Source organism: uncultured Jannaschia sp. (genome assembly GCF_947494025.1).
GTDB lineage: Bacteria > Pseudomonadota > Alphaproteobacteria > Rhodobacterales > Rhodobacteraceae > Jannaschia.
Genome location: NZ_CANLTQ010000001.1, coordinates 1 through 54274, shown reverse-complemented (window position 1 = coordinate 54274; position 54274 = coordinate 1). Strand labels below are relative to the sequence as shown.

Below are 54274 nucleotides of genomic sequence, written 5' to 3'. Positions count from 1 at the left end.
GTATTCCCCGCGCCGCCAGAGCTCGCCCAGATCGTCGTAATGCGGCGAAAGCGGATGGCCCGACTGGCCGGTCGAGGTGACGAACACGCTGCTTTCGGGATCGGCGAAGTCGTAGACGCCGCGATAGGTCGCCGCGTGGACGTTGAGGAACGGCTCCGGCAGGACGCCCGCGACGCTTCCGCGTCGAAGCGTGTTGTCGCCGCCGGAGGTGGATTGCCGGATATTGACGATCATGCCGAGCCCGGGCACGCCGCCCAAGGCCGGGTGGTCGTGGCGCGCCTCGTGCGCGTCGCCCCAGCGCCAGCTCTCCACGCCCCCGCCGTATTCCTCCTCGAGGGATTGCAGCGCGTCGTCGAGCGCCAGCCGCGCGATCCCGGTGCAGGTCTCCGTTTCCCGCGAGCGGATCACGTCGCACCAGACGGCGGCGCCGTCCGTGTCGCGGAACACGCGCTCGAGGAAGAGCGGCTCCATTCGGGTGTATTCGTCCGCGAGCGGGCCCAGCTCGTCGCGGATCAGCCGGTCCTGCAGCGCGCGCATCCAGGCCGTGTAGATCAGCGGTTCGGGCAGATGCTCCGACATCTCGCCGTTCCACGCGGCCAGAAGCTCCAGCGCGACCTCGCGCCGCCGCTCCGGCGTGCCGGGGGAGGCGGCCCCCCCGGTGAACCACAGGTCGCGCCCGATCAGCGGCAGCAGCGCGCGGGCGGTGCCGGAGACGATGTCGAGCTGCGCCTCGATCATGCTTTCGCGCGTATGGACGTCGCGTTGCCGCATCAGGCGCTGCATCCGCTGCACCCGCTGGGTGTCGCCCCAGACAAAGGTGAGGTGGTCGGGAAAGGGCGCGTCGGTCGTCTTGTTGTTGGTGTTGCCCAGCATGCCGCCCTCGGGGTCCTTCCAGACCGGGTTGTCCTCCGCCGGCTTCAGGCCGCGCCAGCGGTTCGCCTCGATCCAGCCGGGGGCGGGGATGCGGCCCTGGCTCTGGTGATCGGGGTCGCGGTCGGGCTGGCGGCCCATCAGCGTCATCGCGACCCGCGCCCCGTCGGTCAGCGTCAGGTTCTGCGCCGGCGCGACGAAGTGGCGGGCGGCGGCGATGCCGTCCTCGAGCGTGCGTGCGCGCATGAGTTCGAGCCCGGTGCGCATCGACGTGTCCTCGGTCGAGAGCGCGGTCCAGTTCAGCGCGGCGACATGCCCGGGCGGGGTGACGGTGCCGAGGTCGAACTGCCGCCCCGTCAGCACCGGGCCGTTCTCCGTCCGCCGGAGGGTGAGCGTCACCGGATCGGCGTCCTTGATGCGCAGGATGCTCCGCGCGGTCTCGAACCCGGCCCAGCCGTCGGGCGTGCGGTAGCGGGACGGGTCATCGGGGTCGAGTTCCTCGATCACCACGTCCTGGTCGTCGAGATAGCTTGAGGTCAGCCCCCAGGCCAGATTCGGGGTCCGGCCCAGGAGGACGATGGGGACGCCCGGGATCGTGGCGCCGATCGCGCCCCCGGTCTCCAGCTCGAGCCGGGCAAGGTACCACAGCGTCGGCGCCTGCAATCCCAGGTGGGGATCGTTCGCGAGCAAGGCCCCGCCCGCCGCCGCGCGGTCCGGCGCGACGGCGAAGGCGTTCGACGCGCCCGCGAAATCGGGATGCGGCACGGGCCACAGGAACGGGTCGGGTTCGGCCGCGGCGAATCGCGTGGGCGCGAGCGCGGGGAACAGCTCGGCAAGCTCGACCGTGCCGTTGCCGGGAACGTCGGGATGCAGGTCGCGCAGCCGCTCCTCCGGCAGGACGAGCGAGGCGCGGGCGCGACGCACCTCGAACCCGATATGGCCCGACAGCTGCAACGCCATCAGCTTCACGAGCGCGATGCTGTCGGCGGGCTGCCACGGCGCGATCTCGGGCGGGAACAGGAAGAATTCCGGCGCCCCCCGTCCGGACGCATCCTCGTTGATGACGTCGATCCGCGCGTTCACCCCGGCGGCGTAGCTGCGCAGCATCATGCGCGTTTCGGCGTCCTGCGCGTCGACGCTCCGGATCGCGGCGTCGTAGAGCCCCACCCGCCGCATGAGCTCGTCGGTCCTGAGCGTGCGCGTGCCGAAGATCTCCGAAAGCTTGCCCTGCGCCGTGCGCCGCATCAGCGTCATCTGCCACAGCCGGTCCTGCGCATGCGCGTAGCCCAGCCCGAAGAACACGTCCGCGTCGCTCGCGCCGAAGACATGCGGCACGTCGTGGGTGTTGCGCACGATCTCGACGGGCGCCGAAAGGCCGGCGACCCGCTCTGTCGCGTCGTATTCGGGCAGGGATCGCGAGGCGAGCCAGAACGCGCCCGCCACCAGCAGCCCCGCGAGGAGCAACAGGCCGGAGACGATCCGGAACGTCCAGCGGAACACGCGCTCCATGCGACCTCCTGTTGACCCCCTTGGTCGCGGGGGGTCTAACCAGCGGGAACGGCGGATGCAAAGGGAGGTCGGGATGGCACGGATCGCGTTTCTGGGAATGGGTGTGATGGGCGCGCCGATGGCGGGGCACCTCGCATCCGCCGGCCACGAGGTCCGGGTCTACAACCGCACGGCCGCCAAGGCGGAAGCCTGGACGGAGACGCATGGCGGCAGCCACGCACCGACCCCGCGCAGGGCGGCGGAGGGGTGCGGGATCGTGATGGCCTGCGTGGGCAACGACGACGACCTGCGCGGCATCTGCCTGGGCGAGGACGGGGCCTTCGCGGGCATGGGCGAGGGCACGCTCTTCGTCGATCACACCACCGTCTCCGCCGGCGTCACGCGCGAACTGGCGAAGACGGCCGGGGACGGGGGCATCGCCTATGTCGACGCGCCGGTTTCCGGCGGCCAGGCCGGGGCGGAGAACGGCCAGCTCGTCATCATGTGCGGCGGGGCACAGGCCGATTACGACCGGGCCGAGCCGGTGATGGACGCCTATGCCAAGCTCTCGCGCCGGATGGGCGAGGTCGGCGCCGGTCAGCTCACCAAGATGGTCAACCAGATCTGCATCGCCGGCCTGATGCAGGGCCTGAGCGAGGGGATGCGCTTCGCGCAGATGGCCGGCCTCGATGGCGAGGCGGTGGTGGACGTCATCCAGGGCGGCGCGGCCGGTTCCTGGCAGATGGTGAACCGGCACAGGACGATGCTTCAGGGCGAGTACGATCACGGCTTCGCGGTGAACTGGATGCGCAAGGATCTGGGCATCTGCCTCGCCGAGGCCGAGGCGATGGGCGCCCCCCTCCCTGCCACCGCGCTGATCGACCAGTTCTACAAGGACGTGCAGGCCATGGGTGGCGGCCGCTGGGACACCTCGGCGCTGATGGCGCGGCTGGAGAAGCTTTCGAAGGGCTGAGCCGCAATCGGCCCGAACCGGAACGGGGCGCCCGGCTGGACGCCTTTCTGGGAGGTTTCGACGGTCGCGGCACGGCCGGGGCCGCAATCGCCGTCGGGAGGTTCCTCGGCGTCGCGCCCGAAGCGGGCGGTCGCGGCTGTGCTTCCTGCTCCACGAAGTCAGGCCTCAGCAGGCGTGATGACGAGAAACCGGAAGATCGTGCAAAACCTTGCGTCGCCCGGTTCCGATCGGGTCGTGCTTCAGCAACGGGCGGGCAGGGCGCATGGGGAGACCCGCCGCGTACGCGGTCACCTCGTTCGCCCCGAGCGTCAGGGACAGTTTGCAGAGCGTGAAGGGGGTGAGCAGCATCGTCTCCGCCGCGCATCCGTTCGCGATGATGATCTCGTGCCGATCGAACAGCAGGTTGACGAAATCGGCACGATCCCGGGCCGCCATGCGCCGCACGCCGCGCCGTCCAAGCAGCTTGACCGCGGGGACCAGCACTTCGCCGCCCCCCCGGTCCCGGACCAGAATCCGGTGCTGCGGCGACACCACCAGATCCCGCGCCGGTTGCCCGGGCGCGATGGCGCTCACCCGGATCAGGATCGGCTTGGCCTTGTCTTCGCGCTGTCCGAAGCGCAATCGCTGATACGGCACCGCGCGCACGGGCTGCGCCCCGTGGTCGCGTGTCGATACCAGATCCCCGGGCGCCAGCGACTCGACCGGGCGGGGCCCTGTGGGCGTGTCGATCATCGTGCCGCGATGAAAGCAGATCGGCCCGGCATCGAAGGTGAAATGCTGCGCCCCGAGATCATTGGACGAGACACCCCGCAAGCGGAGGACGGCGCCGTTGTCTAAGGTGATCAACGTGTCGCCACCCGCGTCCGACATCCGATCGCGCACGTCCTGAAACCCACGCAACTCGCCTACTTCGAACGCAATCGTGTCCAGATACTTATTAAAGTCTTCGATCAGATCGCTACCGCCCCCATCGCGATAGATGTATGTGTTATAGCCGGAGCCGCCCCGGAGTGTGTCATCGCCGGCCCCCCCGGTAATGGTGTCATCGCCCGATCCGCCGCTGATGGTGTCATTGCCCGCGCCGCCGCCGATTTTGTCGTGACCTGATCCACCATCCAGCGAATCGTTGTCTGCTCCCCCGGTAATGACATCATGCCCCGACCCGGCATAAATCGTGTCGCGTCCATCGCCCCCGTGGATCTTGTGATGGCCGCTGCCACTGTAGATCGTATCGTTGCCGTTGGTCCCGTTGATATCAGCCATGCCCGCCACTTCATCCAGCCGTGTCCGGCAGATGCTATGAGCGGCATTTTTTGCCGAACCATGAACAACGGTGGTGGCCGTCGACTCACATCCTCTTCAAAATAATCACGATAAGTCGGAAAGTCCGCTTCAACCCGCGAAGGCGACATACCGGACGATGCCGCCCTTGCAGGTTTCCGCGAGGGTATTCTTCCGTGAAGCGCCACGACGTCCCGGGCGCCCTCATATCCGCTCGACACGTCCGGCGTGGCCCACGCGGCCCGGCTGTGTCCGCCGGGCCGTGCCTCTGACGCTCAGTTCAGCGCTTCGTCCGTGATGTCGTGCGTCCAGGCGCCCTCGGGTTCCTGCGAGATCACCGGATCGGAGCCGCCGGCGAGCAGCGTGTCCACCGTGCGCCGGTAGTCCGCCTCGTCGAGCGCGCCCTCCGTGCCTTCGGTCAGCTTGGCGATCTCCTGCATCATCGCGATCTGGTGTTGCTCGGTCTGGGCGCCGGTCTCGTCGTTGTCGAGCACGATCATCGCGGCCTCCTCCGGGTTCTCCCCGGCCCAGTTCCAGCCCTGCATCGAGGCGCGCACGAAGCGGACCATCCTGTCGCGGAAGGCCGGATCCTCGAGGTTCTCCTCCAGCACGTAGAGCCCGTCCTCGAGCGTGGCGACACCCTGATCCTCGTACTTGAAGGTCACGAGCTCGTCCTCGGACACGCCGGCCTCGAGCACCTGGTTGTACTCGTTGTAGGTCATGGTGGAGATGCAGTCCGCCTGCCGCTGCAGCAGCGGGTCGACGTTGAAGCCCTGCTTCAGCACCGTGATCCCGTCCTCGCCGCCCCCGGTCGGGATGCCCGCCTGGCTCATCCAGCTCAGGAACGGATATTCGTTGCCCTGGAACCAGACGCCGATCGTGCGGCCGCGGAAATCCTCCGGTCCCGCGATCCCGGTATCCTTCCAGCAGGTCAGCATCAGGCCCGAGCTGTTGAACGGCTGCGCGATGTTGACGATCGGCAGGCCCTTCTCGCGCGCCGAAAGCGCGGAGGGCAGCCAGTCCACCATCACGTCCGCGCCGCCGCCGGCAAGCACCTGGGAGGGCGCGATGTCGGGGCCGCCGGGCAGGATGGTCACGTCGAGGCCCTCGTCGGCGTAGAAGCCCTCTTCCTGCGCGACGTAGTAGCCGGCGAACTGCGCCTGCGTGACCCATTTGAGCTGCAGCGTGACGGAGTCCTCCTGCGCGGCCGCCGCGCCTGCGAACCCTCCGGCCAGCACGGCCGCTGCGAACATCGTTCTCATGATCGTATCCCTGTCGGTTTGAGTCCGGCCCGCTTCCGGGGCCGCTTCGGGAAGCATGGCACCGCGGGAATCGTTGCGCCAGCCCGTCGCTGCGTCCGGCGGGCGGTCGCGGGCTTTTCGGCCCGTGTCCGGATGCGCGTCCCACACCTGTGCCACAGCCGTAACACAGCCGTAACACGCGGGTGACACGCCGCCTCAGTGCCGTTGCGAGGGGTGCCAGAAGGTCAGCCGGCGCTCGAGCAGCGCGACCCCTCCGTAGCTGAGGCTCCCGGCGAGGGCCGCGACGACGATCGTGGCCCAGACCATCGGCAGGTTCAGCCGCCCGACCTCGGTCGAGATGCGGAACCCCATGCCCTGCGTGGGCGAGCCGAAGAACTCCGCCACGATGGCGCCGATCAGGGCGAGCGTCGTGGCGATCTTCAAGCCGTTGAAAACGAAAGGCAACGCGGAGGGAATGCGCAGGTAGCGCAGCTCCTGCCGGGGGGCCGCGCCGTAGGTCCGCATGAGGTCGCGCTGCATCGCGCCCGTGTCGGCAAGCCCCGCCACCGTGTTCACGAGCACCGGAAAGAACACCATCACCACCACGACCGCCGCCTTCGATTCCCACCCGAATCCGAACCACATCACGAGGATCGGCGCGGTCCCGACGATGGGCAGGGCGGCCACGAAGTTGCCGACCGGCAGCAGACCGCGGCGCAGGAAATCCGACCGCGCCACCAGCAGCGCTGCGAGAACGCCCGCCGCGCAACCGATCAACCAGCCGGTGAGCGCGCCCTTCAGGACCGTCTGCACGAAGTCGGCCCAAAGGACGGGCGGGTTGGCCGCAATCGCCCCGGCGATCTGGCTCGGCGCGGGCAGGATGACGGTGGGGATGTCGAACAGGCGGACGACGCCCTCCCACAGGACGAGGAGCGTGAGGCCGAATAGCGCCGGCGCGAGCCATGCGCCCGTCCGCATCCGCGCGATCCGCGCGTTCGCGCCCCAGAGCGCCGCCCAGACGAGGAGGAGCGCGACCGCCTTCACGGCGCGAGCCCCATCCGGCGCAACGTCAGCCGCTCGATCCCCGCGATCAGCGCCACCAGCGCCGCCGCGACGATGGCGGCGGCGAAGAGCGCCGACCAGATCTGGATCGTCTGCCCGTAATAGCTCCCTGCCAGCAGCCGCGCGCCGAGACCGCGGACGGCGCCGGTGGGCAGCTCGCCGATGATCGCGCCGACCAGCGCGGCGGCCACGGCGATCTTGAGCGAGGCGAAGAGGTAGGGCAGCGAGGTCGGCAGGCGGAGCGAGACGAGCGTGCGCAAGGTCGAGGCGTTCCACGTCCGCATCAGGTCGAGGTCGGAGGCGGCCGGCGCGCGCAGGCCCTTCACCATTCCCACGAGGACCGGAAAGAAGGACAGGTAGGCCGAGATGATCGCCTTCGGCAGCAATCCCTGAAGGCCCACCGAGTTCAGCACCACGATGATCATCGGCGCGATGGCGAGGATCGGGATGGTCTGGGAGGCGATGGCCCAGGGCATGACCGACAGGTCCATGACCCGGCTGTGGACGATGCCCACGGCGAGGAGGATGCCCGCGAGGCTGCCGATGGCGAAGCCGAGCAACGTGGGGCCGAGGGTGATGCCCGCGTGGAAAACGAGGCTGCGCTTCGACGTGATCATCAGACCGACCGTGCTGTCGACGAGTTCGACCACGACTTGATGCGGGGCCGGCAGGCGCGGCCGCTCCTGCGCGAAGGCGCCCGCGGCGGCGACGCTCGGGTTGGCAAGGGCGAGCGCAAGCCCGCCCATGTCGCGCCGTTCGGCGGCGGTCGCGGGGACGACGGCGATTTCCGCCCGTTCCGCCTCGAGCAGGCTCCCCTGCGCGTTCATCGGGATGCAGGCCGCGTACCAGAGCGCGACGAGGCCCGCGACCACCACCAGCACGGGCCAGAGCCCCGCGCCGAGCCGGCGCAGCGCGACGCGGCCGGACCGTCCGACGCCGGCGCCGGGTGCGGACAGGGGCGCGTCGGTCACGTGCCGCGCTCGAACAGGATGTCGGGCAGACCTTCCTCGTTGTCGCCCTCGGTCCGCCGAATCTCGCGGAAGCCCTCGCGGCGATAGAATCGCTGCGCGCCCGCGTTGGCCTGGAACGTCCAGAGCCGCTGCGCCCCCTCCCGCACCGCTTCGAGGAGGGTCGGGCCGATCCCTCGTCCGCGCGCCTCCGGGGCAAGGTAGAGCGCGCTCACCGTCTCGCCGTCTGCGGCGACCGCGACGAAGCCCTCGATCCGGCTGTCGTGCTCGGCGACGAAGACACGCTGCTCCGGCAGGACGCTCTCTCGGTAATGGCGCGCCACGTCGTCGGGCGGGTGGACGCGCGGCATCCACGGCGTTGCGTCGATCCAGTCGTTCCGGATTGCCGCGCAAGCCGGCGCGTCCTCGGATCGGGCGGGCCGGATCATGCCGCCGCCATGCCCTCGCGCAGACCCTCCCGTACGCGGTGGGCGACGGCGAGGAACTCGGGCGTGTCGCGGATGTCGAGCGGGCGCTCGCGGGGCAGGGGGCTTTCGATGACGTCGGTGATGCGACCCGGGCGCGGAGACATGACGACGATGCGGGTCGAAAGGTAGACCGCCTCGGGGATCGAATGGGTCACGAAGAGAATGGTCTTGTTGGTGCGCGTCCAGAGCGACAGCAGTTCCTCGTTCAGCCGGTCGCGCACGATTTCGTCCAAGGCGCCGAAGGGTTCGTCCATCAGGAGGATCGGCGCGTCGAAGGCCAGCGCCCGGGCGATGGAGGCGCGCTGCTGCATGCCACCCGAAAGCTGCCAGGGATATTTGCCGGCGAACTGGTCGAGCTCCACGAGCTTCAGCACGCGCTCCATCCGCTCCCGGCGCTCGGTCTTGGGGTAGCCCATGATCTCGAGCGGCAGCGTCACGTTCCGCCCGATGGTCCGCCACGGGTAGAGCCCCGCCGCCTGGAACACGTAGCCGTAGGCGCGAGCCTGCCGGGCCGCATCGGGGGACATGCCGTTGACGGTGAGGCTGCCGCCCGTCGGCTGCTCGAGGGCCGCGACGCAGCGCAGGAACGTCGTCTTGCCACAGCCAGACGGACCGATGAAGGAGACGAACTCGCCCTCGGCGATGTCGAGACTGATGTCGGAGAGCGCGTGGACCGCGCCGTCGCCGGTCTGGAAGGTGAGGTCGAGAGAGCGGGCGGAGATGACGGTCATTCCGCGATCTCCCACAACCTCGGTTCCGCGAACTCGACGCTATTGCCTGCCGGGTCCCGCACGTAGACCGACCGCGCCCCGTTCGGCCAGGCGAAGTCCGCTTCGATCCCGAACCCCGCATCCTCCAGCCGTTCGCGCCAGGCATCGAGCATCGCGCCGTCCGCGGTGAAACAGATATGTCCCTGTCCCTGGGCGCCGTGGGGCGGAACCGGCAGTGGCCCGTCGGTTGTCTGAGCTTGGGTAATCTCCGGACGAAAGGCGAGGACGATCGTGTTGCCGGCCCTGAAGAAGACATGGGCGCCATCCCGACGCAGGACGACCGGAAGGCCGAGAACGCCGTTATAGAACCGCTCGGCTGCATTCAGATCGTCGACATAGATAGCGGCTTCGAGAAGGCCCGAAAGAGAAGGTGCCGCATGGTCCTCCATGCGGGGTCAAACTCCCGCCGGAATATTCCGCGGATCGCGCTCGATCTTGCGCGGCGTGTTCAGCGACTTCCACTTCGACAGCGCCGTATGCGCGCTCGCGAAGGCGGGCCGGCGCACGAACTTGCCGCGACCCGGTCGCGGCTGCGAGTTCTGGCCGTGCGCCCAGATGACCTCGCCGCGCGAGAGCGTGTAGCGGGGGGCGGCGCGCAGCTCCATGCCTTCGAACACGTTGTAGTCGATGATCGACTTCTGGTTGGCGACCGAAACCGTGCGGTGGATCGACGGGTCCCAGACCACGATGTCGGCCTCCCCGCCCACATTGATCCCCCCCTTTGTCGGATAGATGTTCAGGATCTTGGCGATGTTGGTGGAGGTGACGGCGACGAACTCCTCCGGCGTCAGGCGCCCGGTTTCGACCCCGCGCGTCCAGAGCATCCCCATCCGCTCCTCGAGCCCGCCGGTGCCGTTCGGAATCTTCGTGAAGTCGTCGCGCCCCATCCGCTTCTGCTCGTCGGAGAAGGCGGCGTGGTCGGTCGCCACGACCTGCAGCGAGCCGGCGGCGAGCCCGGCCCAGAGCCCGTCCTGATGCACCTTCGAGCGGAAGGGCGGGGACATGACGCGGCGGGCGGCGTATTGCCAGTCGTGGTTGAAATACTCGCTCTCGTCGAGCGTCAGGTGCTGGATCAGCGGCTCGCCGTAGACGCGCATCCCCTTCTGGCGCGCGCGCCGGATCGCCTCGTGCGCCTGCTCGCAGGAGACGTGGACGATGTAGAGCGGCGTGCCGGCGGCGTCGGCGATCATGATGGCGCGGTTCGCCGCCTCGCCCTCGACCTCGGGGGGCCGGGAATAGGCGTGGGCCTCGGGGCCGGTATTGCCCTCGGCCAGGAACTTCTGCTGCAGCGCCGCCACGACGTCGCCGTTCTCGGCATGGACGAGCGGCAGGGCGCCCAGTTCGGCGCAGCGCTGGAAGGAGGCGAACATCTCGTCGTCCTCCACCATCAGCGCGCCCTTGTAGGCCATGAAGTGCTTGAAGCTGTTGATTCCCCGTTCCTTCACGACCGTCTCCATCTCGTCGAAGATGGTCTCGTTCCAGCCGACGATGGCCATGTGGTAGGAGATGTCGGTGCAGATCTGGTCGCGGGACTTCCGGTCCCATTCGTCGATGGCGGGCAGCAGGCGCTTGTCCTCGCCCGGCAGGCAGAAGTCCACGAGCATCGTGGTTCCGCCCGCGGCCGCCGCGAATGTGCCCGACTCGAAGGTCTCGGTCGCGGTGGTGCCCATGAAGGGCATCTCCAGATGGGTGTGCGGGTCGATGCCGCCGGGGATGACGTAGGCATCCGTTGCGTCGATGGTCTCGTCGCCCGAAAGGTTCTCGCCCACGGCCGCGATGCGTTCTCCCTCGATCAGGACGTCCGCCTTCCACTGGCGGTCGGCGGTGACGACGGTGCCGTTCTTGATGACCTTCGACATGTAACCCTCTCGAATATCAGATGCAGTATTGCGTGCCGCGCGGGTTCAGGACCGGATAGACCCGGCCCTGGAAGACATAGCCGTAGCAATTGTCAGCCACCCGCACGTCCCGGTCCACCACGCCGCGCGGCAGGAGCTGGCGCACGGCGAAGGGCACGGGCGCCTCGGTTATCGCGTAGTCCTGCGGGTCTGGGACCGGTCCGCTAGGCGAGGGGGCGCAGGCGGCGAGCGCGACCAGCGACAGCACCGCGACGAGGCGCGGATTCACGATACGACCTCCGCCGTCTCCAGAACCGCGTGCAGCAGCACGTCGGCGCCGGCGCGGGCCCAGTCCTTGGTGATTTCCTCGGCCTCGTTGTGGCTCAATCCGTCGACGCAGGGACACATGATCATCGCCGTGGGCGCGACGCGGTTGATCCAGCAGGCGTCGTGGCCGGCGCCGGAAATGATGTTCATGTGGGAGTGGCCCAGACGCTCGGCCGCGCTCCGCACGGCGGCGACGCAGCCCTCGTCGAAGGCGACCGGATCGAAGCCGCCGACCTTTTCGAGCGCGATCTCCATGCCCGTCTCGGCGGCGATGCGCTCCGCCGCCGCGGCGAGCTTCGCCTCCATGTCCTCGATCACGGCGAGGTCCGGAGAGCGGAAGTCGACGGTGAAGACCGCACGGCCGGGGATCACGTTGCGCGAGTTCGGATGGACCTCGATATGGCCCGCCGCGCCGACCGCATGGGGCGCGTGCGACAGGGCGATCTCCTCCACCTCGATCAGGAGCCGCGCCATCGCAAGCCCCGCGTTCTTTCGCATCGGCATGGGAGTGGAGCCGGTATGGCTGTCCTTGCCGGTCACCGTCACCTGCGTCCAGGACAGGCCCTGCCCGTGGGTGACCACGCCGATCTCCTTGCCTTCGACCTCCAGGATCGGGCCCTGCTCGATATGCAGCTCGAAGTAGGCGCGCATCCGGTCGCGGCGGGCACCGACCTCTTCCTCGCCACGCCAGCCGATGCGGTCGAGCTCCTCTCCGAACCGCGCGCCGTTGACGTCGGTCCTGGCCTCGACCCAGTCCTGCGTATGGATGCCCGCGAAGACCCCGGACGCGAGCATCGCGGGTGCGAAGCGGGTGCCTTCCTCATTCGTCCAGTTCGTGACGACGATGGGATGCTTGGTGCGGATGCCGAGGTCGTTCAGCGTGCGCACGAGTTCAAGCCCGCCCAGAACGCCCAGAACGCCGTCGTACTTGCCGCCCGTGGGCTGCGTGTCGAGGTGGGAGCCGACATAGACCGGATCGGCCGCAGGATCCTCGCCCGCGCGGGTGGCGAACATGTTGCCGAGCTTGTCCACCCCGGTTTCGAGCCCGGCCGCGTCGCACCAGGACTTGAAGAGCGCGCGCCCCTCGGCATCCGCGTCGGTCAGGGTCTGCCGGTTGCTACCACCAGCCACGCCGGGCCCGATCTCGGCCATCTCCATCAGGCTGTCCCAGAGACGGTCGGGGTCGATCCGGAGGTTCTGTCCTGCGGCTGTCATCGGGGCTCCTGCGGTTCGGTATATAAGTCGACGAAACGCTACCACGGGGTCGAAGGAGGTCAATGGCGCGTGTCGGGTCGCGGCACATTCCGTCCGGGCAGTCCTCGTCGATGTCCGCAGATCGACCGATACCGGCGGTCCGGGGTTCGTTCTCGACCCAAAGCGGTCCGCCCGACGAAAGGCGCATCACGCCGAGCGCCTGGAGCCCGCCCGGTACGGCGGCAACCGCGACCGTCGCCGGCACGATCCCCATCATCCGGCTGATGACGCTCGCCCCGGTCGTTCCGACGAGCTTCGTCAGCCGCGTTCCCACGAGCAGGACGACGAGCGTGATCAACAGCACCGCGAGGAGCAGCGTCGCCGTGACGATCTGGTCGGGGACGGAGTTGCGATGGGTGTCGGTCAGCACCATGATCGCTAGCATCGCGCCGGGCGACGCAATCGACGGCACGGCCAGCGGAAAGACCGTCTCTCCGTGTGTCGCGGCCCGTCTCCTCGATCCCGCGGGAGGGTTTCGACTCGCCGAAGATCGTCGTCGGCGCGAACAGGAAGAGGACGATCCCGCCCGCGATCCGGAACGAGCCGAACCGGTGGCCCAAAGCCTGGAGCAGGATCTGACCGGCCACGAGGAACAGCAGGAGCACCGCGCCGGCGACGGCCACGTCACGCATCGCGAAGCGGCGGTGGAAATGCGACGGCACGCCGGTCGTCGCGAAATAGAAGACGGGCAGGGTGCCGATCCGGTCGGTCACCACGAAGAGCGTGATGAAATTCCGCATGCGGGGCGGATACGTCCATGTCGAGCCCCGGGTCGAGGCGGGCCAGGGCGGGATTATCGTCCGCCTCCCGGCCCGCCCCCGCCGGCTCCAGCCTATTCGGCGGCCATCGCACCCGGATTGTTGGGATGCGTGGTCCAGTCGGCAGGCTCCGCCTTTACGACCTTGCCGGTCCGTGGATCGGTCTCGCCCGGGGCGAGCCGGACCATGTCGATGCAATCCTCGACCGGGCAGACGTCGATGCAAAGGTTGCAGGCCACGCATTCCGCGTCGATCACGGTGAAAGTCCGGTCCGGGGACATGCCGATCGCCTGATGCGAGGTGTCCTCGCAGGCGGCATAGCAGCGCCCGCACTTGATGCAGAGATCCTGGTCGATCCGCGCCTTGGTCACGTAGTTCAGGTTCAGGTGCTTCCAGTCGGTGACGTTGGGCACCGCGCGGCCGACGACCTCGTCCAGCGTGGCGTAGCCCTTTTCGTCCATCCAGCGCGACAGGCCCGCCTTCATCTCCTCCACCACGCGGAAGCCGTAGGTCATCGCCGCCGTGCAGACCTGCACCGAGCCGCAGCCTAGGGCCATGAACTCCGCCGCGTCGCGCCAGGTCGTGATGCCGCCGATGCCGGAGATCGGCAGGCCGTACGTCGCCGGGTCGCGCGCGATCTCGGAGACCATGGAGAGCGCTATGGGCTTCACCGCCGGGCCGCAATAGCCGCCGTGGCTGCCCTTGCCGTCGATCGTGGGCTCGGGGGCCATCAGGTCGAGATCGACCGAGGTGATCGAGTTGATCGTGTTGATCAGGCTGACCGCGTCGGCACCGCCGTTCCTCGCCGCCCTGGCGGGCTTGCGGATGTCGGCGATGTTGGGCGTGAGCTTCACGATCACCGGACGGTCGTAGTACTGCTTGCACCAGCGGGTGACCATCTCGATGTATTCGGGCACCTGTCCCACGGCGGACCCCATGCCGCGCTCGCTCATCCCGTGGGGGCAACCGAAGTTCAGCTCGATCCCGTCGGCGCCGGTCTCGGCCACGCGCGGCAGGATCGCCTTCCACGCCGCCTCCTCGCAGGGGACCATGATGGAGGCGATCAGCGCGCGGTCGGGATAGTCCGCCTTCACCCGTGCCATCTCCTCGAGATTGGTCTCGAGCGGACGGTCGGTGATGAGCTCGATATTGTTGAGCCCGAGCACCCGCCGGTCCGCGCCGTAGATCGCGCCGTAACGGGGGCCGTTGACGTTGACCACGGGCGGGCCTTCGGCGCCGAGCGTCTTCCAGACGACACCGCCCCAACCGGCCTCGAAGGCGCGGCGGACGTTGTATTCCTTGTCCGTCGGCGGCGCGGAGGCGAGCCAGAACGGGTTCGGGCTGTGGATGCCCACGAAGTCGGTCGTCAGGTCGGCCATGGCGTCACCTTTCTTGTGGGTCAGGACACGCGGTCCTGATGGTCGGCGCAGAAGAAGGACGTGCGGCCGCCGACCTTCCTGCTTGCGATGGTTCCCTCGCAGCGGCCGCATTCGTGGCCTGCCTTCCGCCGGTGGATGAGCCAGGGATCGGGCAGGTCGGCGTAATGCGCGTCGACGTCGCTGACACTCTTGAGAATGCGGCCGAAGGCGCGGTGCAGGTCGGCGCGCTGCGCTTCGGACAGGTCTCCGGCGCGCGTGTCGGGATGGATGCCGGTCTGATACAGGGTCTCGTCGGCCCAGAGATTGCCGATCCCGCAGACCTTCGCCTGATCGAGCAGCGCGGACTTGATCGCGCCGCGTCCCTCCATCCGGTCGGCGAAGCCCGCTGCGTCGATCTCGAGCGCGTCGGGCCCAAGGCCGAGCCGCGCGATCTCCGCGTCCGGATCCTCCACCACCCTGATCCAGCCGAACTTGCGCGGGTCGCGAAAGGCCATTCGGCGGTCCCCCTCGAAGCTCACGACGAGCCGCGCGTAGTCCGGATCGCCCTCGGCGACGTCGTAGACCCGGACCGAGCCGGACATGCCCATATGCAGGTTGAGCCACGGACCCGAGGCGGATCCCACGAAGATGTACTTCCCGTGACGCCGGGTCTGCGTGAACTGGTGCCCCTCGAACTGTGTCAGCGCCGCCGCGTCCGGCAGCTCGACATGGCAGGTGTCGTTGCCCGGCCGGATCCCCGCGATGGTGCGGTTCAGCGCGCCGGCCTCGATGCGCCGTCGGAAGGTCTCGACCTCGGGCAGTTCCGGCATCGGCCCGCCTCAGGCGCCGAGCGTCGCGACATCCACCCCCGCGCCCTCGAGGCGGGCGGTCGCGGCGTCACGGGTCGCGGCATCGAAATCGTCGGGATGACGCAGGATGATGGCCTCGCCGGTCAACTCAGGCATGTGCCGCGCCATAAGCAACTCGAAGCCCTGCGTTTCCTTCGTGGCCTCGGCGAAATCCGCGAGCGTCTTGCGTTCGCCCACGCGCGCGATCTTCTGGCGGGTGCGGGACAGGCGAACCGTCTTGCCGCGCTCGTCCTTCAAAAGCTCTTCGAAGGCGTGGATCGTCTGCCAGAAATCATGCTCGACGCTTCCGGGTTCGCCCTCGGCGAGAACGGTTGCCAGGCGTCGGAAGGCTGCATCGCGAACGTTGCCGACCCCCATCCGATCGGCATTGGCTATCAGGTTCCGGATCTTGCCGGGATCGTCCATCGCCCCGACACGGGCAAGCGCCGCATCGTTGCGTGCCGCGAGCTCCTTCTCGGTCAGGGCTGCGGGTTTGGGCGGAGCGGCTGCTTTGGATTTTTTCATACGCGACCATCGGTCAGCGAGGCATGAATGTCCATCGCCGCGTCACGACCCTCGGCAACGGCGGTGACCGTGAGATCCTGTCCACCCGCCGCGCAGTCACCGCCGGCCCAGACGCCCTCGACCGAGGTGCGGCCCGCTCCGGTCACCGCGATCTTGCCGCCTTCGAGCGCGATCCCCTCGACGGCGACGAGCTTCTGACCGATGGCACGGAAGAGCTGATCGGCGGGCAAGCGGAACGTCTCGCCTGTCGGCGCCATGTCGGGGCCGACATAGGCCAGTTCCACCTCGCGCAGCCGGTCGTCGCCGTGAAGCGCATGGGGGACCACCCCGAAGACGAGACGAACGCCGTGGCTCGCGGCGAGGTCCTGCTCCCATCGGCTGGCCGGCATGCGGTCGCGCGCGCGGCGGTAGGCGATGGTGACATTTTCCGCCCCGAGGAGCTTCGACTGCACCGCGGCATCCACCGCGGTCATCCCGCCGCCGATCACGACGACGTTGCGGCCGATGGGAAGCTGCGTCAGGTCGTCCTGCTGCCGCAGGGCGGCGATGAAATCGACGGCGTTGTCGGCGCCGCCCAGCGCCTCCCCCTCCAGGCCGAGCGCGCCGACCCCGCCGAGCCCGATGCCGAGAAACACTGCGTCATGGTCGTTGCGAAGCGCTTCGAGCGCGAGGCCCGCCCCGATGGTGCGGCCGGTTTCGACCGTGATTCCGCCGATTTTGAGGAGCCAGTCCACCTCCGCCTGCGCGAAGCCGCCGGGGGTCTTGTATTCCGCGATGCCGTATTCGTTCAGCCCGCCCGGTTTCGCGCGGGCATCGTAGATCGTGACCGAATGGCCGAGCATCGCCAGCCGGTGCGCGCAAGAAAGGCCCGCGGGCCCGGCGCCCACGATCGCGACACGGCGGCCTGTCTCGGGCGCGCGGGTGAAGGGGTGCTCGCCCGCCGCCATCATCGAGTCGGTCGCGAAGCGTTGCAGACGGCCGATCTCGACCGGTTTGCCCTCGGCGACCTGGCGCACGCAGACCTCCTCGCAAAGCGTCTCCGTCGGACAGACGCGGGCGCACATGCCGCCGAGGATGTTCTGCTGAAAGATCGTCCTGGCGGCCGCGTCCTCCATCCCTGTCGCGATCTGGCGGATGAAGAGGGGGATGTCGATGTCGGTCGGGCAGGCGGTGACGCAGGGCGCGTCGTGGCAGAAGTAGCACCGGTCCGCGGCGACGAGCGCCTCGTGATCGGAGAAGCGTGGATGCAGATCCGAGAAGTTCCGCGTCAGATCCTCGGGTCCGAGTCGCCCCGCGCGAATACCGTCCAGCCGCATCGTTTCCGTCATGTCCGCCTCGTTCGCCGTCGGGCCTACACTGGCAGACGCGTGGAAACGTGCAACAGGTTTTGCGCACGCGGCCCGTCGAGCCTCGCGCTGACGCGTTCGACGGGATCGGCTCCGCGCGCCGGCCCCGGATATCCAAGTCCCTGTATCGGTTCGGCCAGGTATCGTCAGCACGCGGTCTTCGAGAGCGCTACGCTCCCCCGCCCCACTTTCGTCTTTCGACGGTTCCCGGGATCGGTCCGATGCCGGGCGGCAGGATCCCTGCCGGCTCGATCCGGTGACGTCGACGGTCGCCGATATCCGGTCCATGGAATACCCCTGCGATGCGAGCGAACCCGATCTGGGGTCGACGACCTGCAACAAGACGCATCCTGCGGCGCCGTCATCCACGAGGCCGTCCACAACAAGGACGCGATGGCCGACGTCGCTACGCTGGTTATGAGCCTGACGGGCCTACGCTGCGCGGCGTCGCCTGAGACGATCTCGAGGGCGACATCCTCGCCCGAGGGGCGTCTGGTATCGGAAGGAGCCCTTCCGCCCAACACGCGCGCGTTGTATCCCCGACCAAACCCCATGAAGGCCGTGCCCAATGACCGACCTCTCGCGCATTCGCAACTTCTCCATCGTCGCGCATATCGACCACGGCAAGTCGACCCTTGCCGACCGCCTGATCCAGGAGACGAACACCGTCGCCACGCGCGACATGAAGGAACAGATCCTCGACGCGATGGATATCGAGCGCGAGCGGGGCATCACCATCAAGGCCAACACCGTCCGCATCGACTGGACGGCGGCGGACGGGCGGGAATACGTCCTCAACCTGATCGACACGCCCGGCCACGTGGACTTCGCCTACGAGGTGTCGCGTTCCATGCGGGCGGTTGAGGGCTCGCTCCTCGTGGTCGACTCGACGCAGGGGGTGGAGGCGCAGACGCTCGCCAATGTCTACCAGGCCATCGACGCCGACCACGAGATCGTGCCGGTTCTCAACAAGATCGACCTGCCCGCCTCCGAGCCCGAGCGCGTGCGCGAGCAGATCGAGGACGTGATCGGCATCGACGCATCCGAGGCGCTCCTCGTCTCGGCCAAGACGGGGCAGGGGATCACCGCGACGCTGCAGGCCATCGTTGATCGCCTGCCCGCGCCGCAGGGGGACGCCGACGCGCCGCTGAAGGCGATGCTCGTGGATAGCTGGTACGACGCCTATCTCGGCGTGATCGTCCTCGTTCGCATCGTCGACGGCCGCTTGCGCAAGGGCGACCGAGTCAAGTTCATGGCCAACGGCACCACCCACCATGTCGACCGGATCGGGGTGTTCCGTCCGCCCATGACCGAGATCGACGTGCTGGGGCCGGGGGAGATCGGCTTCCTTACCGCCTCCATCAAGCAGGTCCGCGACACGCGTGTGGGCGACACGATCACCCACGACAAGAACGGCGCGACGACCCCGTTGCCGGGGTTCAAGCCCTCCGTCCCGGTCGTGTTCTGCGGGCTGTTCCCGGTGGACGCCGCCGAGTTCGAGGATCTGCGCGACGCCATCGAGAAGCTCTCGCTCAACGACGCCAGCTTCTCGTCCGAGGTCGAGACCTCGGCCGCTTTGGGCTTCGGGTTCCGCTGCGGCTTCCTCGGGCTGCTGCATCTCGAGGTGATCCGGGACCGGCTAGAGCGCGAATACGACATCGACCTGATCACCACCGCGCCCTCGGTCGTCTACCGCATCCACATGCGCGACGGCGAGGTGTCGGAGCTGCACAACCCCGCCGACATGCCCGACCTCACGCTGGTCGACCATATCGAGGAGCCACGGATCAAGGCGACGATCCTCGTGCCCGACGACTACCTCGGCGACGTGCTCAAGCTCTGCCAGGACCGGCGGGGCATCCAGCTCGACCTGACCTATGCCGGGCCGCGGGCGATGGTGGTCTACGACCTGCCGCTCAACGAGGTGGTGTTCGACTTCTACGACCGGCTGAAATCGGTGACGAAGGGCTATGCCAGCTTCGACTACCAGATGATCGGCTACCGGGAGGACGCGCTGGTCAAGATGTCGATCCTCGTCAACGAGGAGCCGGTGGACGCGCTGTCGACCATGGTCCACCGCGACCGGGCCGAGGCGCGGGGCCGGGCGATGGTCGAGAAGCTGAAGGAGCTCATTCCCCGCCACATGTTCAAGATCCCCATCCAGGCGGCCATCGGCGGCCGCGTCGTGGCCCGCGAGACGCTCTCGGCCATGCGCAAGGACGTGACGGCGAAATGCTACGGTGGGGACGCGACGCGGAAGAAGAAACTGCTGGAGAAGCAGAAGGCGGGCAAGAAGAAGATGCGCCAGTTCGGGAAGGTGGAGATCCCGCAGAGCGCGTTTATCTCGGCGCTAAAGATGGATGGATGATGAGAAATCTGTTTGGGATGCGACCAGATCCTGAGGAAGTCTTTACTCCTCGCAAGCCGTTGAATGTAGATATGTAGGTTGAACGCAGAACATTAGAGAAGCGTTTTGATCGTGCCTTAAGAGGCAATCACCATATTACGATATATTGCGATTTTTGGCGATAGCGGAAACGGTAAGACGTGGCTGTACCAGAAGGTGCTTCGAGAAAAGCATATTCCTTATGCGCTAGTCGATCTATCAATCGCGCTGACTGACGGAATTGATAATGCTTTCAGGGCTGCGCAAAGTAGTACTTACGGCTGGACGAGATATTGCAGAAAATAAGATGTTTTATAGACCAGAGAGCGACTGGATAGTGACGATCGGTGGGTCGGGGCTTTCTGGCCAACCTTATTGTTCCATCGTACGCGATCCTCGGGGATCGCGCTCAGCCCTTTGAACGCCCCACCGGGCCTTCAATCGCGCCGCGCGCGACCGGGCTTCGCCCAAGGCATCCACATCTGCATCCAGGCTTCGGTCCAAGCCTTCATCATCGTGGTCTGCTGACGGCTCATCTCGGCCATCATCTCGCCGCGGGCGGGGGCGGCGGCCTTGTTGGCGGCGGACAGCCATGCACTCATCCAAGGGTTCTTCACGGGCGCAACCTTTCCGGTAATGTCGGGACGGCCCGCGTTGGGCCGTCTCCCTCGACGTAGGTAAATCTGTCTCAGGCCCGCACGGTTCCGCGCGGGGCAAGCGCGTAGATCGCGACCGCGGCGATGGCATAGAACCCGTTGACCAGCAGCACGAAACCCCACGGCGCCCCCGCGCCCCAGATCAGCTTGGCCGAGAGCGAGGCGAGCGCGTTCAGCACCACGAACCCGACGATCCACGCGGCCGCCCCGGACATCCGCGCGAAGATCGGGATCAGTGCCATCGCGAACAGGATCGAGAAGAACTCTCGTCCCGGGCTGAGGATCAGCGGCAGGAGCGGCGCTCCGGCCAGCGCGGTGATCGCGATGGAATTGGCGATGCAGCCGACGATCCCGCCGACGGCGGCGATGACGGCGTTGCGGGCGGTGAACATGGCGACGCTCCTGTGGGTCCGCATTCACTCTGCCGGACGATGCCTTTAAAGGCGAGGGCGCATGACCCGAACGACAGCGCGCCCCCGGCCGGTCGGCGGAGGCGCGTTCGGGTCCGTGCGGACAATCCGATGCCGGAGGGCGCCCGGCGATCAGTTCATCGCGTCTTCGGCGGTGTTCTCGATCGCCCGGCCGCCGGCCTGGACGTCCTGCCCGAATCCTTCGGTGGTCTCGCAGGCCGCGAGCGTGGTGACGAGGGCGGCGAGGATCAGAAACGGTTTCATGAAGTGGCTCCCTTCGAGCGTGGTTCCGTACGCCGACCGAACGCGCGGACCGCCATCGCGTTCCCCCGGGTCCATTTGACGCCCGGTCTATCCGGCGCCCCGCCGCCCGGCCGCAGCCGACGGAACCCTGCCCCTGGCCCGGCGTTCCTCCGCGAGCAGAGCAGGAGTTCCCCATGCCCACCCCCGAAGAGATCGAGACGAAGTTCTGGAAGGCGCTGCGGTCTGACATGACGGTGTTCATCGGTTGCGAAGGCGCGCTGCCGCGTCCGATGGCGGCGATCGTCGACGGCGACGCCGATCACGGGCCGCTGTGGTTCTTCACCTCCCGGGAGACCGATCTCGGCAAGGTCGTCGGCACCATGCCCCAGCCCGCCACGATGACCTTCGTCGACAAGGGTCACGATATCTGGGCCTCGGCCAGCGGAACGCTCACAATGGACAACGACCGCGCCGTGATCGACCGGCTTTGGAACCCGCATGTCGCCGCCTGGTACGAGGAGGGCAAGGACGACCCGAAGCTGCGCCTGATCCGCTACGACGTGACCGATGCCGAGCTCTGGGAGGACGGGTCGAGCCTGGTCGCCGGGATCAAGGCGCTGGTCGGCTCCGACCCGAAGCAGGACTTCCAGGACAAGACCGCCCACGTCCGTCTGGACGATTGATCGCAGCCCTGGGGGCGGAACTGCCGCCCCCGGGGGACGTTTGGCCCCCACAATCAGGAGGCCGCCGCCATGTCCGACACCGACCGCCCCGCCGTCTACTCCTCAAGCCAGATGCTCGCGCACTGGCTTGTCGTGTTTCTGATCCTGTTCCAGCTTGTCCTCGGGTGGACCGGAGTGCAGCGCGACTTCGAGGCCGCCATCGAGACGGGGCAATCCGTGGTCTCGGGACCGATCGTGGTGCATGGAATCTTCGGATCCTCGATCCTGATCGTGATGTTGTGGCGTCTGACGCTCAGACTGCGGCGCGGCGCCCCCCCGCCACCCGACAACGAGTCGAAGATGATCCAGCGCTTGAGCCGGGGAAACCATTACGCGTTCTACGTCGTGCTGATCGCGATGCCGCCTGTCGGACTGGGCGCCGCGCTTCTCCGGAGCGAAGTGCTTGCGTGGGTGCACGCGTTGACGGCCTATCTGCTGGTCGTCCTCATAATCCTGCACATCAGCGGTGCTGTCTGGCATTTGACCAAGAAGGACGGCGTGGTACATCGGATGATCCGCCGCGATCCCGCAACCAGCGACACGGTCGATGAGGTCGTCTCGGACCGCACGTAACCCGGTGCCGGCGGGACTGGCGACCCGATCGGGCACGAACCCGCGCCAGCCCGAAGGAGATAGAATGAACAATCCGCTGCTGCAGCCCTGGGCGGGCGACTTCGCCCTGCCGCCCTTCGACCTGATCCGCGACGAGCATTTCGGCCCCGCGCTCGAGGAAGGGATGGCGGAGGGCCGGCGCAACGTCGCGGCCATCGCCGCAAACGAGGAGGCGCCGACCTTCGACAACACTATCGCCGCGCTGGAGCGCGCGGATGCGACGCTCGACCGGGTGGCCGGCGTGTTCTTCAACCTCGCCGGTGCGGACAGCACCCCCGCGCGGCAGGCGCTCCAGCGGGAGATGGCGCCGAAGCTTTCCGCCTATTCCTCCGAGATCACCAACAACGCCGCCCTGTTCCATCGGATCGACGACCTCTGGTCCCGGCGCGACGCACTCGACCTGACCGATGAGCAGCAACGTGTCCTGATGCTTACCCGCCGCCAGTTCGTCCGGGCGGGCGCCGCGCTGAAGGGCGCAGAGGCGGAGCGGCTGACGGAGATCAAGTCGCGGCTCGCCACGCTCGGCACCGAGTTCGCGCAGAACCTTCTGGCGGATGAGCGCGACTGGCACATGGACCTGTCGGAAGCCGATCTGGAAGGCCTGCCCGCCTTTGTGAAGGACGCCGCCCGCGCCGCCGGACGGGATTACGGACGCGACGGCCCGGTGGTGACCCTGAATCGTTCGCTCATCGTGCCGTTCCTGCAGTTCTCGCCACGCCGCGACCTGCGGGAAAGGGCCTACGAGGCCTGGACGTCGCGCGGCGCGAATAGCGGGGAGACCGACAACCGCGCCATCGCCGCCGAGATCCTCAAGCTCCGGGAAGAGCGGGCGCATCTGCTGGGCTACGACAACTTCGCCGAATACAAGCTCGAGACCGAAATGGCCGGCACCCCCGGCGCCGTGCGCGACCTGCTGATGCAGGTCTGGCACCCGGCCCGAACGGCCGCGCTCGCCGATGCCGAGCATCTCGCGCGAATGGCCCATGCCGACGGGATCGCCGGCCCGCTCGAGCCTTGGGACTGGCGCTACTACGCGGAGAAGCGACGGGCGGAGCTGCACGACCTCGACGAGGCGGAGCTGAAGCCCTTCTTCCAGCTCGACCGGATGATCGAGGCGGCCTTCGCCGTCGCGCACCGCCTTTTCGATCTCGACTTCGCCCCGATGGAGGTCGAGGCCTACCATCCCGATGTCCGCGCCTGGGAGGTGACGCGCGGCGGCGAGCATGTCGCGGTCTTCATGGGCGACTACTTCGCACGCCCGTCCAAGCGGTCCGGCGCCTGGTGCAGCGCGATGCGCTCGCAATCGAAGCGCGACGGCGACGTCCGGCCGATCGTCGTCAACGTCTGCAACTTCGCTCACGCCGAGCTCGCGCTCCTGAGCTACGACGATGCGCGGACGCTGTTCCACGAATTCGGCCACGCGCTGCACCAGATGCTCTCCGACGTGACCTACGAGACGGTGAGCGGGACGAGCGTCGCACGGGATTTCGTGGAACTGCCGAGCCAGCTCTACGAGCACTGGCTCGAACTGCCGGAGGTCCTGTCGGAATTCGCGGTCCACGCCGAGACGGGGGAGCCGATCCCCGACGCGCTGCGCGACCGGCTGCTCCGCGCGGCGACCTACGACATGGGGTTCCAGACGGTGGAATACGTCGCCTCCGCGCTTGTCGATCTGGCCTTCCACGACGGTCCGGCCCCGGCCGACCCGATGCAGAAGCAGGCCGAGGTGCTGGAGACGATCGGCATGCCCCGCGCCATCCGCATGCGTCACGCCACGCCGCATTTCGCGCATGTCTTCTCGGGCGACGGCTATTCCGCGGGCTATTACAGCTATATGTGGTCGGAGGTGATGGACGCCGATGCTTTCGCGGCCTTTGAGGAGGCGGGCGATCCCTTCGATCCTGATCTTGCGCGGAGGCTCGAGGACGACATCCTGTCGCGCGGCGGCTCGGTCGATGCGGCGGAGCTTTACACCCGGTTCCGTGGGCGCCTTCCGGGCGTGGACGCCCTCCTGAAGGGCCGCGGACTTGAGGACGCGGCCTGATGCCGCTTTCCGAAGCGCAATCCGGAGCCATCGTCGAGGCCGTGCGCGAGGTCGCCGCGGCCGAGATCCTGCCCCGCTTTCGCAATCTGTCGGATGAGGAGGTTGATGCCAAGGGGGCGTTCGACGACCTCGTGACCGTGGCCGACACCGCGGCGGAAGCGGCGCTGACCGAACGAATCCATCGCATCCTGCCCGGTGACGCGGTCGTGGGCGAGGAAGCCGTCGCCGCCGACCGCGGCGTCCTCGACCGGGTGGGGCAGGGGCGCGTCACCATAATCGACCCGATCGACGGCACCTGGAATTTCGCGCACGGGATCGCGAATTACGGCGTCATCGTCGCGGTGATCGAGGACGGCGAGATTGTCTGGGGTCTGCTCTACGATCCGAGCTTCGACGACTGGATCGCGGCCCACAAGGGGCAGGGGGCGTGGTTCAACCGTCAGGGCCGCGCCCGCCGGCTCGAGACCGATCCGGACGACGCGAGCTTCGACCGCCTGCGCGGCAACCTCGGCGCCTATCTCTACCCGCAGCCGCTGCAGCCCGCGCTGGCCGCGACCGCGCCGCGCTTCCGCCGCGCAAGCTCGCTCGGCGCGAGCCTGCACGAGTATCGCCAGATCGCGCTCGGCGGATCCGATTTCTGCCTGAACGGAATGCTCAACGTCTGGGACCACGCGGCGGGCGTCCTGATCCTGCAGGAGGCCGGCGGCGTGTCCCGCCTGCTCGACGGCACGGCCTATCATCCGACCATGCAGGAGGGGCGGCTGCTCAACGCACGGTCCGAACCGCTCTGGGATCGGTTGGCGGAGACATTCAACGCCGCTTTGGCGGAAGCCGCGGATTAGGGCGTCGGAGGTGCGGGGCGTCAACGGATCCGATCAGGCGGTCGTTCCGCCAGGGGTCGTGTCGCGGAAGGCTCGACCCCTTCCGGCCCGGTCCCTCTAGTCGCGCATCTCGTCCGGCGCGACACCCCATAGCGCGGCCGTCCCGGCCCAACCCTCCGCCCCGTCGACCTCCAGCTCGCACCAGCCGCCGGAACACGGGCCAAGCCACGCGACCACGCCGCCCATCAGTCGGGCGGAGACGGGCGCGTCGGGATCCGGCCTCCGGTGCAGGTCGACCTCCTCCGCCTCCACGATCACCGTCCGGTTGCCCGACAGCAACGAATAATGCATCCAGCCGCCCACACCCTCGCGGTCCTGCACGCGGCGCCAGTGGCCGTATTCCCCGATTACCCGAAGCGGCATGTGACGGCGCTTGAACACCCAGTCGATCCGATGGGTCGAGGATGGGCCGCGCCGCGCGAAGCCCTCCGGCGCCTTCATCGAAACGAAGCGCGGCATCGGCAATCCCGTCACCGGACCGACTGCCTCGGCCATCGCCGACGACCATGTCAGACAGGCGGCGAGAGCCGCCGCGACCACCCGTGTCATCATCCTGCTATCCTGCCCAGCGTTGATTGGGGATCGTCGCCCCCTTGCGCGCGAGCGGCACGATGCCATCATGCGAGCGACCGACAAAGGGGGGCGGGCGACGCATGGGCGGAGATCGGCTGAGTGTTGTCGTGACGCGACGCCTCCCCGAGACGGTGGAGGCCCGGATGGCGGAGCTCTTCGACGTGCGCTTCGGCGGTGCCGACGGACCGCTCGACCGGGCGGGACTGGCGCGGGCGATGCAGGCGGCCGACATCCTCGTGCCCACACTCACCGACCGGATCGACGCCACCCTCCTTGCGGGCAGCGGCACGCGGCTGAGGCTTGTCGCGAATTACGGTGCGGGGGTGGACCATATCGACGTCGCCGCGGCGCTGGAGCGGGGCATCCTCGTTTCCAACACGCCGGGCGTGCTCACCGACGACACCGCCGACATGGGCATCGCGCTGATGCTGGCCGTGCTGCGCCGGATGACCGAGGGCATGGCCAGAATGCAGGCCGGCGAATGGGCGGGCTGGGCGCCCGACGCTCTGCTCGGCACGCGGCTGCGCGGCAAGACGCTCGGCATTCTCGGCATGGGGCGGATCGGACAGGCAATGGCCCGCCGCGCCCGGGCCTTCGGCATGGCGATCCACTACCACAATCGCCGCCGCCTCCATCCCGGGCTGGAAGAGCCGCTTCAGGCCACCTTCCACGACCGGCTCGACGCGATGGTGTCGCTGGCCGACGTGGTCTCGGTCAATTGCCCGCACACGCCGTCGACATTCCACCTGCTGAATGCGCGCCGGCTGAAGCTGATGAAACCCACGGCGATCGTCGTGAACACCTCCCGAGGGGAGGTCATCGACGAGAACGCGCTCACGCGCATGTTGCGGGCGGGCGAACTCGCCGGCGCGGGGCTCGACGTTTACGAGCACGGACAGGGCGTGAATCCGCGGCTGCGGGAACTGCCGAACGTCGTGCTGCTGCCGCATATGGGCTCGGCCACCCACGAGGCACGGATCGAGATGGGCGAAAAGGTCATCTTCAACATGCAGACCTTCGCCCATGGCCACCGCCCTCCCGATCTGGTCCTGCCGTCGATGCTCTGAGCGATTTGTTGACCGAAGGTTAATCATCGGACAGGCTTCCGGAACGTATCGAGGAGTTTGTTTATGTCGTATCTTCGTATTGCCGCTCTCGCCCTCGTGGCGGCGACCCCGCTTCAGGCCGCGACCGTTGCTTTCGACGTCGTCACGACCGAAAGCGTCCTTTCCCCGCCGGACGCGCCCGGACTGCCCTTCGCGGAACTGCCCGCGCTCGGAACGACGGGCACGCTGTCGGTCTTTCTGCCGGACGCCTATGCCGGGAACCCGACCACGCTCGCTTCCCTCCCGGCCAATCCGGACATGGGCGAGGCGGATATCCAAGTCGAAGACCTGTCGGCCGGCATCGATCCCGCCTTTGGCGCGGAAGTCTTCGCGATTCCCGGAGGATTCACGATCAAGGAGCCCTTCGAGGCGATCGACATTTCGTTCCGGAAGGATCCGGTGCTGGGGGGAACCTATGCCGGATCGTTCCGCGTCACCTCGGCCTCCTTCGCGGGCACGCCGGGGACGCTCGGCGACCTCGCCACCGTCCTGTTGGCACCGGACGCGATGGCGCGGTTCTCATTCAACGGGACGACCTATGCGGGCAACGGCATAGACACGTCCTACCGGGCCGAATCCTACGAAGTGCCGCCCGTTCCGCTGCCGGCACCCGCGCTCCTTCTGCTCGGCGGTCTCGGTGTCATCGCCACGCTCCGTCGCCGCATCTGAGCCTGTCCCGCGTCCGGCTCAGTCCGTGAGCCGGGCGTGCAGCTCGTCCATGTCCACCTCGCCCTTCGGCATCCGGTTCGACGGGTCGTCGATGTCGTAGCCGAAAAACCGGAAGTCCCGGTGATACATCTCGCGGACGAGGTGCATGGACAAGTCGTCGAAATACGCCTCCACCGGATGCGCGCGTTCGGGGCCGTGCCCCTGGGATTCGTTGAAGCGCGGCACATTGGACAGATCGACGGGGACCGGCGTCTCGACGGCGCCGAGGACGCGGCGCATCCCGTCCTCGAACGCTTCGGTGAAGATCACCGCGTCGTAGCGGCCGCCATTGGCGACGAAGGTCCCCACATGCCCCGCCATCGCAGACCAGTGGATGTCGGGGTCCATCGGCCGGCGAAACCGGATCGTGTCCCGAGCGAACAGGAGGAACCGCCGGAAGCTCGCAATCTGGTCGAACGCGAAGCCGTTCTCGGCGCTGCCCACGTCCACGCCGTATCGCTGCATCAGCATCGGCACGAGGTTGCCGCGATAGCGCCGTCCATTCCGCTGGATGCCGGCGATCTTGTCGAAGAAGGACGACAGGATGCGCCGGTACGGGTTGCGCACGCAGGTGAAGGCATAGGCCCGGTGCGCCTTCACGTTCGCGGTGATCACCGGCTGGCTGTCGGTTTGCGCCCATTTGTGCAGCCCCGACGTGCTGTCGTGGATGTCGCCGTCGAAGAAGCGTCCGTGATCCGAGTAGTGGAGGATCTGCCCGATCGTCGAGCAGGCGCATTTCGGCACGACGCGGTACACGACGCTTTCGCTTTCGGTCATCCAGGTTCCGGGAAATCCCATCCGCATGCGTCTCCTCGTGTGCGCGGGCATCAAACCCGCATCGCACGGTTTCTTCAACGTGTCCGGCACGCTATTGCGATGTTGGAGGGCGGAAACCGGGGTATGGAGGGCGAACATGGCGAAGATCGCGTTCATCCTCCTCTGCCACCGCGACCCGGAAAGCATCGTCCGGCAGGCGGAGGGGCTGACCGCGGCGGGCGATTGCGTCGCGATCCATTTCGACGCCCGCGCCTCTGCGACGGACTTCGCGCGGATCGAGGCCGGGCTGCGCGGCAACCCGGGGGTGACCTTCGCGCGTCGGCGGGTGCGCTGCGGCTGGGGCGAATGGTCGCTGGTCCGCGCCACGCTCCACGCGGTCGAGGCGGCGCTGGCGGCCTTTCCGAACGCGACGCATCTCTACATGGTCTCGGGCGATTGCCGGCCGATCAAGTCCGCGGCCCATGCCCATGCCTTTCTCGACGCGCGCGACATGGATCATATCGAGAGCTTCGACTTCTTCGCCTCGGACTGGATCAAGACCGGAATGAAGGAGGACCGCCTCGTCTACCGGCATTTCGTGAACGAGCGGCGGTGGCCCCGGCTCTTCTACGGTCTGCTGGAGGCGCAGCGGAAGCTCGGGCTCGAGCGGCGCATCCCAACCGATATCGACGTGATGATCGGCTCGCAATGGTGGTGCCTCCGCCGCCGGACGGTCGAGCGGATCCTCGACTTCGTCCGGGCGCGTCGCGACGTGATGCGCTTCTTCGCGACGACGTGGATCCCCGACGAGACGTTCTTCCAGACCCTGGTGCGCCATCTCGTGCCCCGGACGGAGATCGACGGGCGGACGCTGACCTTCCTGATGTTCACCGATTACGGCATGCCGGCCACCTTCTACGACGATCATTACGACCTGCTGGTCAGCCAGGACTTCCTTTTCGCCCGCAAGATCTCGTCCGAGGCGACGGAGCTGAAGACGCGCCTCGCCGCTCTCTGGACGTCCGACCGCACGGATTTCGACGTGGCCGGGGATGGGCGGCGGCTCTTCGCCTTTCTGACAGCGCGGGGCCGGGAGGGCCGCCGCTTCGCGCCGCGCTTCTGGGAGCTTTCGGCCTCGCTCGGACGGGACCGGCGGATCGTGGTGCTGGTCTGCAAGAAGTACCACGTCGCCAAGCGGCTGGCGCAGGCCCTGCGCGACCACGACGTGATGCCGGCCTTCGACTACGTCTTCGACGAGGCGGACGCCCCCATGCCCGATCTCGGCGGCATCGGCTCCACCGTCGAGAAGCGCCACCGTCACCGCCGCGCCTTTCTGGGGCAGCTCCTCCGCGCGACGGAGTCCGACCGGCTGGCCTTCTGTCTCGACCCGTCACGTATCGACCTGATCGAGGATCTGCACCGCGACCGGGCGACGATCCGCACCGTCCTCATCGATTGCGACTACGACGAGGCCTATCTGGAGGGCCATGCCGGACGGATCGGCCTGATCGGGGAGGGGACGCCGCGCAGCACGGTCGAACGGCTGATGCCCACGCTCGCGCAGGACTTCGCCTCCGAGACGACGCGCATCCGCGAGGCGGACCTGCCGGGCATCCACCGCATCTCCCAGCGCGCCGCACCCGCAGCCAATGCGCGCGCGCTCGCGCAGGCGCTCGACATCGACGCGGAGACGGCGCAAGCCCTCGCCCGCACGCCCTACCTGTTCGACGACTGAAGGAGCCGGAGAATGGCCGATTACGACCGGAACAACATCTTCGCCCGCATTTTGCGCGGCGAGATCCCGAACGACACCGTGGCCGAGACGGAGCACACGCTCGCCTTCCGGGACATCACGCCGCAGGCGCCGGTCCATGTCCTCGTTATCCCGAAGGGCGCCTACGCGACCTACGACGATTTTCACGCCAAGGCTTCGGACGCGGAAATCGTGGACTTCCACCGGACCTGCGCGAAGATCTGCCGCGACACCGGCATCGCGGAGACCGGCTTCCGCGCCATCTCCAACGCGAGACTGCACGGCGTGCAGGAAGTGCCGCATTACCATCAGCATCTGATCGGTGGGCGGCCCCTCGGACGGATGCTGGCGGCGCCCGAAGATTGACGTCTTGCTCCGGCGCGGCCTTGTGATCCTGCTGGCGGCCTTCGGGCTGTGCTTCCTGATGCCGCTGGCGCTGGCCGGCGGGTGGTGGGCGGTGCAGGACCGCCCGGGCTCCTGGCGCGAGGCGGACTGGTCGGCCTCCGGTCTGCTGCCCGACGCGAGGCAGGTGCCGGGCGCGGCGATTCACATTCTTGCGGCGCGGACCGGCGGGGCGAAGGGCGCGGCCTCGGTCCATTCCTGGCTCGTCTGGAAGCCCGTGGGCGCGCGGTCGTGGTCGCGCGCCGACGTCGTCGGCTGGGGTCTGCCGGTGCGGATCGACGCCTACGCGCCGGATGCGAGGTGGTATTCCAACGAACCCTATTACGTGGGCTCCGTCACCGGGGCGGAGGCGGCGGTGCTGGTCCCGGAAGTCGAGGCCGCGATCCGGGATTATCCGTGGAACGGACGCGGTGCCTACCGGATCTGGCCCGGGCCGAACTCCAACAGCTTCGTCGCCCACGTTCTGCGCGAAGTGCCGCAGATCGGCGTCGCCCTGCCGCCGCATGCGGTCGGCAAGGACTGGATGGGCGAGGGCCTCCGGGCGCTCCGCGACGCGGGCGGGGACGTCCATCTTTCGGTCTGGGGCTATGCCGGACTGTCCATCGGGCCGCGTACCGGGTTCGAGGTCAACCTCCTCGGACAGGCCTTCGGGCTCGACATCCTTCGGCCCGCGCTGAAGTTGCCCGGCATTGGACGCGTCGGCGTCTGACGGCATCGCCGGCGAAGCCGGGTGGAATCGCGTTGCGCCTCGCCGGTCCGGTCGATAGCCGTGGGGCGACGACGCCCCCGGCCGGGGGCCGGACAGGTGGCCGCGATCCCCGCCGACCCAGACCGGGGGCGGGAAGACGGCATCGTCACCGAACCGGCATCGACCGGGGCCTCACCAGACGTGAAAGGCCCTCGACATGCGCTTCCTCCCGTTCTTCCTCCTTGCCACGCCCGCTTCCGCCCATGTGGGCCATCTGGGCGAGTTCGCCGGACACGACCATTGGGTGCTCGGCGCCGGGCTCGGCGCGATCGCGGGCGCGGCGGTGCTGGGCTGGCTGAAGGGTGGCCGGAACGAGGAGGAGCCCGAGGCCGAGACGGACGCGCAGCCCGGGGACCAGCCGGCGTGAGCCGCACGGGGGTCATGATCTGCGGCCACGGCTCGCGCTCGCAATCCGCGGTCGACGAGTTCGCGATCCTCGCACGGAAGCTGCCGGCGCATCTGCCGTCCGACTGGGAGGTCGATTACGGTTATCTGGAGTTCGCGAACCCGGTGATCCGCGACGGGCTCGACCGCCTGCGCGACGCCGGATGCGATCGCATCCTCGCCGTGCCGGGCATGCTCTTCGCGGCGATGCACGCGAAGAACGACATCCCGACCGTGCTCAACACCTATGCCGCGAAGCATGGGATCGAGGTCCGCTACGGGCGGGAGCTCGGCGTCGATCCGAAGATGATCGCCGCCGCCGGCGACCGCATCGCCGCCGCGCTCGCGGAGGCCGACGCCGCCCACGGCCCGGTCCCGCGCCACGACACCTGCCTCGTGGTGATCGGACGCGGCGCCTCCGACCCGGATGCCAACGGCAACGTCGCCAAGGTCGCGCGGATGCTGCATGAGGGGCTCGGCACCGGCTGGCTCGAGATCGGCTATTCCGGCGTGACCTTTCCGCTGGTCGAGCCCTGTCTCGAACACGCGGCGAAGCTTGGCTACAAACGCATCGTCGTGTTCCCCTACTTCCTTTTCTCCGGCATTCTCATCGACCGGATCTACGGGTTCACCGACGTGGTTGCCGCCGCGCATCCGGACACGCAGTTCGTCAAGGCGGGCTATCTGGGCGATCATCCCAAGGTGCTCGAAACCTTCGCGGAGCGCGCGATGGAGCAGGTGGGCGAGGTGCCGCCGCCGAACTGCGCGATGTGCAAGTACCGCACGCAGGTGCTGGGCTTCGAGGCCGAGGTCGGCGCGGTCCAGGAGAGCCACCACCACCATGTCGAGGGGCAGGGGGCGAGCGCGCCGGGCTCCAACGTGGCCGATTGCACGCTTTGCGGCGATTTCTGCACCGGCCTCTGCCGGCTGGAGGAATCGGATCCCGACCATGGGCATCACCACCATCACGGCGACGGACACTCCCATAGCCACAGCGGAAGCCATGCGCATTCCCATGCCGGGGGCCATTCGCACGATCACCACCACGCGCCTTATCCCCATGCCGACCACCCTCACGGGCCGGAATCCGCGCGGCGGACGAAGGCGTGATGGCCGCCCGCCAAGCCGGCGCCCGCTGATGCGCCCCTACGAGCGCGACCCCGCGGCGATCTACGCCGCGTCCTTCGCGACCGTCCGGCGCGAGGCGTCGCTCGACCGCTTTCCGTCCGACCTGGCCGAGCTCGTCGTGCGGGTCATCCACGCCTGCGGCATGGTCGAGATCGCGGACCGCGTCGCCTTCTCCCCCGACCTCGCCGCCTCTGCCATCGCCGCGCTGAAGCGGGGGGCGCCGGTCTATGCCGATTGCGAGATGGTCGCCTCTGGCATCACGCGCCGCCTGCTGCCGGGGACGGAGATCCGCTGCGCGCTGAATGATCCCCGCGTGCCGGAGCTCGCCGCCGAGCGCCGCACCACCCGTACCGCCGCCGCCGTGGATCTTTGGGACACGGACGGCGCGATCGTCGCCATCGGCAACGCGCCGACCGCGCTGTTCCGCCTGCTGGAGCGGCTGGACGAGGGCGCGCCGCGCCCGGCGGCGATCCTCGCCTTTCCGGTGGGCTTCGTCGGCGCCGCCGAATCGAAGGCAGAACTCGTCGGCCATCCGCGCGACACGCCGTTCGTTACCCTGCGGGGGCGAAAGGGCGGAAGCGCGATGGCCTCAGCCGCCGTCAACGCGCTGGGCCTGCTCGCTTCGGGCGGCCTGCAATGAGCGCCGAACCTGCCTGGCTGCATGTCGTCGGGATCGGCGAGGACGGGATCGCGGGGCTGACACCCGCCACCCGTGCCGTCGTGGAGGCGGCGGAGATCATCGTGGGCGGCGACCGGCACCACACCCTTTCCGACGCCGTCACGGCCGAACGCGTGGCCTGGCCAAGCCCGTTCGACGCGTTGATCGACCGACTGCGATCTTATCGTGGTCGCCGCGTCGTCGTGCTCGCCACCGGCGACCCGCTCTGGTTCAGCGTCGGTGCCCGGATCGGTCGTGCCATCCCGCCCGCCGAAATCGCCTATCATCCGCAGCTTTCCGCCTTCCAGCTCGCCGCCGCGCGCATGGGCTGGTCGATGGCCGATCTCGAGACGCTGACGGTCCACGGCCGCCCGGTGCATCAGATGATCGCCTTCATCCAGCCCGACGCGCGTCTTCTCATCCTGACGACCGGGGCGGAGACGCCGGCCCAGATCGCCCGGTTCCTGACGGAACGCGGCTTCGGCGGGTCGCGGATGACGGTCCTCGCGAACATGGGCGGGTCCGGCGAGGCGCGGTTCGACAGCCTGGCGCAGAACTGGAACCATGCCGTGCCCCCCTTCAACACGCTCGCCGTCGATTGCGTGGCCGCGCCCGACGCCGCGCTCCTGCCGCGGGTGCCGGGGCTTTCCGACGATCTGTTCGTCAGCGACGGCACGATGACCAAGCGCGAGGTGCGGACCGCGACGCTGGCCAAGCTCATGCCGATGCGCGGCGCGTTGCTCTGGGACATCGGCACAGGGTCCGGTTCGGTCGCTATCGAATGGATGCGCGCCGCCCGGTCCGCCCGCGCCATCGGGATCGAGCCGCGCGCCGATCGCCGGGCGATGGCGGCCGAGAACGCATTGGCGCTCGGCGCGCCCCGGCTCGACCTGCGGGAGGGGGAGGTGCCCGCCGCGCTCGGGGGCCTGCCGGCGCCGGACGCCGTGTTCATCGGCGGTGGCCTGTCGGAGGCGGTGTTCGACGCCGCCCGCGCCGCGCTGCGCCCGCTCGGCCGGCTGGTGGCGAACGCGGTCACGCTCGAAAGCGAGGCGCTGCTCATCGAGTTGCATGCCCGGCACGGCGGCGATCTCGTCAAGCTCTCGGTCGCGCGGGCGGAGCCGGTCGGCCCCTACCGCGGCTGGCGCCCGGCGATGCCGGTGACGCAATATTCGCTGGTGAAGCGATGAGCGAAACCGGCGGAATACCCGGAGCGATGAGCGGGACGCTCTACGGTGTGGGCCTCGGTCCCGGCGACCCGGACCTCATCACTCGCCGGGCCGCCCGCCTGATCGAGGGCGCGAACGTCGTTGCATGGCCGGGCCTCGCCGGCGGCGACAGCCTCGCCCGCGCCATCGCCGCCGACCTGATTCCCGCGGACGCCCGCGAGATCCGCATGGACGTGCCGATGACGACCGATCGCGCCCCCGCCCAGGCCGCCTATGACGCGGGCGCGGCTGCGATCACGGCGGCGCTCGAAGGCGGCGAGGACGTCGTCTGCCTTTGCGAGGGCGACCCGTTCTTCTACGGCAGCTTCATGTATCTCCACGCGCGGCTGCGGCACCGGTTCCGAATCGAGATCGTACCCGGCGTCACCTCGCTTACCGCCTGCGCCGCGCGGGTGCCCATGCCGCTCGCCGCGCGCAACGAGGTGCTGACGATCCTGCCCGGTCCGCTGCCCGACGATGCGCTGCGGAAGCATTTGAGGGCGGCCGACACGCTGGTGCTGATGAAGGTCGGCCGCCACCTGCCGCGGCTGCGCAGGCTTGTGGCGGAAGCGGGCCTCACGGACCGGGCGCATTACGTGGAGCGTGCGACGCTCGGGGCGGAGCGCGTCCTGCCGCTCAGCCGCGCGCCCGAAATCGCGCCCTATTTCTCCATGATCCTGATCGCGAAAGGAGCCGATCCGTGGCTCTGACCCCCGTCGTCGTCGCCCTCAACGCCGCCGGTGCGCCGATCGCCCGCCGGATCGCGGTGGCGCTCGACTGCCCCCTCCACGGGCGGGCCGGACGGACCGGGGCGGAGATCACGTTCCCCGACGCGCTTGTCCATGTCCGCGATCTTTTCGCAGCCGGACATCCGGTCATCGGGGTTTGCGCGGCCGGCATCCTTATCCGGGCCGTCGCGCCGATACTGACCGACAAACGGATGGAGCCGCCGGTCCTGTCGGTCTCCGACGACGGGCGGGTGGTCGTGCCGCTCCTTGGCGGGCATCGCGGAGCGAACCGTCTGGCGCGGCGCGTGGCCGAGGTTCTGGGTGGCACTGCGGCGGTGACGACGGCGGGGGACGTGGCGCTCGGCGTGGCGCTGGACGAGCCGCCGCCGGGCTACGCGCTGGCGAACCCCGAGGATGCGAAGCCGGTCATGGCGGCGCTTCTGTCGGGGGGCGGCGCGCGGATGACGGGTGAGGCGCTGTTCGACCTCCCCCCGGGCGACGCGGTGGAGATCGTCGTGACGGACGCGCCGGAGACGGGCGGGCCGGACCGGCTGGTCTATCATCCGATGCGGCACGTTCTCGGCGTCGGCTGCGCGCGCGATGCCGCGCCGGAGGAGCTTTGGCAGAATGCGTGCGCTGTGCTCGACGCGGCCGGAATCGCCCCCGGCGCGATCGCCGCGATCGCCACGCTCGACCTGAAGCTTGACGAGCCGGCGATGAACGCGCTGGCCCGACGGCTCGACCGGCCCTTGCGCGCCTTTACCGCGGCGGAGCTCGCGGGGATCGCGGTGCCGAACCCGTCGGAGGTGGTGCGGGCCGAAGTCGGGACGTCCTCCGTGGCCGAGGCTGCGGCGCTGGCCTCGACGGGGGGCGGCCTTGTCGTGCCGAAGCGCAAGACCGCCAACACCACCGCCGCGCTGGCCCGCGCGGCCGAACCGATCGCCGTGCCGAAAGGCCGGGCGCGAGGACGGGTCAGCGTCGTCGGCATCGGGCCCGGCCAGTCCGGCTGGCGCACGCCGGAAGCGAGCCGCCTCGTCGCCGAAGCGGAGGAGTTGGTGGGCTATGGCCTTTATATCGACCTGCTCGGACCGCTCGCCGCCGGCAAGCCGCGCGCGGACTTTCCGCTGGGCGGCGAGGAGGCGCGGTGCCGCTATGCGCTGGAGCGGGCAGCGGAGGGACGCAACGTCGCGCTGGTCTGTTCGGGCGACGCGGGGATCTACGCGATGGGCGCGCTCGTCTTCGAGGTGCTGGAGCGCGGCGACCTGTCCGATGCCGCCCGACGGGTCGAGATCGTCTGCACCCCCGGCGTGAGCGCCCTGCAGGCCGCCGCCGCCCGCGCGGGCGCACCGCTCGGCCACGACTTTTGCGCCATCTCCCTGTCGGATCTTCTGACCCCGCGCGACGACATCCTGCGGCGGCTTCGCGCGGCAGCGGAAGGCGACTTCGTGATCGCCTTCTACAACCCCGTCTCGAAGCGCCGCCGCACGCTTTTGGCCGAGGCGCGCGACACCCTGCTGCGGCATCGCCCCGCCGACACGCCCGTCCTGCTCGCCGCCTCGCTCGGCCGGCCGGAGGAGATGATCCGCTACCGCCGGCTCGACGCCCTCGACGTCGAGGAGGTGGACATGCTGACCGTCGTGCTGGTGGGCTCGAGCCAGTCGCGCCTGATGCCGACGGGGGACGGGCCGCGCATGTACACGCCCCGTGGCTATGCCCGGAAGATGACGGGCGGGGATCTGGCGGGGGCGGTGGAATGACGGTGCATTTCATCGGCGCCGGTCCCGGCGACCCGGAGCTTCTGACGCTGAAGGCGCAGCGTCTGATCCGCGCCTGTCCGGTCTGCCTTTACGCAGGCTCGCTCGTGCCCGAGGCGGTGGTGGCCGAGGCGCCGCAGGGCGCGCGGGTGCGGGACACCGCGCCGATGACGCTGGAGGAGACGCATGCGGAGATCGTCGCGGCCCATGCGCGCGGCGAGGACGTGGCGCGCGTCCATTCCGGCGATCCCTCCCTCTACGGCGCCATCGCCGAGCAGATCCGGCTCCTGCGCCGCGACGGCATTCCGTTCGATATCGTGCCCGGCGTGCCAGCCTATGCCGCCGCCGCCGCGGCTTTGGGACAGGAACTCACCGTGCCGGAGGTCGCGCAGTCCATCGTGCTGACCCGGATGTCGATGAAGTCCACCTCGATGCCGCCCCGGGAGACGCTGGAGAACTTCGCGCGGACGGGGGCGACGCTCGCGATCCATCTGGGTGTGCGGGCGCTGCGCGAGATCGAGCGGGTGCTGACCCCGCATTACGGCGCCGATTGTCCGGTCGTGGTGGCCTATCGCGTCGGCTGGCCGGACGAGCTGCTCCTGCGCGGCACGCTCGCCGACATCCACGCGAAGGTGCGAGTGGAGAAGATCACCCGTACGGCGCTCATTCTCGTCGGCCCGGCCCTGGGCGAAGTGACAGCGTTTCGCGCCTCCGCGCTCTACGATCCGGCGATGCCTCATGTATTGCGGCCGCATGCGAAACGTTGACGTGGCGGGATGGGTTTTTGCCACCGAAGTTTCGGGAAGGTTTCGTTGACTCCTCGCGTCCATCCGGCAGTCTGTCCGTGACTGCCACCGGCCGCTCGACGGCACCGCGATACGGGAGAATGCCGTGGACGAAACCGAACCCCACCTGCCACAGGAGGTGCGCGAGGGGCTTGCCCGCGCGCGAGACCGCGCACGCCGACAGACCGGAGGCCGCTTGCGCGTCCAGATGGGCGACACGTGGTACCCGATCCTCAGCTACGACGATGCCGGCTTCGATGTCGCGCTGCAGACGGCGCCGAAGCTGCGTGGGCTCGTGGAAATCCACGAGGGGCCGCGGCTCCTGCGCTCCGTGCTGATCGTCGCGACCGAGCCGGTAGGGACGGTGATGCGCTACACCTTCAAGCGTGCGACCGCCGCCCGCACGACCGCGCCGCTCGATTACGTTCGTTCGGGTGACGAGCCGTTGGGCTACCTCGCCTCGAAGTGAGATGGTCGCGGATGCGTCGGCCGGTTCGCGGTCCATTGCTTGGGCCGCGTTGCGTTCAGCTCGACCGGGCAACCTCGTCCCCGGGCGGGGGCGGCGCTCTGGGCGGCACGGAGTAGCAGGCTGCTGCCGTGCCGGACAGGCGCACGTGCATCCGGTCGCCCGGCGAGAAGGGCCACTATCTGGTCGGGTGGGTCGCGAGGCCGGCCTTTGTCGTAAGCCGGCAAAGCATCCGCCGGTTCGCCCGCGCCTCGTGATGCGAGAAGGCGAGCTCTAGGTTCGGTCCCGATTTGCGCGATGTTGGCGGCTGTGGACAGGTCGTTAAGGATCGCCCCCATGAACAGCTCCGTCTCATGCCGGTACCGGATCGTGCGGCCCGCCGCCGCGCCCGTCGCATGCGGCGGCGAGCACGGGTCGACCGGCCCGTCCGCCACGCGCGTAGTCAAGCTCCGTTTCGGTCTGTATCCGGGCCGCTCCCAGTCGGGCGCCCAGCGTCCCGCGGGGGCCTTCGGTCAGATGAAGCAGGGCGCGAGACTTGACCTCGCCCCGTCAGCTTCGCAAGACAACGTCGGAGCGACCGGAGGCCCATGATGCGGATTGTCTACGTGAACGGCGAATACGTCCCCGAGAACGAGGCGAAGGTCTCGATCTTCGATCGCGGATTCCTGTTCGCCGACGGGGTCTACGAGGTGACGAGCGTGCTCGGCGGCAAGCTCGTCGACTTTTCCGGCCACGCCGCGCGCCTGCGCCGGTCGCTGGACGAGCTCGTGATGGAAAGCCCCGTGAGCGAGGACGAGCTTCTCGCCATCCACCGGGAGCTCGTCGTGCGCAACGGGATCGAGGACGGGCTCGTCTACCTTCAGGTGACACGGGGCGCGGCGGATCGGGACTTCGTCTATCCGACCGACGCGACGCCCACGCTCGTCCTCTTCACGCAATCGAAGCCGGGCATGGCCGACGCGCCGATGGCGCGGACGGGCCTGTCTGTCATCTCCATCCCCGACCGTCGCTGGGGACGGCGCGACATCAAGACGGTGCAGCTTCTCTACCCCAGCATGGGCAAGATGATGGCGAAGGCCGAAGGTGCCGACGACGCCTGGATGGTCGAGGAGGACAGGGTGACGGAAGGGACGTCGAACAACGCCTATATCGTCAAGGACGGCACCATCGTCACCCGGCAACTCGGGGAGGAGATCCTGCACGGGATCACCCGCAGGGCGGTGCTGGCGCTCGCGCGCGAGGCGCAGATGAAGGTGGAGGAGCGGACCTTCACAATCGAGGAGGCGCAGGCGGCCGACGAGGCTTTCGTGACCTCCGCCTCGGCCTTCGTGACGCCGGTGGTTCGCATCGACGGCGCGACCGTGGGAACGGGTACGCCGGGACCGGTGGCCACGCGCCTGCGGGAAATCTATCTCGAGGAAAGCCGCCGGGCCGCGATCTAGTCGCGCGGCTCGTAGCCGTCCCAGCCGAGGATGATCTCGACGCGGGACCGGGCGTTCATCCTGTTGAACCCGCCCAGGTCCAGCGCCCGCCCCTGTAGGTGCATATGCAGCGCCGAAAGCTGGCGGCTCGTCAGGCTCGTCACGTCGACACGCCCGAAGCCGAGGATGTCGAGCCGTCGTTCGACAAGCGACTCGAGCTGCGAGCGCTGCTGGGCCACCGCGGGCATGGCGAGGGCGAGCGTCGTGCCGAGAAGAAGGACGCGGATCACCGGCCCTGTCCCAGAATGCGGTCGACACCCCGTTGCAGCGGCCCGGGCCGGATGATCGATCCGACGCGCGCCCGGATGTCGCCGGGCGATCGCTTGGAATAAAGCGTCTGGTAGATCGCCATGACCTGCCCGTTGGACATCCGGGTTACGTCGACATCGTCGTAGCCGTAAACGGGCAGTTTCCGCTCTATATTCGCCCGTGGCCCGGAAAGCGGTGCCCGTTCGGCGGTTGCGACGCCGGATCCGGAAAGGGCGCCCTGCGTGCAAGCCGTAAGCAATAACGCCGTGATCGGGGTCGCGGCGGACAAGGTGAAGCGTCGCATCGGCGGAACCCTCCTGTTACCGGACGGATCTGGGGACCGAACGCGCAAGGTCAAACACGAAGCCGTGCGAAGGCACTCAGCTTTCCGCCCCGACATTCTTCGCGAAGCTCGTCTCGAACGCGGCCTGTTGCTCCGGCGTGGCCTCGTGCTGGTGCCGTGCCTTCCAGTCCGGGAACGGCATTCCGTAGAAGGCTTCCCGGGCTTCCTCCTTCGTCAAGGGAACGCCGCGCGCCTCGGCAGCCTCGCCGTACCAGCGCGACAGGCAGTTCCGACAGAACCCGGCGAGGTTCATCAGGTCGATGTTCTGCGCGTCCGGCCGGTCCTCCAGCAGATGCTGGCGCAGGCGGCGGAACGCGGCGGCCTCGACCTCCGTGCGGGTGGCGTCGTCCATTTCGGGCATCGTAAACCTCTTCCGGGCGTGATCTCCTCGATGCGAGATGCGCGTGCCACAGGTTCGGGTCAAGTCGGACCGCCCCCCGATCACGCCTTGCAGACAATTCGCGCGGGACTAGGGTGCAGGCGAACCGAACAGCGTTGCACCCGATGACCGCCAAGGGCAGTGCGAGCGCGAGCAGAAAACCATTCGCAGGAGCGCGCCATGAGACGCCACCGGAACGTCAAGATCGTCGCCACCCTTGGTCCGGCTTCCAGTGACTACGACACGATCCGCGCGTTGTTCGAGGCCGGCGCCGACGTGTTCCGTCTGAACATGAGTCATGGCGACCATGATGACATCCGGTCGCGTCACAACATCATCCGCGACATCGAGCGCGACACCGGGCGGCCGATGTGTATCCTGGCCGACCTTCAGGGGCCGAAACTGCGTTGCGGCGTCTTTGACGGCGATTCGGCGGAGATCGAGGAGGGCCAGCCCTTCCGCTTCGATCTCGACGAGACGCCGGGCGACGCGACGCGGGTCCAGTTGCCGCACAAGGAGATCTTCGAGGCGCTTGCGCCGGGGGCGACCCTGCTGGTGAACGACGGCAAGCTGAAGCTCCGGGTCGACGAGTGCGGCGGCGATTTCGCGCAATGCACCGTCGTCACCGGCGGGACGATCTCGAACCGCAAGGGCGTGAACGTGCCGGACGTGGTCCTGCCGCTCGCCGCACTGTCCGAGAAGGACCGCAACGATCTCGAATTCGTCTGCGGACTGGGCGTGGACTGGCTGGCGCTGAGCTTCGTGCAGCGGGCCGCCGACGTGGAGGAGGCGCGGGAGCTCGCGCGGGGTCGCGCCGCGATCCTGTCGAAGATCGAGAAGCCCGCCGCGGTCGAGGCGTTCGACGAGATCCTCGAGGCCAGCGACGGGATCATGGTCGCGCGCGGCGATCTGGGCGTGGAGCTGCCGGTGCAGGCGGTGCCGCCGATCCAGAAGCGGCTGACGCGTAAATGTCGCGCCGCGGCCAAGCCGGTGATCGTGGCGACGCAGATGCTCGAATCGATGATCGACAGCCCGATGCCGACCCGGGCCGAGGTCTCGGACGTGGCGACGGCGATCTACGAGGGCGCCGACGCGATCATGCTTTCGGCGGAATCGGCCGCCGGGTCTTACCCGATCCAGGCCGTCAAGACGATGAACGACGTGGCCGAACAGGTGGAGGACGACAAGATCTACCGGGAAATCATCGAGGCAAGCCGGTCCTCGCACCTCTCGACCACCGCCGATGGCATCGTCGCCGCCGCGCGCGAGATCGCCGAGACGACGGACATCAAGGCGATCTGCTGCTTCTCGCATTCCGGCTCCACCGCGCTCAAGATCAGCCGTGAGCGTCCGCGTGTGCCGATCATCGCGCTGACCCCGATCGTGGAAACGTCGCGGCGCATGGTGCTGTCCTGGGGGTGCCATTCGGTCATGACCCAGACGGTGGAGCGCTTCAAGTTCGCCGTCGTCTCGGCCGTCCGGGCGGCCAAGGCGGCGGGGTTCGCGGTCCCGGAGGACCACGTGGTCGTGATGGCGGGGATCCCGTTCAATCAGCCGGGCTCCACCAACATCCTGCGCGTGGCGCCCTGCGACGAGCGGCTGATCTTCGGCGCAGAGGTCGATTGAGGTGATGCCCGCGACATGGGTCTTGACCCTGTCGGGGACGCTGCCCCGGTTCGTCCTGCCCGATCCGGACCTGCCGCCGCCGGGAGATCCCGCGCTTGTTGCCGTCCTTGCGAGTGTCCTCGTCGTGCTCGGCCTAGTGGGGGTCGTCTCCGCTTGGGCGGAGCGCCGGTTCTCCTGGTCGGGCTTCGCGTCGCTGCTCGCAGGCGCGACGCTCTTTATCTGGCTTTGGGAGGCGGAGCGTGCCTTCGATCCCATGTCGGTGCCCGAGGCCTTTATCGAGGTGCTCGCGCGCATCGTCCGCTGAGCGGCGTTCCGCATCCGCGACCCTTGCCAAACCGAAAGGCGCCGGATACACGGCCCGCTCGAATGCCCGCCCGCCCGGCGATTGGGATGCCGAGGCGCGCGACGAAGAAGGAGTCCGAAATGCCCAAGATGAAGACGAAGTCGAGCGCCAAGAAGCGCTTCAAGGTGACGGCGACCGGCAAGGTCCTCGCCGGTCAGGCCGGCAAGCGCCACGGCATGATCAAGCGCCACAAGAAGTTCATCCGCGACGCCCGCGGCCTGACCACCCTGTCCGCCCCTGACGCGAAGATCGTCAAGGGCTACATGCCCTACGATCGCTGAGGAGGAGAGACCATGAGCCGCGTAACCTCCGGTGTCGTCACCCATGCCCGCCACAAGAAGGTCCTGAACGCCGCGAAGGGCTATTACGGCCGCCGTCGCAAGACGTTCAAGGTCGCCGCGCAGGCGGTCGACAAGGCCAACCAGTACGCCACGCGCGACCGCAAGAACCGCAAGCGCAACTTCCGCGCGCTGTGGATCCAGCGGATCAACGCCGCCGTGCGCGCCCACGATTCCGAGATGACCTATTCGCGCTTCATCAACGCGCTGTCCAAGGCCGGGATCGAGGTGGACCGCAAGGTGCTCGCCGATCTCGCAGTCCACGAACCCGAGGCGTTCGCCGCCATCGTGGACCAGGCCCGCGCCGCCGCCTGAGCGTTGCCGCGAGCTGAACCGTTCACGGGCCGTCCTTCGGGGCGGCCCGTTTCGTTCGGAGATCGCCCATGCTGTTCCGCCCCGAGACGCCCGAGGACGCGGGCGCGATCCGCGCGCTGACGACAGCCGCCTTCGCCGCCGCGCCGCATAGCGACGGGACCGAGCCCGCCATCGTCGACCGGCTTCGTGCGGAGGGCGACCTCATCCTGTCGCTGCTTGCGCTGGACGGCGCGCTGCTGGGGCATGTGGCCTTTTCGCCGGTGCGGCTCGACGCGCCTGGCCGCTGGGCCGCGCTCGGTCCCGTCTCGGTCGCGCCGGACCGGCAGGGGGAGGGGATCGGCACCGCGCTGATCGAAAGCGGCCTCGCCCGGATACGCGAGGCGGGGTTTGCCGGTTGCGTGCTTTTGGGTGAGCCGGACTATTACGGGCGCTTCGGCTTCCGCAACGGCCTCGGGCTTTCCTACGGAGCCGTCGAAGCGCGGTACGTGCAGGGCCTGCCGTTCGGCACCGTGCTGCCCCGGGGCGACGTCGCCTTCGCGCCGGCCTTCGGCTGAACCGGACGGGTCGCGGGATCGTTGCCCTGCATGCGCGCCGTCCTTCCGATCCTTTTCCTCGCCGCCTGCACGTCCGCCCCGTCCGCCCCGGAGCGCGGCATCCTCGCCATCGGCGACAGCGTCATGGCGTGGAACGGCGGGGCCGGCATCCCGGAGGCCACCGCCGCCCGGCTGGGCCGACCCGTGACCGACGTCTCACGATCCGGGGCCCATCTGACGCATCCGAGCGCGATCCTCGGGGCGCTCGGCTTCGACGTGTCGAAGCAGATGCGTGACGGAGATTGGGACTGGGTCGTCCTGACCGGCGGCGGCAACGACCTGCGCGGGGCCTGCGGCACGCCGGCGGAGGCCGCGATCCTCGACGGGATCATCGACGCCGACCTGCAGGGCGACCTGCCGAAGCTGATCGCGCGCCTCCGGTCGGGCGGCGCGCGGGTCGCCTACCTCGGCTATTACGACGGCCCGGCCGGCGCGCGTACCGCGTTCACCCCGTGCGAGCCGGCCTTCGACACGATCGACGCACGGATGAGCCGTCTCGCCGATCGGAACCCCGGCGTCCTCTTTTTCGACGCCGGCACGGTGATCGACCCCGCGGATCGCACGCTCTATGCCGGCGATCTGATCCACCCGAGCCGCCGGGGCGCGGCGCGGATCGGCACCGCGCTGGCGGACGCAATGCGCGCCGCGGGGGGCCGGGCGGCGCGCTGACGCATCGCCGCCCCGGCGCCGGAACCGGTCCCTGCCATCCGCGTTCGCCCACATGTTCGAACTTCTCGCCTCTCCGGAAGCCTGGATCGCCTTCGCCGCGCTCCTCACGATGGAACTCGTCCTCGGGATCGACAACCTGATCTTCGTCTCCATCGTCGCCTCCAACGTTCCCGAAGCGCAGCGCGACATCGCTCGACGCGTCGGGATCGTCCTCGCGCTCGTTTTGCGGCTGGTCCTGCTCTCGGGTATTGCCTGGATCGTCGGCCTGACCGCGCCGGTGATCGACCTCGGCATTACCGGCACACCCGGCGAGCATGGCGAGCCGACCTTCGAGACGGCGTTCAGCGTCCGCGACCTGATCCTGATCGCGGGCGGGCTGTTCCTGACCTGGAAGGCCACGACCGAGATTCGCGAAAAGCTCAATCCCGCATTGACGCCGCACGAAGACGGACCGGGGGTGGCGTATTCGACGCTCACCAGTGCCATAATCCAGATCATCCTCCTCGATCTGGTGTTCTCGGTCGACTCGATCCTGACCGCCATAGGCATGACGGACCAGCTCCCGATCATGGTGGCGGCCGTCGTCCTCGCCGTGGGCCTGATGCTGCTCGCCTCCGGCCCGGTCATGCGTTTCGTGCAGCAGAACCCGAGCGTGGTCATGCTGGCGCTCGCCTTTTTGCTGATGATCGGGATGGTCCTGATCGCCGACGGGTTCGGACGGCATGTCCCGAAGGGCTACATCTATTCGGCGATGGCTTTCGCCGCCGCGGTCGAGGGGCTGAACCTCCTCGCTCGCCGCCGCCAGCGCCGGTTGCAAGCCGGAAGGGTGCGGGATACCTAGCCCTCGTTTCTCCGAGGGGGCCTGTATGGACGACCTGCGCGACAAGTATCTGGGTCAGGTGATGGCCGCCGTGGACGAGGCGGCGCTGGAGCAGGTGCGCTTGGCCGCGATCGGCAAGAAGGGCGAAGTCGCGCTGAAGATGCGCGAGCTGGGCCGGATGACGCCCGAGGAGCGTCAGCAGGTCGGGCCTCGGCTCAACGCGCTGAAGAACGAGATCGGCTCCGCCATCGCCGCCCGCAAGGCCGCGCTGGAGGACGCCGCGCTGGACGCGCGTTTGCGATCGGAATGGCTTGACGTGACGCTACCCACCCGCGCGCGGCGCCAGGGCACGATCCACCCCGTGAGCCAGGTGACGGAGGAGGTCACGGCGATCTTCGCCGATATGGGCTTTGCGGTCGCCGAAGGGCCGCAGATCGAGACCGACTGGTACAATTTCGACGCGCTCAACATCCCCGGCCACCATCCCGCGCGGGCGGAGATGGATACGTTCTACATGGCCCGCGCCGAGGGTGACGACCGCCCGCCGCACGTCCTGCGCACGCATACCTCGCCCGTGCAGATTCGCTCCATGGAGGCGACCGGCGCGCCGACGCGCGTGATCTGCCCCGGCCGGGTCTACCGCGCCGATTACGACCAGACGCACACGCCGATGTTTCATCAGGTGGAGGGGATGGCGATCGACCGCGACATCTCCATGGCGAACCTGAAATGGTGCCTCGAGGAGTTCTGCCGCGCGTTCTTCGAGTTGGACGGGATCGAGCTCCGGTTCCGCGCCTCGCATTTCCCGTTCACGGAGCCGTCGGCCGAGGTCGATATCCGTTGCTCCTGGGAGGGCGGGACGCTCCGGCTCGGGGAAGGGGACGACTGGCTCGAGATCCTCGGCTCCGGCATGATCCACCCGCACGTGTTGCGCTCGGGCGGGATCGACCCGGACGAATGGCAGGGCTTCGCCTTCGGCATGGGGATCGACCGGATCGCCATGCTGAAATACGGCATCCCGGATCTGCGCGCCTTCTTCGACAGCGATCTCCGCTGGCTCAGGCATTACGGCTTCGGCGCGCTCGCGGCTCCCACGCGGCACGCCGGCTGATGCTTTTCGACAAACGCGCGAAGGACGCCTCGGCTGGGTCGAGACAGGTCCATGCCGCGTTCGGGATCGCCTATACGGCGGTCGATTTCTGTGCGGCAATAGCCTTCGTCGCGGGCTCCGTCCTGTTCTTCTCCGAAGCCTGGCAGGCGACGGCCACCTGGTTCTTCGTCGTGGGCTCGGCACTCTTCGCCCTGAAGCCGACCCTGCGCCTCGTGCGGGAGCTGAAGCTCGCCTCGATGGGCGACGTGGAGGACTCGGCGAAACGCCAGGAAGGCTGACCTCCCGACGCGGGCTCAGACATCGACGAACCGCAGATCTGTGAACCGGGCCCGCAGGGCCGCCGTCTCGGGTGCGATACGCTCGGGCGGTTCGCGAAGCGCCCGGGCGAAGAGTGCCATGATCGCCGGGGCATCGTCCGGCCCGACGCCCCGCCGGACGAGTTCCGGCGTGCCGAGGCGTAGGCCGTTCATGTCGCCCGCGACCCCCGCGACGGGAAGCCCGATGCCCGAGGCGAGGAACCCGGCCGCCTCCAGCCGTCGCGCCGCCGCCTGACCGCCACCGAACGGCGCGGCCTCGATGGCGAACTGGTGGCTCCCGGTCGCGCCCCTGTCGGCGGCGAAGACAGGCAGGCCTTCGGCCGATGCGGCCCGCGCGAGGGCTTGCGCGAGATCGACCATCGCCCGAGCGTAGTGCGGCCCGGTGGCGATCCAGTCCGCGAGCGTCACGCCGAGCGCCGCGGTCTTCGCGACGTCGAAGTTTGCCGTGAGCCCGGGAAAGGCCACGCTGTCGAGCCGCTCGGCCACCGCCGCGTCATTGGTCACGATCAGTCCGCCCGCCGGCCCGCCGAGCGACTTGTAGGTGCTCATCGTCATCAGATGGGCGCCCTGCTTCAGCGGGTTGTTCCAGACCCCGCCGGCCACCATCCCGCAAAGATGCGCGGCGTCGAACAGCAGATGCGCCCCCACCTCGTCGGCAACGGCGCGGATCTCCGCAACGGGATGGGGGAACAGGTTGAGCGACTGCCCCAGCGTGATAAGCCGGGGCCGCACCTGGCGGGCGAGGTCGCGCAGCGCGTCGGGATCGACGCTGTAGCCGGCCGGATCGACCGGCGCCTCGTGGACCTTCAGCCCGTAGAGCCCCGCGCAGCCGGGCGCGTGATGCGTGACATGGCCGCCGATCGCGGCCGGCGGTGCGATGACGGCATCGCCCGGCCGGGCCAGCGCCATGAAAGCCATGAGGTTCGCCATCGCCCCCGAGGGCACGCGAAGCTCGACATGCGCGGCGTCGAAGACGCGGGCGGCCAGTCGGGCGGTGACGACCTCGATCTCCTCGATCGCCGAGAGCCCCGTCTCGTATTTCTCGCCCGGATGGCCGAGCGAGGGGCGCGAACCGATGCCCGAGGCGAGAAGCGCCTCGGCCCGCGGGTTCATCACGTTGGTCGCGGGGTTGAGGTTGAAGGCGCGGGCATCGTGGATCGCCCGCGTCTCGGCGGCCAGCGCCTCGATCCGACCGGCGGGATCGGCGGGCAGGGGCAACGCGTCGATCCGGCTTCGCGCAGCATCGGAAAGCCAGGGGCGGGGGGCGAGGTCGGTCATGCGGCACTCCTGCTGGTACGGCGCATCCCGTACGCCGGGCAGCGCCTCGACACCGGGATGCCGAGGCGTCGTGACAGGGAGCGTAGCGCAGGATAGCGTCCACGCGAAGAACAGCGGTGGAGCCGGCATGACGACCATACTCGTCTTCGGAGACAGCAACTCGCACGGCACCGCGCCGCTTGCCCGGGCGGGTCAGCTCGACCGGCATCCGCCTGAGGCGCGCTGGCCCGCCGTGATGGCTCGCGCGCTCGACATCGAGGTAGTGGCGGAGGGGCATCCGGGGCGTACGAGCGTCCACGACGACCCTGTGGACGGCAGTCACAAGAATGGCCGGCGCACGTTGCAGGCGATCCTGGAGAGCCACCGGCCGCTCGACCTCGTGGCAATCATGCTTGGCACGAACGACTGCAAGGCCCGGTTCGGGCTGCGCGGCTGGGACATCGCGGCGGGGGTGGGCAGGCTCGCGCAGATCGTGATGGCCTCCGATGCGGGTCCGGACGGCGCGGCGCCGCGCGTGCTTCTGATCGCGCCTGTTCCGGTCGAGGAGACGGGCGTGCTGGCCGAGATGTTCCAGGGTGGTCGCGCCCGGTCCCGCGCCATCGCGCCGGCCTTGCGCGACGAGGCGGCTCGGCTCGGCTGCGCCTTCTTCGATGCGGGGAGGGTCGTGCATGTCGACCCGCTCGACGGGGTGCATCTCGACGCGGGCGCGCAGCGGTCGCTGGGCCTGGCGCTGGCCGATTGCGTGAGCGACCTCCTCGCGGGGGTGCGGTCCTGAGGGGGCATGCGGCGATCCTCGGGATCTTCGTCGCCGACACTGCCTAACGCGCCGACCGTCAGCCCCGGATGGACGCGACGATCCTCGGCCGGTCCTTCACGCTCGGCCCGGGGGTAAAGACTCCAACCATGCTGTCGCGTCGGCCCGTGCGAAGCAAAGTCACATTTCGTCAGCCGGATCGGGCGCGACCGGCATTGCGGTCCGTGACCGGACAAGTACGCGCTGCCGCCGGCGCGCTTCTCGCGGGCGAAATCGGCCGGGCGGTGATCGTGACGCTCGGCCGGGAGGGTGTCCTTTTCCACGACGGCGACCGCCTGGTGGCGATCCCGGCCATGGCCGCAGGGCCGCTTGCGGAAACGACGGCGCGCGGGGGATGCCTTCAACGGCGGCTTCGCCGCGGTGCTCGCGGAAAGGTGCGATCCGGTCGAGGCGGCGCGGTTCGGCTGCGCGGGGGGGCGGGCTTTCCGTGGCGCGCGCCCGAGGCCAGGGGCTTCGATGCCCGGCCGGGCGGAGATCGACGCGCTGCTCGACCGTTCCTGACGGGGGCATCCACGTCATCCGGAACCGGATCCCCCCGATGTCCGTTCCGCCACAATCACTAGACGCCGGGACCGATCGGGGCGGCCAGCCCAAGATGGTTCGCAAACACGAACACTTAACGAGGATGCGATATCGGACATTCGGAAGATAAGCGAGTTTGTCCGATGGTTTCGCAAAAGCAGATCTCGACGGAAGATGCCAAAGGTGCGGCCCTCCGGCGGCCGTCCGCTTCGTCATTCGCGGGTCGCGAGCATCAGGTATCGGGTCAAGCATGAAATTAAGACTGAGCGTACCCGCCGACCGTCGGCGCCGGCCCCTCGCGTCGGGTCCGCGTCTTTTGTCCGCCCGCGCAACCGATCGTTCCTGGGAGGAATCCGCACGTGTCCCCTAAAGAGGAGCGATGGGACGCGATCGAGCGAGAAATTCTCGACGGCGACACTATACAGGAGCGGATCGCGCGCAGTGGCGGTCATTTCTGGGTCCAGTTGACGGAAGAACAGGTGGTCGCGTTGCGGGCGTATCTCGAACGCTGCGTGGTCGAAATGGAGGCCGAGCGGGAAGCGAAGCGGGATGCGGAGGATTAAGACGCGCCGAGTGGGAGCCAACGACAGACCCATAGGGCCGGGGCGTCGGCTTTCTCGTCGCTTGCCACCCGTGGCATGACAAACCCGCAGCAGATTTCGAAGCCTTTGGATCCCTGAAGACCGGTCGCTGAGCTCGGATCCCCCGTTCGCGTAGGTTCGATCCGGACGGGACCGGAACCCGGCCGGCGGTGTTGCGTTTGGCCAGCGCAACATGGGAAGTCGGAAATGTTCGATCGTTTCGATCCGGCCGGCATGGCGACGGTGATTTCCGACTTGTGCCTCGCCGCGCCGGACGAGGATGCCGGATCATCCATCGAACCGTCGATGGCACGTTTGCTCGAGACCGGGTGGCTGAGCGAGTCCGATCCGACCGTTCTGTGCCGGATGCTGGTCGCGGTCGCGGAAGCCAATCTTTCTGCGGCGCGCCTTGCGGAGGGGCACGTCAACGCCCGGCAACTTCTCGCCTTGCATGGTGGTCGGCAGGACGATGCGACGCTTCTGTGGGGTGTGTGGGGCGCGGACGGCGCCGCTCCCCTCGGCCTCCGGCAGGGTCGTCTGATCGGGGGAAAGCGGTATGCCTCCGGCCTCGGTTTCGTGGATCGAGCCATCGTGACGGTGTCGTGGGAAGAAACGTCCCGTCTCGCCGTGCTCGACGTGACGGACACGGCGCGGCACCGGCCCGAGACCTGGCGCATGAGCGGGATGCGCGCCACGCGGTCCGGCGACGTCGATCTGACGGGAATGCGACCCGAATGGCTCGGGGAGCCGGGCGACTATTACCGGGAGCCGTATTTCGTCGGCGGCGTCTGGCGGATTGCTGCGTTGCAGCTCGGCGGGACGTTCGGCCTTCTGGGCGCCGCGCGAGACTGGCTCAACGCGCGTGACCGGCTCGCCGCCGATGCGCAGGTCGCGCGGATCGGCCCCCTGATCGGGCGCGGCATGGCGGCCTTCGGTTTGATCGAGCAGGCCGCCGAGGTGGCGTCGGGATCCGTCGGACGCGACGATCCCGACCTTGCGGTCATGCTTTCGGCCCAGGCCCGCCTCCTGACCGAGGAGCTGGCGCAGGACGCGATCATCGCCGTCGAGCGTTCGATCGGGATGGCCCATTTCGAGGAGAATGCCGCGACCGGCCGGATGGCGCGCGACCTCGCGACTTATTGCCGACAGGCCGCCCGGGACGCGTTCGAGCAGCGCGCTGGTCGCATCGCCCTGTCGCGATCCGGCCCACTGTCGGAACTCTGGCATGGATAGCCTTCGGCTCGACCGTGGACCGGTCGTCGTGCTGGCACCCCATGCCGACGACGAATCCCTCGGCTGCGGAAGATTGCTCGCGACGCTCTGGAGCGGGGGCGGCGCGGCGCATGTGATCTGTCTGACCGATGGGGCGGCTTCGCATCCCGCCTCGCGCAGTCATCCCTTCGCGCGTCTTCGCGCCATTCGCCGGTCCGAGCTCCTGCGTGCCGTGTCCCGGCTCGGGGGGATCTCGGCGGACGTGACCTTTCTCGACTTTCCGGACGCTGCCTCCCACCGCCTCCACGGGCCCGGGGCGGACATGGCACGTAGCATCGGCGTCGTCCTCGACCGTCTCGCACCGGCGACCCTGATCGCACCGTCGCCGCTCGACCCGCATTGCGACCACGAAGCCGGCGCGGCGGCCGCGCGCGTCGCGGCCGCGGCACGGCCGGGGACGCGTTTGCTGTTCTATCCCGTATGGTCCCGCTGGAAGGGACCGCGACGGGCCGCGCCGCGTCCCGGCGGCGCGCGTCAATTGGCCTGGACCGAGGGGGCGGTCGCGCGCAAGCGGGCCGCCATCGACTGCCATCGCAGCCAGATGGGGCTGGTCGTGCGGGATGATCCGAACGGTTTTGTTATGCCCGAGGGGTTCGCCGAGTTCTTCGCCAACGCCCCCGAACTCTACTTCCAGGAACACGCCGCATGAGCGCGGTCGGGCGGGACGCGCTGGACGCGCTTTACGCGAGCACGGACGATCCTTGGAACTTCCGAACGTCGGATTATGAACGTGCGAAATACGACGCCACGATCGCCGCTCTGCCAAGGACGACGTTCCGAAGCATCCTGGAGATCGGATGCGGCAACGGAGAGCTAGCCCGACGTCTGGCCCCGCGAGCCGAGCGCTATACGGGGGTCGACGCCGTGGAGGTGGCGCTCGACGCGGCGCGCCGGGCCGTGCCGGAGGGGCGGTTTCACCGTGTTTACTTGCCCTGCGACCTGCCGACGGGGGCGCACGACCTGCTGGTCCTGTCCGAGATCCTGTACTTTCTCGACGAGCCGGGACTCGGATCCCTGGCCGTGCAGATCGATCGCCGCTGGCCCGCGGCCGAGCTTCTCTGCGTCACGTGGCTCGGACCATCAGGCAACGCGCTCGAGGGGGGCGAGGCGCTCCGTCTGTTCGGCGACGCGACCGCTCGTGCGACGCGCTGCGTGCGGATGGATCCGGCCTATCGGATCGATCTGTTCGCCCCGCTGTCGGAGAAGGAAGGTCGATGCGAGTGAACGTGCCTCGGGGCTGGGGCCGGACCGGGTTCGTCGTCGTCATTCCGGCCCGCAACGAGGCCGAGCGACTGCCGCACGCCTTCGCCGCGTTGGCCGGCGAGGGCGCGCTCGACATCGTCGTCGTGGCGAATGGTTGCGTCGACGGAACTTCGGCGATCGCGCGAGAGGGCCGGACGCCGCTTCGCGTCGCAACGATCGAGACCGACCCGCTCACCGGCGGTGTCGGCGCGGCACGGCGTATGGGCATGACGTTGGCGCTGGAACGCGCCTCGGCCCCGATTCTGGCGACCACCGACGCCGATTGCAGGGTTCGTCCGGGTTGGCTCGCGGCTACCCGGACGGCGCTGGAACGGGCGGACGCCGTTTGTGGCTATGTCGAGCCGGACGCCACGGAATTCGGCGCCTTGCCGCCCTTGGTGCGGGAGCACGGCACGTTGGAGGATCTCCGCGACGGATTGCGGGCACATCTCGCCGCGCTGCAGGCGCCGGCTCCGCACAACCCTTTACCCTGCCACGGGCAAACTCCCGGCGCAAGCCTGGCCTTCACCGCGCGTGCCTACCGAATGGCCGGCGGATTCGAGGCGATCCCGTGCCATGAGGACCGTCGCCTGATTGCGCGGATGGCAGCAATGGGCCTGCGTGTCGCGCGGCCTGCCACAGTGCGCGTCGCGGCGTCCTGCCGGCTCGAAGGACGCGCGCCCGGCGGAATGGCTGCCACCATCGCGGCCCGCCGCGACGACGCGCCTCGTCTTCATCGCGAGATCGCTGACATGACACAGGAGATCGCAGCGCTGCGCCGCGCTATCGCGAAGGCCTGTGCGGCCGACCGGACATGGGGAGACAGCCTCCCCGCCGCCTGAAGGAGGCCCATAAAGGCATCGGCGTGATCTGTGCGGAGAGGCGGATGGCGGAGGGATAGGGATTCGCCAAAGAACCATAGTGCCCTGAAACCAAAAGAACTTATAGCGGATAGAGCTTCGACGCCCACAAAAACGCCCACATTCATGATTGTTATGAAATGGCTTGGTCGATCAGGTCGGACTTCGTTCGGACGGCATACAGAATAGGCGGACACCTCCGAGAACACGTGGTTCTTCCGAGATGATGGATAGCAGACTTGGCGCATCGCGCTCGGCCATCCCTTAGGAGGGTTCTGCGGCCCGCTCGGCGTTCTGAGGAAGCGGGTTTCGCTGTTCTTGCCGTCAGGCAGGCAGAGTCCGGCTCTGGAGCCATCGCAGCCGGGTCATGTTGCAGGCGATGTTGGCCAGCGTGATCGCGGCCTTGGCGCGGGCGAGACCGATGGTCCGGATCGTCAGGCCCATGCGCGTCTTCTGCTGGGCGAAGACGTGCTCGACCTTAGAGCGGACCGCCGACTTGCGGCCGTTGGCACGTGATGTGCGCTGCGGCATCCATTGCCCGTCAGGGTATTGCGAAGCAATGTCCCGAGTATCCGTGATGATCAAGCGGGGGTTTCGGTCCATTTCCTTCCGTCTCGGAGGAGTGCATTGGCGGTGACG

At 68.6% G+C, this 54274-nt stretch carries 62 protein-coding genes and 1 pseudogene (1 of these 63 cut by a window edge); 36 read left to right on the top strand and 27 right to left on the bottom strand.

The features are described from left to right. Window positions 1-2379: the 5' portion of a penicillin acylase family protein gene (locus Q1B08_RS00310; RefSeq protein WP_299812944.1), read on the bottom strand. 72 nt of this gene lie to the left of the window's left edge; 2379 of the gene's 2451 nt are visible here — the first part of the coding sequence; it begins with the start codon at window positions 2377-2379; its stop codon lies off the left edge, out of view. A gap of 73 nt (window positions 2380-2452) precedes the next feature. Between Q1B08_RS00310 and Q1B08_RS00305 the strand changes: the two genes are divergently transcribed. Then, on the top strand, window positions 2453-3331 hold the full coding sequence (locus tag Q1B08_RS00305) for an NAD(P)-dependent oxidoreductase (RefSeq protein WP_299812941.1): 879 nt from the start codon (window positions 2453-2455) through the stop codon (window positions 3329-3331). A gap of 165 nt (window positions 3332-3496) precedes the next feature. Here Q1B08_RS00305 and Q1B08_RS00300 read toward each other — a convergent pair whose 3' ends face one another. The 16 genes and pseudogenes from Q1B08_RS00300 to Q1B08_RS00230 all read right to left on the bottom strand — a co-directional run bounded on the left by Q1B08_RS00300 (window position 3497) and on the right by Q1B08_RS00230 (window position 17356). After that, complete coding sequence (locus Q1B08_RS00300) at window positions 3497-4594, bottom strand: Hint domain-containing protein (protein ID WP_299812937.1); 1098 nt, start codon at window positions 4592-4594, stop codon at window positions 3497-3499. A gap of 293 nt (window positions 4595-4887) precedes the next feature. Beyond that, the gene (locus tag Q1B08_RS00295; RefSeq protein WP_299812934.1) at window positions 4888-5874 is read right to left on the bottom strand and encodes an ABC transporter substrate-binding protein; all 987 of its coding nucleotides are present in this window, start codon (window positions 5872-5874) and stop codon (window positions 4888-4890) included. A 195-nt stretch (window positions 5875-6069) separates the two neighbouring features. Next, complete coding sequence (locus Q1B08_RS00290) at window positions 6070-6831, bottom strand: ABC transporter permease (protein ID WP_299814835.1); 762 nt, start codon at window positions 6829-6831, stop codon at window positions 6070-6072. A 62-nt stretch (window positions 6832-6893) separates the two neighbouring features. Further along, entirely contained in the window at window positions 6894-7826 is a 933-nt protein-coding gene (locus tag Q1B08_RS00285) for an ABC transporter permease subunit (RefSeq protein WP_299814832.1), read from the bottom strand. A gap of 56 nt (window positions 7827-7882) precedes the next feature. After that, on the bottom strand, window positions 7883-8311 hold the full coding sequence (locus tag Q1B08_RS00280) for a GNAT family N-acetyltransferase (protein ID WP_299812931.1): 429 nt from the start codon (window positions 8309-8311) through the stop codon (window positions 7883-7885). Beyond that, window positions 8308-9081: an ABC transporter ATP-binding protein gene (locus Q1B08_RS00275; RefSeq protein WP_299812928.1), complete on the bottom strand. Its 774-nt coding sequence runs from the start codon at window positions 9079-9081 to the stop codon at window positions 8308-8310. The genes Q1B08_RS00280 and Q1B08_RS00275 overlap by 4 nt, the downstream gene beginning before the upstream one ends. Beyond that, window positions 9078-9509, bottom strand: coding sequence for a VOC family protein (locus Q1B08_RS00270; protein WP_299812925.1), 432 nt, complete (start codon window positions 9507-9509; stop codon window positions 9078-9080). Before Q1B08_RS00270 ends, Q1B08_RS00275 begins: the two co-directional genes overlap by 4 nt. Window positions 9510-9515: 6 nt before the next feature. Continuing rightward, the gene (hydA, locus tag Q1B08_RS00265) at window positions 9516-10979 is read right to left on the bottom strand and encodes a dihydropyrimidinase (protein ID WP_299812922.1); all 1464 of its coding nucleotides are present in this window, start codon (window positions 10977-10979) and stop codon (window positions 9516-9518) included. A 16-nt stretch (window positions 10980-10995) separates the two neighbouring features. Beyond that, window positions 10996-11247 carry a hypothetical protein gene (locus Q1B08_RS00260; RefSeq protein WP_299812919.1) on the bottom strand — a complete coding sequence of 84 codons (252 nt, stop codon included), beginning with the start codon at window positions 11245-11247 and terminating at the stop codon, window positions 10996-10998. Then, window positions 11244-12500 (bottom strand): Zn-dependent hydrolase, encoded by a 1257-nt coding sequence (locus Q1B08_RS00255; protein ID WP_299812916.1) that lies wholly within the window; start codon window positions 12498-12500, stop codon window positions 11244-11246. The genes Q1B08_RS00260 and Q1B08_RS00255 overlap by 4 nt, the downstream gene beginning before the upstream one ends. Beyond that, window positions 12403-12912, bottom strand: coding sequence for a MarC family protein (locus tag Q1B08_RS21955; RefSeq protein ID WP_366139954.1), 510 nt, complete (start codon window positions 12910-12912; stop codon window positions 12403-12405). The genes Q1B08_RS00255 and Q1B08_RS21955 overlap by 98 nt, the downstream gene beginning before the upstream one ends. 157 nt (window positions 12913-13069) lie before the next feature. Then, window positions 13070-13279, bottom strand: a pseudogene (locus Q1B08_RS21950) (MarC family protein); the annotation flags it as partial. A gap of 92 nt (window positions 13280-13371) precedes the next feature. Beyond that, a complete protein-coding gene (preA, locus tag Q1B08_RS00245) occupies window positions 13372-14676 on the bottom strand; it encodes an NAD-dependent dihydropyrimidine dehydrogenase subunit PreA (RefSeq protein WP_299812913.1) in 1305 nt (434 codons plus the stop codon). A 20-nt stretch (window positions 14677-14696) separates the two neighbouring features. Next, entirely contained in the window at window positions 14697-15485 is a 789-nt protein-coding gene (locus Q1B08_RS00240) for a DNA-formamidopyrimidine glycosylase family protein (RefSeq protein WP_299812910.1), read from the bottom strand. 9 nt (window positions 15486-15494) lie between these two features. Beyond that, a complete protein-coding gene (locus Q1B08_RS00235; protein WP_299812907.1) occupies window positions 15495-16028 on the bottom strand; it encodes a hypothetical protein in 534 nt (177 codons plus the stop codon). Further along, on the bottom strand, window positions 16025-17356 hold the full coding sequence (locus Q1B08_RS00230; RefSeq protein WP_299812904.1) for an NAD(P)-dependent oxidoreductase: 1332 nt from the start codon (window positions 17354-17356) through the stop codon (window positions 16025-16027). Before Q1B08_RS00230 ends, Q1B08_RS00235 begins: the two co-directional genes overlap by 4 nt. A 586-nt stretch (window positions 17357-17942) precedes the next feature. On the opposite strand from Q1B08_RS00230, the gene lepA reads away from it, so the two are divergent. Further along, window positions 17943-19742, top strand: coding sequence for a translation elongation factor 4 (gene lepA / locus Q1B08_RS00225; RefSeq protein WP_299812901.1), 1800 nt, complete (start codon window positions 17943-17945; stop codon window positions 19740-19742). 455 nt (window positions 19743-20197) lie between these two features. On the opposite strand, the gene Q1B08_RS00220 is transcribed toward lepA, so the two are convergent. From Q1B08_RS00220 to Q1B08_RS00210, 3 genes are all read right to left on the bottom strand, one after another. Next, window positions 20198-20362 carry a hypothetical protein gene (locus Q1B08_RS00220; RefSeq protein ID WP_299812898.1) on the bottom strand — a complete coding sequence of 55 codons (165 nt, stop codon included), beginning with the start codon at window positions 20360-20362 and terminating at the stop codon, window positions 20198-20200. A gap of 86 nt (window positions 20363-20448) precedes the next feature. Beyond that, the gene (locus tag Q1B08_RS00215; protein WP_299812895.1) at window positions 20449-20808 is read right to left on the bottom strand and encodes a hypothetical protein; all 360 of its coding nucleotides are present in this window, start codon (window positions 20806-20808) and stop codon (window positions 20449-20451) included. Between the two features lie 150 nt (window positions 20809-20958). Next, on the bottom strand, window positions 20959-21090 hold the full coding sequence (locus tag Q1B08_RS00210) for an entericidin A/B family lipoprotein (protein ID WP_299812892.1): 132 nt from the start codon (window positions 21088-21090) through the stop codon (window positions 20959-20961). A 173-nt stretch (window positions 21091-21263) separates the two neighbouring features. Here Q1B08_RS00210 and Q1B08_RS00205 point away from each other — a divergent pair, with 173 nt between their 5' ends. The 4 genes from Q1B08_RS00205 (at window position 21264) to Q1B08_RS00190 (ending at window position 25289) form a co-directional block, all read left to right on the top strand. Continuing rightward, window positions 21264-21752: a pyridoxamine 5'-phosphate oxidase family protein gene (locus Q1B08_RS00205; RefSeq protein WP_299812889.1), complete on the top strand. Its 489-nt coding sequence runs from the start codon at window positions 21264-21266 to the stop codon at window positions 21750-21752. A 69-nt stretch (window positions 21753-21821) separates the two neighbouring features. Then, window positions 21822-22364 carry a cytochrome b/b6 domain-containing protein gene (locus tag Q1B08_RS00200; protein WP_299812886.1) on the top strand — a complete coding sequence of 181 codons (543 nt, stop codon included), beginning with the start codon at window positions 21822-21824 and terminating at the stop codon, window positions 22362-22364. Between the two features lie 64 nt (window positions 22365-22428). Continuing rightward, window positions 22429-24447, top strand: coding sequence for a M3 family metallopeptidase (locus tag Q1B08_RS00195; RefSeq protein WP_299812883.1), 2019 nt, complete (start codon window positions 22429-22431; stop codon window positions 24445-24447). Further along, complete coding sequence (locus tag Q1B08_RS00190; RefSeq protein ID WP_299812880.1) at window positions 24447-25289, top strand: inositol monophosphatase; 843 nt, start codon at window positions 24447-24449, stop codon at window positions 25287-25289. The genes Q1B08_RS00195 and Q1B08_RS00190 overlap by 1 nt, the downstream gene beginning before the upstream one ends. Before the next feature lie 96 nt (window positions 25290-25385). On the opposite strand, the gene Q1B08_RS00185 is transcribed toward Q1B08_RS00190, so the two are convergent. Beyond that, a complete protein-coding gene (locus Q1B08_RS00185; protein ID WP_299812876.1) occupies window positions 25386-25880 on the bottom strand; it encodes an SH3 domain-containing protein in 495 nt (164 codons plus the stop codon). A gap of 101 nt (window positions 25881-25981) precedes the next feature. Between Q1B08_RS00185 and Q1B08_RS00180 the strand changes: the two genes are divergently transcribed. Then, a complete protein-coding gene (locus Q1B08_RS00180) occupies window positions 25982-26968 on the top strand; it encodes a D-glycerate dehydrogenase (protein WP_299812873.1) in 987 nt (328 codons plus the stop codon). Between the two features lie 63 nt (window positions 26969-27031). Beyond that, entirely contained in the window at window positions 27032-27676 is a 645-nt protein-coding gene (locus Q1B08_RS00175; RefSeq protein ID WP_299812870.1) for a hypothetical protein, read from the top strand. 18 nt (window positions 27677-27694) lie between these two features. On the opposite strand, the gene Q1B08_RS00170 is transcribed toward Q1B08_RS00175, so the two are convergent. After that, a complete protein-coding gene (locus tag Q1B08_RS00170) occupies window positions 27695-28513 on the bottom strand; it encodes a sulfotransferase family protein (RefSeq protein ID WP_299812866.1) in 819 nt (272 codons plus the stop codon). 115 nt (window positions 28514-28628) lie between these two features. Between Q1B08_RS00170 and Q1B08_RS00165 the strand changes: the two genes are divergently transcribed. The 12 genes from Q1B08_RS00165 (at window position 28629) to Q1B08_RS00110 (ending at window position 39924) form a co-directional block, all read left to right on the top strand. After that, on the top strand, window positions 28629-30206 hold the full coding sequence (locus tag Q1B08_RS00165) for a DUF5928 domain-containing protein (protein WP_299812863.1): 1578 nt from the start codon (window positions 28629-28631) through the stop codon (window positions 30204-30206). Between the two features lie 12 nt (window positions 30207-30218). After that, a complete protein-coding gene (locus tag Q1B08_RS00160) occupies window positions 30219-30590 on the top strand; it encodes an HIT domain-containing protein (RefSeq protein WP_299812860.1) in 372 nt (123 codons plus the stop codon). Window positions 30591-30594: 4 nt separating this feature from the next. Further along, window positions 30595-31335, top strand: coding sequence for a DUF3750 domain-containing protein (locus Q1B08_RS00155; RefSeq protein ID WP_299812857.1), 741 nt, complete (start codon window positions 30595-30597; stop codon window positions 31333-31335). A 196-nt stretch (window positions 31336-31531) separates the two neighbouring features. Then, entirely contained in the window at window positions 31532-31741 is a 210-nt protein-coding gene (locus Q1B08_RS00150) for a DUF6732 family protein (protein ID WP_299812854.1), read from the top strand. A gap of 14 nt (window positions 31742-31755) precedes the next feature. Further along, a complete protein-coding gene (locus Q1B08_RS00145) occupies window positions 31756-32868 on the top strand; it encodes a sirohydrochlorin chelatase (RefSeq protein WP_299814829.1) in 1113 nt (370 codons plus the stop codon). 28 nt (window positions 32869-32896) lie between these two features. Continuing rightward, a complete protein-coding gene (locus tag Q1B08_RS00140; RefSeq protein WP_299812851.1) occupies window positions 32897-33526 on the top strand; it encodes a precorrin-8X methylmutase in 630 nt (209 codons plus the stop codon). Then, window positions 33523-34731, top strand: a complete 1209-nt coding sequence (cbiE, locus tag Q1B08_RS00135; protein ID WP_299812848.1) for a precorrin-6y C5,15-methyltransferase (decarboxylating) subunit CbiE — start codon at window positions 33523-33525, stop codon at window positions 34729-34731. The genes Q1B08_RS00140 and cbiE overlap by 4 nt, the downstream gene beginning before the upstream one ends. 26 nt (window positions 34732-34757) lie before the next feature. Further along, window positions 34758-35459, top strand: a complete 702-nt coding sequence (cobI, locus tag Q1B08_RS00130; protein WP_299812845.1) for a precorrin-2 C(20)-methyltransferase — start codon at window positions 34758-34760, stop codon at window positions 35457-35459. Further along, window positions 35450-37234: a precorrin-3B C(17)-methyltransferase gene (gene cobJ, locus Q1B08_RS00125; protein WP_299812842.1), complete on the top strand. Its 1785-nt coding sequence runs from the start codon at window positions 35450-35452 to the stop codon at window positions 37232-37234. Before cobI ends, cobJ begins: the two co-directional genes overlap by 10 nt. Beyond that, a complete protein-coding gene (gene cobM / locus Q1B08_RS00120; protein WP_299812839.1) occupies window positions 37231-37998 on the top strand; it encodes a precorrin-4 C(11)-methyltransferase in 768 nt (255 codons plus the stop codon). Before cobJ ends, cobM begins: the two co-directional genes overlap by 4 nt. A gap of 124 nt (window positions 37999-38122) precedes the next feature. Continuing rightward, entirely contained in the window at window positions 38123-38485 is a 363-nt protein-coding gene (locus tag Q1B08_RS00115; protein WP_299812836.1) for a hypothetical protein, read from the top strand. Between the two features lie 584 nt (window positions 38486-39069). Beyond that, window positions 39070-39924 (top strand): D-amino-acid transaminase, encoded by an 855-nt coding sequence (locus Q1B08_RS00110; protein WP_299812833.1) that lies wholly within the window; start codon window positions 39070-39072, stop codon window positions 39922-39924. On the opposite strand, the gene Q1B08_RS00105 is transcribed toward Q1B08_RS00110, so the two are convergent. From Q1B08_RS00105 to Q1B08_RS00095, 3 genes are all read right to left on the bottom strand, one after another. Continuing rightward, window positions 39921-40193 carry a hypothetical protein gene (locus Q1B08_RS00105; RefSeq protein ID WP_299812830.1) on the bottom strand — a complete coding sequence of 91 codons (273 nt, stop codon included), beginning with the start codon at window positions 40191-40193 and terminating at the stop codon, window positions 39921-39923. The genes Q1B08_RS00110 and Q1B08_RS00105 overlap by 4 nt on opposite strands. Next, window positions 40190-40516, bottom strand: a complete 327-nt coding sequence (locus Q1B08_RS00100) for a hypothetical protein (protein WP_299812827.1) — start codon at window positions 40514-40516, stop codon at window positions 40190-40192. The genes Q1B08_RS00105 and Q1B08_RS00100 overlap by 4 nt, the downstream gene beginning before the upstream one ends. Window positions 40517-40592: 76 nt before the next feature. Beyond that, the gene (locus tag Q1B08_RS00095; RefSeq protein ID WP_299814826.1) at window positions 40593-40907 is read right to left on the bottom strand and encodes a DUF1244 domain-containing protein; all 315 of its coding nucleotides are present in this window, start codon (window positions 40905-40907) and stop codon (window positions 40593-40595) included. A gap of 207 nt (window positions 40908-41114) precedes the next feature. Between Q1B08_RS00095 and pyk the strand changes: the two genes are divergently transcribed. The 9 genes from pyk (at window position 41115) to Q1B08_RS00050 (ending at window position 47027) form a co-directional block, all read left to right on the top strand. Beyond that, entirely contained in the window at window positions 41115-42560 is a 1446-nt protein-coding gene (pyk, locus tag Q1B08_RS00090) for a pyruvate kinase (RefSeq protein ID WP_299812824.1), read from the top strand. A gap of 4 nt (window positions 42561-42564) precedes the next feature. Next, complete coding sequence (locus Q1B08_RS00085; RefSeq protein ID WP_299812821.1) at window positions 42565-42864, top strand: hypothetical protein; 300 nt, start codon at window positions 42565-42567, stop codon at window positions 42862-42864. A gap of 119 nt (window positions 42865-42983) precedes the next feature. Then, a complete protein-coding gene (rpmI, locus tag Q1B08_RS00080; protein ID WP_299812818.1) occupies window positions 42984-43184 on the top strand; it encodes a 50S ribosomal protein L35 in 201 nt (66 codons plus the stop codon). 12 nt (window positions 43185-43196) lie between these two features. Further along, window positions 43197-43556 carry a 50S ribosomal protein L20 gene (gene rplT, locus Q1B08_RS00075; RefSeq protein WP_299812815.1) on the top strand — a complete coding sequence of 120 codons (360 nt, stop codon included), beginning with the start codon at window positions 43197-43199 and terminating at the stop codon, window positions 43554-43556. A 68-nt stretch (window positions 43557-43624) separates the two neighbouring features. After that, a complete protein-coding gene (locus tag Q1B08_RS00070) occupies window positions 43625-44110 on the top strand; it encodes an N-acetyltransferase (protein WP_299812812.1) in 486 nt (161 codons plus the stop codon). Between the two features lie 30 nt (window positions 44111-44140). Then, the gene (locus Q1B08_RS00065) at window positions 44141-44818 is read left to right on the top strand and encodes an SGNH/GDSL hydrolase family protein (protein WP_299812809.1); all 678 of its coding nucleotides are present in this window, start codon (window positions 44141-44143) and stop codon (window positions 44816-44818) included. Window positions 44819-44870: 52 nt separating this feature from the next. Then, on the top strand, window positions 44871-45659 hold the full coding sequence (locus Q1B08_RS00060; protein ID WP_299812806.1) for a TerC family protein: 789 nt from the start codon (window positions 44871-44873) through the stop codon (window positions 45657-45659). 25 nt (window positions 45660-45684) lie between these two features. Continuing rightward, complete coding sequence (pheS, locus tag Q1B08_RS00055; protein ID WP_299812803.1) at window positions 45685-46749, top strand: phenylalanine--tRNA ligase subunit alpha; 1065 nt, start codon at window positions 45685-45687, stop codon at window positions 46747-46749. Beyond that, window positions 46749-47027: a YrhK family protein gene (locus tag Q1B08_RS00050; RefSeq protein WP_299812800.1), complete on the top strand. Its 279-nt coding sequence runs from the start codon at window positions 46749-46751 to the stop codon at window positions 47025-47027. Before pheS ends, Q1B08_RS00050 begins: the two co-directional genes overlap by 1 nt. 15 nt (window positions 47028-47042) lie before the next feature. Here the strand turns inward: Q1B08_RS00050 and Q1B08_RS00045 are convergent, their stop codons facing one another. After that, complete coding sequence (locus Q1B08_RS00045; RefSeq protein WP_299812797.1) at window positions 47043-48344, bottom strand: aminotransferase class I/II-fold pyridoxal phosphate-dependent enzyme; 1302 nt, start codon at window positions 48342-48344, stop codon at window positions 47043-47045. Window positions 48345-48471: 127 nt separating this feature from the next. Between Q1B08_RS00045 and Q1B08_RS00040 the strand changes: the two genes are divergently transcribed. The 7 genes from Q1B08_RS00040 (at window position 48472) to Q1B08_RS00010 (ending at window position 53617) form a co-directional block, all read left to right on the top strand. After that, complete coding sequence (locus Q1B08_RS00040; protein WP_299812793.1) at window positions 48472-49119, top strand: SGNH/GDSL hydrolase family protein; 648 nt, start codon at window positions 48472-48474, stop codon at window positions 49117-49119. Window positions 49120-49467: 348 nt separating this feature from the next. Then, window positions 49468-49659, top strand: a complete 192-nt coding sequence (locus tag Q1B08_RS00035; RefSeq protein ID WP_299812790.1) for a hypothetical protein — start codon at window positions 49468-49470, stop codon at window positions 49657-49659. A gap of 380 nt (window positions 49660-50039) precedes the next feature. Further along, window positions 50040-50243, top strand: coding sequence for a hypothetical protein (locus tag Q1B08_RS00030; RefSeq protein WP_299812787.1), 204 nt, complete (start codon window positions 50040-50042; stop codon window positions 50241-50243). Window positions 50244-50468: 225 nt separating this feature from the next. Next, on the top strand, window positions 50469-51494 hold the full coding sequence (locus Q1B08_RS00025; protein ID WP_299812783.1) for an acyl-CoA dehydrogenase: 1026 nt from the start codon (window positions 50469-50471) through the stop codon (window positions 51492-51494). Next, window positions 51487-52182: a PIG-L family deacetylase gene (locus Q1B08_RS00020; protein ID WP_299812780.1), complete on the top strand. Its 696-nt coding sequence runs from the start codon at window positions 51487-51489 to the stop codon at window positions 52180-52182. Before Q1B08_RS00025 ends, Q1B08_RS00020 begins: the two co-directional genes overlap by 8 nt. Beyond that, a complete protein-coding gene (locus tag Q1B08_RS00015) occupies window positions 52179-52757 on the top strand; it encodes an SAM-dependent methyltransferase (RefSeq protein ID WP_299812777.1) in 579 nt (192 codons plus the stop codon). The genes Q1B08_RS00020 and Q1B08_RS00015 overlap by 4 nt, the downstream gene beginning before the upstream one ends. After that, window positions 52754-53617: a glycosyltransferase family A protein gene (locus Q1B08_RS00010; RefSeq protein ID WP_299812774.1), complete on the top strand. Its 864-nt coding sequence runs from the start codon at window positions 52754-52756 to the stop codon at window positions 53615-53617. Before Q1B08_RS00015 ends, Q1B08_RS00010 begins: the two co-directional genes overlap by 4 nt. Before the next feature lie 342 nt (window positions 53618-53959). On the opposite strand, the gene Q1B08_RS00005 is transcribed toward Q1B08_RS00010, so the two are convergent. Beyond that, window positions 53960-54166: a hypothetical protein gene (locus Q1B08_RS00005; protein WP_299812771.1), complete on the bottom strand. Its 207-nt coding sequence runs from the start codon at window positions 54164-54166 to the stop codon at window positions 53960-53962. Between the last annotated feature and the right edge of the window lie 108 nt (window positions 54167-54274).

Bases quoted from the DNA above. Each gene is read 5' to 3' on its own strand.
- pheS (WP_299812803.1), top strand. From the start codon at position 45,685: ATGGACGACCTGCGCGACAAGTATCTGGGTCAGGTGATGGCCGCCGTG.
- Q1B08_RS00170 (WP_299812866.1), bottom strand. From the start codon at position 28,513: ATGGGATTTCCCGGAACCTGGATGACCGAAAGCGAAAGCGTCGTGTAC.
- Q1B08_RS00095 (WP_299814826.1), bottom strand. From the start codon at position 40,907: ATGGACGACGCCACCCGCACGGAGGTCGAGGCCGCCGCGTTCCGCCGC.
- Q1B08_RS00185 (WP_299812876.1), bottom strand. From the start codon at position 25,880: ATGATGACACGGGTGGTCGCGGCGGCTCTCGCCGCCTGTCTGACATGG.
- Q1B08_RS00230 (WP_299812904.1), bottom strand. From the start codon at position 17,356: ATGACGGAAACGATGCGGCTGGACGGTATTCGCGCGGGGCGACTCGGA.
- pyk (WP_299812824.1), top strand. From the start codon at position 41,115: ATGAGACGCCACCGGAACGTCAAGATCGTCGCCACCCTTGGTCCGGCT.
- Q1B08_RS00255 (WP_299812916.1), bottom strand. From the start codon at position 12,500: ATGACAGCCGCAGGACAGAACCTCCGGATCGACCCCGACCGTCTCTGG.
- Q1B08_RS00165 (WP_299812863.1), top strand. From the start codon at position 28,629: ATGGCGAAGATCGCGTTCATCCTCCTCTGCCACCGCGACCCGGAAAGC.
- Q1B08_RS00300 (WP_299812937.1), bottom strand. From the start codon at position 4,594: ATGGCTGATATCAACGGGACCAACGGCAACGATACGATCTACAGTGGC.
- cbiE (WP_299812848.1), top strand. From the start codon at position 33,523: ATGAGCGCCGAACCTGCCTGGCTGCATGTCGTCGGGATCGGCGAGGAC.
- Q1B08_RS00275 (WP_299812928.1), bottom strand. From the start codon at position 9,081: ATGACCGTCATCTCCGCCCGCTCTCTCGACCTCACCTTCCAGACCGGC.
- Q1B08_RS00180 (WP_299812873.1), top strand. From the start codon at position 25,982: ATGGGCGGAGATCGGCTGAGTGTTGTCGTGACGCGACGCCTCCCCGAG.
- Q1B08_RS00200 (WP_299812886.1), top strand. From the start codon at position 21,822: ATGTCCGACACCGACCGCCCCGCCGTCTACTCCTCAAGCCAGATGCTC.
- Q1B08_RS00215 (WP_299812895.1), bottom strand. From the start codon at position 20,808: ATGTTCACCGCCCGCAACGCCGTCATCGCCGCCGTCGGCGGGATCGTC.
- Q1B08_RS00175 (WP_299812870.1), top strand. From the start codon at position 27,032: ATGTCGTATCTTCGTATTGCCGCTCTCGCCCTCGTGGCGGCGACCCCG.
- Q1B08_RS00190 (WP_299812880.1), top strand. From the start codon at position 24,447: ATGCCGCTTTCCGAAGCGCAATCCGGAGCCATCGTCGAGGCCGTGCGC.
- Q1B08_RS00160 (WP_299812860.1), top strand. From the start codon at position 30,219: ATGGCCGATTACGACCGGAACAACATCTTCGCCCGCATTTTGCGCGGC.
- Q1B08_RS00240 (WP_299812910.1), bottom strand. From the start codon at position 15,485: ATGCCGGAACTGCCCGAGGTCGAGACCTTCCGACGGCGCATCGAGGCC.
- Q1B08_RS00065 (WP_299812809.1), top strand. From the start codon at position 44,141: ATGCGCGCCGTCCTTCCGATCCTTTTCCTCGCCGCCTGCACGTCCGCC.
- cobM (WP_299812839.1), top strand. From the start codon at position 37,231: ATGACGGTGCATTTCATCGGCGCCGGTCCCGGCGACCCGGAGCTTCTG.
- rplT (WP_299812815.1), top strand. From the start codon at position 43,197: ATGAGCCGCGTAACCTCCGGTGTCGTCACCCATGCCCGCCACAAGAAG.
- Q1B08_RS00220 (WP_299812898.1), bottom strand. From the start codon at position 20,362: ATGAGTGCATGGCTGTCCGCCGCCAACAAGGCCGCCGCCCCCGCCCGC.
- Q1B08_RS21955 (WP_366139954.1), bottom strand. From the start codon at position 12,912: ATGGTGCTGACCGACACCCATCGCAACTCCGTCCCCGACCAGATCGTC.
- Q1B08_RS00060 (WP_299812806.1), top strand. From the start codon at position 44,871: ATGTTCGAACTTCTCGCCTCTCCGGAAGCCTGGATCGCCTTCGCCGCG.
- Q1B08_RS00305 (WP_299812941.1), top strand. From the start codon at position 2,453: ATGGCACGGATCGCGTTTCTGGGAATGGGTGTGATGGGCGCGCCGATG.
- Q1B08_RS00085 (WP_299812821.1), top strand. From the start codon at position 42,565: ATGCCCGCGACATGGGTCTTGACCCTGTCGGGGACGCTGCCCCGGTTC.
- Q1B08_RS00150 (WP_299812854.1), top strand. From the start codon at position 31,532: ATGCGCTTCCTCCCGTTCTTCCTCCTTGCCACGCCCGCTTCCGCCCAT.
- Q1B08_RS00070 (WP_299812812.1), top strand. From the start codon at position 43,625: ATGCTGTTCCGCCCCGAGACGCCCGAGGACGCGGGCGCGATCCGCGCG.
- Q1B08_RS00045 (WP_299812797.1), bottom strand. From the start codon at position 48,344: ATGACCGACCTCGCCCCCCGCCCCTGGCTTTCCGATGCTGCGCGAAGC.
- Q1B08_RS00020 (WP_299812780.1), top strand. From the start codon at position 51,487: ATGGATAGCCTTCGGCTCGACCGTGGACCGGTCGTCGTGCTGGCACCC.
- preA (WP_299812913.1), bottom strand. From the start codon at position 14,676: ATGGCCGACCTGACGACCGACTTCGTGGGCATCCACAGCCCGAACCCG.
- rpmI (WP_299812818.1), top strand. From the start codon at position 42,984: ATGCCCAAGATGAAGACGAAGTCGAGCGCCAAGAAGCGCTTCAAGGTG.
- Q1B08_RS00195 (WP_299812883.1), top strand. From the start codon at position 22,429: ATGAACAATCCGCTGCTGCAGCCCTGGGCGGGCGACTTCGCCCTGCCG.
- Q1B08_RS00270 (WP_299812925.1), bottom strand. From the start codon at position 9,509: ATGGAGGACCATGCGGCACCTTCTCTTTCGGGCCTTCTCGAAGCCGCT.
- Q1B08_RS00140 (WP_299812851.1), top strand. From the start codon at position 32,897: ATGCGCCCCTACGAGCGCGACCCCGCGGCGATCTACGCCGCGTCCTTC.
- Q1B08_RS00015 (WP_299812777.1), top strand. From the start codon at position 52,179: ATGAGCGCGGTCGGGCGGGACGCGCTGGACGCGCTTTACGCGAGCACG.
- hydA (WP_299812922.1), bottom strand. From the start codon at position 10,979: ATGTCGAAGGTCATCAAGAACGGCACCGTCGTCACCGCCGACCGCCAG.
- Q1B08_RS00110 (WP_299812833.1), top strand. From the start codon at position 39,070: ATGATGCGGATTGTCTACGTGAACGGCGAATACGTCCCCGAGAACGAG.
- cobI (WP_299812845.1), top strand. From the start codon at position 34,758: ATGAGCGGGACGCTCTACGGTGTGGGCCTCGGTCCCGGCGACCCGGAC.
- Q1B08_RS00210 (WP_299812892.1), bottom strand. From the start codon at position 21,090: ATGAAACCGTTTCTGATCCTCGCCGCCCTCGTCACCACGCTCGCGGCC.
- Q1B08_RS00025 (WP_299812783.1), top strand. From the start codon at position 50,469: ATGTTCGATCGTTTCGATCCGGCCGGCATGGCGACGGTGATTTCCGAC.
- Q1B08_RS00205 (WP_299812889.1), top strand. From the start codon at position 21,264: ATGCCCACCCCCGAAGAGATCGAGACGAAGTTCTGGAAGGCGCTGCGG.
- Q1B08_RS00040 (WP_299812793.1), top strand. From the start codon at position 48,472: ATGACGACCATACTCGTCTTCGGAGACAGCAACTCGCACGGCACCGCG.
- lepA (WP_299812901.1), top strand. From the start codon at position 17,943: ATGACCGACCTCTCGCGCATTCGCAACTTCTCCATCGTCGCGCATATC.
- Q1B08_RS00005 (WP_299812771.1), bottom strand. From the start codon at position 54,166: ATGCCGCAGCGCACATCACGTGCCAACGGCCGCAAGTCGGCGGTCCGC.
- Q1B08_RS00235 (WP_299812907.1), bottom strand. From the start codon at position 16,028: ATGAAAAAATCCAAAGCAGCCGCTCCGCCCAAACCCGCAGCCCTGACC.
- Q1B08_RS00290 (WP_299814835.1), bottom strand. From the start codon at position 6,831: ATGCGGACGGGCGCATGGCTCGCGCCGGCGCTATTCGGCCTCACGCTC.
- Q1B08_RS00280 (WP_299812931.1), bottom strand. From the start codon at position 8,311: ATGATCCGGCCCGCCCGATCCGAGGACGCGCCGGCTTGCGCGGCAATC.
- Q1B08_RS00145 (WP_299814829.1), top strand. From the start codon at position 31,756: ATGATCTGCGGCCACGGCTCGCGCTCGCAATCCGCGGTCGACGAGTTC.
- Q1B08_RS00050 (WP_299812800.1), top strand. From the start codon at position 46,749: ATGCTTTTCGACAAACGCGCGAAGGACGCCTCGGCTGGGTCGAGACAG.
- Q1B08_RS00295 (WP_299812934.1), bottom strand. From the start codon at position 5,874: ATGAGAACGATGTTCGCAGCGGCCGTGCTGGCCGGAGGGTTCGCAGGC.
- Q1B08_RS00100 (WP_299812827.1), bottom strand. From the start codon at position 40,516: ATGCGACGCTTCACCTTGTCCGCCGCGACCCCGATCACGGCGTTATTG.